Below are 57,671 nucleotides of genomic sequence, written 5' to 3'. Positions count from 1 at the left end.
TAAATGGTTAGATAGGTTTCACAAGTTAGTGAAATTGCCTTTCGTGGCTGTTATTTTACGTCGTTCAATTTTTTAATCAACTCAACCTCTTCCTTTTTATAAGGTGTTCCATCTTTTCTGAACACTTCATGAAACCATTCTTTCGGTTCTTCTCCATTTGGAAGTGGTGTATCCCAGGCGTATTTGGTATTTGATTTTCCATCTACCAACCCCCAGTTAATGGCACCGATGTTTTCCTTTTTCAACATAGGCATCACATTTTCAAAGCGACTGCCACGGGTACGGGCCATATATTCTGTACAAATCATCGGCCTTCCGTGTGAACGCAACATGTCAATGACGCGTTGGTGCCACTGTGGTTCTTCGTAGTCGTGGTAAGTAATCACATCAGAATTTAACGCCTGAAAAGCATTCAGTTCTTTATAATCCCATGCCCAAAGGCCGGCACTGATGGGTTGCTCCGGATTAACCGCCCTGGCCCAGGTAAACACACTTTTCAGCAAGGGGTAAGAAGTCGTCAGCTTGCCCGAATTTCCAGGTTCGTTGTATAAGTCCCATAATAAAATGCGTTTGTCCGTTTTGAAACGGGTCATTACATCCTTCACATATTTTTCAAGTGCAGGAAAATTAGCGGCATTTTTCGAATCCGGATCGCCCGGGTCCTGTACCCATCCAGAATTGTGGATACCGGGTTTCGGTGCAGGTTGTTTGCCGATTTTAGCCTGCTTGTTCCAGCAATCGTCAAAAAACACAAAGACAGTTTTAATTTTATGTTTATTGGCGATGGTAAGGTATTGATCCATTCTCTTTTTGAAACCTTCCTGATCTTGTTTCCAGGCCAGGCTGTGCAGGTAAACCCGCATGGTATTGAAACCAATGCCTTCTGCCCAACCCAACTCTTTATCTATTGTAGCCGGATCGAATGTATCAGCCTGCCACATTTCCAGCTGGTTAATGGCGGTACTGGGTAAGAAATCGGCACCATTAATCCATTTGTATTGTTTATACCAGGCGTTGGCCTTTTCAATTGACCATACCTTGCCTATAACGGGCGTGGCTTCCTGTGCACTTGTCACTGTGCTGATACTTAACAGTGCGAGCAATAAAAGGTTAACATATTTTTTCATCATATTAATTTTAGGTGTTGTCCGGCTTTTGCCGAACCAGCTTATTTATTTTGCGAAGGAATGTTTAGCTCCTGATCGGTTTTTAGGGGAACACCAAAATTTGGCGATCCATCTGCATTCCAGGTAAATTTTTGCGCCCTTGGCGAACGTTGTCCGCCGCAGCCTTGCCCCGGACCAGCATTGGCATGGTATAAAATCCAGTCTTCTTTGCCGTCAGGCGATTTAAAAAAGGAATTGTGGCCAGGTGCATATACCCCATTTTCGGGCGATTGTTTAAATACAGGTTGGGGGCTTTTTACCCATGAACCCGCATCCAGAAGATTTTTTCCTTTCAGGCTTAACATCCCCAGGGCATAAAAATCTGTCCAGCAGCCACTGGCCGAATAAATCAGGAAAACTTTGCCTTTATTCACGAGTACCTGAGGACCTTCATTTACATCTACATGGGGTGGATTATTGGGATCGTTAAGGTCGCCATGTTTTTCCCACTCAAACTGAGGGCTGGAAATTTTGTAACGTGCACCCTCAACCGTCCAGGGGTTTTTCATTTTGGCAATATAGATTTCCTGCTTCTGGTTGATGTCTCCCTCCCATCCGGCCCAGATCATATAAAGCTGCTTCTGGTAGATAAAAACTGAACCATCAATGGCCCATTTGTTCGTGGCATCGCCCACTTTGCCTTTAAATACCCATTCACCCTGCAAAGGGTTTTTAGAAGCATTCTCTAATACATACATGCGGTGATTGTTGTTATGACCATCATCTGCAGCGAAATATACATACCATTTGCCACCGATAAAATGAATTTCAGGGGCCCAAAGTTCTTTTGAATAGGCTTTACCAGCCGGTGGAATGAAAATGGTTTTCTGCTCGGCTGTTTTAAGATCGGCCAGGTTTTTGGTTTTCCAGATCACCAGCTTATTTTGCATGGTTTGGGTATAGTAATAATAACCATCTTTATAAATGCTCCAGGGATCGGCTCCTGATGGTAGCAATGGGTTTTTAAAAGTTTGCGCCAGGCCCACCTGTACGATGAACATCAGTAGCAAACTCAGTACAATGCGGTATCTTTTAATGTGTTTATTCATATTATTGTTCTCCGGAAGGTTTGTTCACCTGCAATCCTGTAGCTACTGGCACACCAAAATCTGGACTGCCATCGGTTTTAAATGTAAATTTCTGCATCCTCACGTTTCTTTTGTCTGCACAGCCCTGGTTTGTTTCTGAGTTGGCATGATAAATCATCCAGTTTTCTTTGCCATCTGGCGATTTAAAAAACGAATTGTGCCCCGGCCCATAAGCATTGCTTTGTGGCTGTTTGCTAAACACGGGTTGGGCAGACTTTTGCCAGTCGGCTTTCACCAAAGGATCACCCCCGGTTTTAAGGCTTAACATGCCTAAAGCATAATCGTCAGTTCCACAGTAGCTTGCTGAATAAATTAAAAATGCCTTATTATCCGGAGATATTAATGCCTGCGGACCTTCATTTACACCAAATCCATTCTTTTCCCAATTCAATTCCGGTTCTGTCAACTTAGTTGCTGATCCTGCTAAGGTAAATGGATTTGTCATTTTAGCTATGTAAATATTTTGTGTCAGATTTACATTGGTCACATCGGGTCTTCCGCACCACATGAAATAGCGGCTGCCATTTAGCTCGAGGATGGAACCATCAATCGCCCAGAAATCGGTATCGGCAGTAAAAATGCGACCTTTATCTACCCAGGTTCCTGTAGTGGGGTCAGCACTGCTGTTTTCGAGTACCCATGTCCGCTGACTGATATCAGCACCATTGCCGGCGGTGTAATAAATGTACCATTTGCCATCGAAAAAGTACAATTCCGGTGCCCAAACATTCCTAGAATTAGCCGTACCAGCCACCGGAACAAATACGGTTTTAGGAATGGCTGCACTCAGTTTAGACATCGCAGTGGTGGCCCATAAACTGATGGAAGTTCCGTTGGTTTGCAGGTAATAATATACCCCGTCTTTCTGGAATACCGACGGATCAGCTCCGTTCATCAAGGGGTTGGAAAAAGTACCTGCTGCTGGAGGTGGAATGACGGGATCAACCGGAATGGGGTCGTCTGTTTTCCCGCAGGAAAGACCTACAGAAATTAAAATCGCCAGTCCGATGAAATGGAGCTTTAAGTTTTTTAATATGGGGTTGTTTTTCATAGAATATGATTAAATATGTTTTTTTTTATTAATCTTCATTGCAAAGTTTTTTTCATCAATCTTGCTTAATAAAATTGCTCCTGCGTAAATCTTCTAAATCTGCGGGAAACTAAAACATGATACAGTATATCTCCCGCTGATTTTCGCTGATCCCGCTGATGAAAATTGATCTGCGTAAATCTTCTTAATCTGCGGGAAACTAAAATGTGGCACAGTATACTCTCCGCTGATTTTCACTAATCCCACAGACTAAAACTTACTTTAGCAATAACGAATCAATTAATACCTCGGATTCTGCGTTAAATTTGAATTCAAATCAATATCGCTTTGCGGGATCGGATACAACTCATGCTTTCCAACAATAAATCCGGTAAAATCTGCATCTCTGCTGGCCAAAGCCGGAGTTAAATCACCCCAACGCAACAAATCCGCCCAACGCCAGCCTTCTCCTGCCAGTTCCGTTACCCGCTCATGTTTGAGCTGAGTTAAGAATTGTGCCTGGCTTAAACCTGGTTTAGTTGAAGTAAGCGTAGCCAAACCTGCTCTTTGCCTTACCCGATCAACAAATGGATAAGCTTCTGCCGTTCTGTTTAGACCATTAAGTGCTTCTGCATACATTAAGAGCACATCTGCATAGCGGATTAAACGGTAGTTATTCGGCGAACGAAAACCTTCCTGGTTTCTCCAGTGATCGTTTAGCAATTTCCGGAACCATACGCCATTGGCATCTGGTCCGTTGCCATAGCGACTGGCGAAAGTTTGTCCGTAAACGATGGTGGCAGTTGGTCCGGCCGGATTTGCATTATTAAAAATAAAGGAAGCAGCCAAACGTGGGTCCTGCGCACCAGTGGTGGTTTTTTCCTGTAAAAATTCGTCCACAACCCACCTGCGGGCTGCTCCATCTGAATACCCAACACCCGGAGGCGCGAAAAACTGAGCAATAGATGAACCAGTGTTGTTAATTCGGGCTTCATCCACATCATCATCTGTACTTTCAGACTGGTTTTCACTGAACTGAATTTCAAAGATAGATTCACTGTTATTTTCCTTGCTGATGATAAAGTTATCCCGGTAATCAGCTGTTAGGGAGTAGATTGAACTTCCGGCACCCGTAACCAGATAGCCAAAAGCATTGGCTGCTTCCTGATACATGCGCTGTTGCAGATAGGTTTTACCCAGAAGCGCATAAGCGGCTCCTTTTGTTGCACGGCCCAAATCTGTTGCCGAATAACTTACCGGTAAATCGACCAAAGCCTCGGTTAAATCTTTGGCCACCTGTGCATAAGCTTGTTGTGTAGTGGCATTTGCAGGTACGTCTTTCGGTTGCGAGGGCGTTAACATTAAAGGCGGACGGCCATAATAAAGCGTTAGGTTGAAATAAAATAAGGCCCTTAAAAATTTGGCTTCGGCAATGATCCTTTTCTTATTGGTTTCATCCATTGGTATGGCTGGTACATTTGCAATCACCTGATTGGCCCTGAACACGCCCACAAATAGGTTAGACCAGGTTTGAGCGGTTAACCCATCGTTATAATTGGTTTGATTGAAGCGCATTAAGTTGTTTAATCCACCATCACCACCAGACCCAAAACCTTCATCAGATTTTAAAATGCCGTGGTAATACATCCATCTCGAATATAAACTGGCGGTACGGTAAAACGTACTGTAAACCGCATTAATGCCTTTTGTTGCATCATCACCTGTTTTCCAGAAACTGGAAATAGTTGGTGCATTTGGATTAACGGCATCAAAATCTCTTTTGCAACCTGAGAAGGCCATAAGTGATGCCGTTAATATGAATATATATTTTTTCATGATTTGTTTATAAATTAGAATCCTACGCTTAAACCAAATGAGATAATTCTGGATGATGGATAATTTCCATTGTCTACGCCCGGTTCCAGGTTTGCATTTGCGCCTACCACATCCGGATCCAATCCACTGTATTTGGTGAGGGTAAACAAGTTTTGACCGCTTACATATAACCTGGCACTGCTGATATTGGCTTTAGAAATGAACTTAACCGGCAGGTTATAACCCAGTTCTACATTACGTAATCTTAAGAAAGAACCATCTTCAATCCAGCGATCGGTGTTGCCCCTTGCATTTTCGTTAATGCCCTTGTCGTTCGCCGCAAACTGGTAACCCAATCTTGGGAATGTGGTAGCAGTATTGGTTGGGGTCCACGGGTTAATTGCCCTTCTGTAGTTGGAGTTTCCGTAACTATCCAGTTCCCGGAGTACGTCATTATAGAGTTTTTGTCCGAAGGCACCATAAAGCTGAACAGAAAGACTGAAATCTTTGTACCTGGAATTGAACTGTAAACCTGTGGTGAATTTAGGGAAAGCAGAACCTGCAAACACACGGTCTTTATCGTTGATATCATCATTGGTACCACCATTAACAGTATTGACATAACGGATATCACCCGGTTTGGCATAGGCACTCTGGGCTTTATGTGCATCAATTTCTGCCTGATTCTGGAAAATACCATCCGTTTTTAACACATAATATTCACCGATGGAACGGCCCACCTGCGTACGGGTATTGCCCGACTGGATATAATCTTTCGGCTGACCCGTTTCTGTATCAATCCCTAAGTTACCCAGTGATAATACTTTATTTCTTATTACACTTATATTCCCTGCAAGGTCCCATTTAAAATCGCCATCCAGTTTTGGGCGGTAGCCTAAATTTAACTCAATCCCCTTGTTTTGGATAGAGCCGATATTCACAATTGGATCGCCCTGTAAATTCCCCAGATAACCCGGCAAAGGCTGAGCAAGTAAAACATCTTCAGAAACTGACCGGAACACATCAAAGTTTACGGTGAACTGATCCTTAAACAAGGAGGCATCAAAACCTAAATTGGTTGTCTTTTTCTTTTCCCATCTTAAATCACCCGAAGCCAGTTTAGCCTGAATAGCACCTGCATTGGTGGTTTGTCCGCTGCCCAAAACTACATCTGGTGCCTGGTTTAAAAAACCGATGTATTGGTACGGACTTAAAGTATTTACACCCAGAGAACCATATGAACCCCTTAGTTTTAAATCAGATACCCAATCCACTTTAAAGAAATCTTCTTTCGAAATTCTCCATCCTAAAGCACCCGATGGGAAATAACCTGTTCGGAACTGAGGAGAGAAACGGGAATCTTTATCTGCCCGGAAAGTAAATGTAGCCAGGTATTTATCATTATAGGTATAATTTACCCTTCCCAGATAGGAATCTAACAAGCTTTTATAGATCGTACCGGAAGAAGTTCTTCCCTCACCGGCTGTAGAAGTTAAGGTATTGAAATAATCGCCTCCAAATTGTGCCAGCTTAATGCCGCTGCCGAAAGTATTATCCGTTTGCGTAGTCTGCTCGGTGTAACCCACCACCCCATTGATGCTGTGTTTACCGATTACATAGTGATAGTTTAAGGTATGCTCCAGTAAATAGCTGAGGAACTGGGAACGGTTATCACTTAACTGACTAAAATCAGGCGATTGGTTCTGGTACCACGAACCATCTTTCCGGAGCGATTTGCTCTTATCAAAGCTGGTTTCGATACCGGCATTAAAGCGATAAGTTAAGCCTTCAATGATTTTAAAATCGACGAAAGCGTTACCTAGAAGCTTGGCGAAATTTGATTTGACCGAAGTAATATTGGCAATAGCGGTTTGGTTACGGGAAAAAGTATTGATACTGGCATTTGATCCGTAGCCCCATCCTCCAGGGTTATTGGTACTGATTAAAGCATTATCCTGAACCGGGATTAAAGGCACGCTGGTAAACATATCATACCATGGATTTCCGGCAAAGGCACCACCCTGAAACGGAGATTTTGAAGTGGAAGAAGAAAAAGCCAGGTTTTCTCCGAATTTGAACCTGCCTTTGGTGGTTTCGGTATTTACCCGGAACGAAGCCCGTTCAAATTCCCTGGCAATCAGTACGCCTTTATCTTTGAAATAACCCCCGGAGATCAGGTATTTTGAACCATTGCCTCCACCGGAAATACTGGCGTTATAATCCTGAACCGATCCGGTGCGAAGCGTTTCATCTACCCAATCCGTATTGGTTCTGCCATTATAGTTGGCAACACCCGGCTGAATGGCCATTCCTGAAGCCTGATAAGCACGGGTATTGGTGGCTGCATATTCTGCAGCATTCATCATGTCGTAAGTTTTTGGTACCTGAGAAATACTGTACCTGGAGGTTACCGCTATTTTTGCGGGGCCATCCTTACCCTTTTTCGTGGTGATGAGGATCACCCCATTCCCGGCTCTTGATCCATAAATGGCAGCTGCCGAGGCATCTTTCAGGATTTGTACATCTTCAATATCATTCGGACTCACTGTGGTATTCGGATCGGCAATCATCCCATCGATCACATACAAAGGACTGGCGTTACCAAAAGTAGCCAGACCACGGATATTTACCACCGCTTCCTGACCTGGAGCACCACCATTTCTAACGGCTACGCCTGGGGTTTGCCCTTGCAATGCTTCTGGTAAAGAACGTGAGACCAGTTTTTCGGTGTTAGTGGTATTTACTGAGCCGGTAGCTCCGGTTAAATCTCTCCGGCGAATGGTTTGATAGCCGATCACGACCACATCATCCAATGAGGTATCAGCTGAAGTTAAGGTCACATCCATTACGGGATTGCTGCCTACAACAATTTCTTTAGATTGGAAGCCAATATAATTGAAGACTAAAGTGGCATTCTCCGGGACAGAGATGCTATACTTTCCATTGGCATCGGTGGCCACTACTCTGCTGCCCCCCTTTACACTTACGGAAACACCTAGCAAGGTTTCGCCAGAAGCTGCCCGCACGGTTCCGGTGATCTGCACATCACGTTGAAAAGCGTTGATTTCGTAAGCCATACGGTGGACATCGGCAGCATAACCCGGAGCAATAGCGGCTGCCATCAGCAATGGCAAAGCGAGCATTCCTTTAAGGTTACTAACCTGGTGTACGTGAAATAAACTGCGTAAATTTCTTTTTTTCATAATAGTTACATTTGGTTTTGTTGAAAAGAAGTTGGATTGGTTCTGTACCTTAAAGGACAGTTCAAAAGCGGATATATTTGGCTTTTTTTCATGGACAATGATGGATTTATATCGGTTAGCAATTCGTTAATCCTGGGAGAAGATTTAACGGAACAATGTTAGTGCTTTGCCAATCATGGCGATATAAAAATTGAATCCAATGCTATAAAAAATGTGGAATTATGCCACTCCATAAGACATGGGAAGCGATTAGCAGGAAATTTGAGATAATGATTAGTGTATTTTACACTTCGATGTGTGGCCAGCCTTACAAATGACAGGCTGGTCAAAAATCCATTACGTGGTGATGGAAATTATTTATTTTATCGTCTTCAAGAGTTACTGCTTAGCACCTATTCCTGACCAATTCCCGAAGGGTAGTCAGATTAGCATAGGCCTCACCCATGGTGTTATTGAAGTAAACAAATACCACTTTACCGTCTGCCAGCCATTCTGAAATATAGTCTGCATACTCATCAAGTATATCATCCGGGTAACTTCCTCTATAATTGCCTCCGGGACCATGAAAACGAAGGTAAACAAAATCAGTATCTGAATCTCTGACAGGCGAATTTGCCGGCGACTTATCATGGATCACCATGCCCAGCTTATACTCATCCAGAAGCTCATATATTTCATCGATGTAAAGTGATGGATGTCTGAATTCCAGGGCAATTTTCCATGCCATACCCGGATCATTTTCCCGAAGGACAGACATCAGGTACTTCAACTGTTTAAAATGATTGAGTTTAATACCTGGTGGAAACTGAACTAAAATACAAGCTTTCTTTTCTTCTATATGCGAGATGACTTCAAAAAAACGGGAAACTACATCAGGATCAAAGGCCAGATCTTTATTATGCGTAATTTCTTTTAAAAGCTTAAAGGTAAAACGAAAATCCTCGTTTACATCTAAGGCCCATTTTTTAACTGTTGAGGCTTGTGGAATTTTATAGAATGAACTATTAATTTCAATGGTATTCATTAAAGAAGCATAGTAGCAAAGCCTGGATTTATCTTTAAATGCTTCCGGATAATGAAGTTTATTGGGAACAGGCAGCAAAAGACCACTTGTTCCGGCGTAATAGTTATTAAATACAGTATCCATATCATCTAAATAACAATAGATAGATGCAAATAGTTATTGCGGATTTTGTGATTTTATTCTTATTCAATTAGTAGCCTCACATAATTTAGAATAACGAGTAAAATAAGTATAACTAAAATATACCATTGAGTTTTATTTACGCTTTTGGCGCCAAATTTCCTTACACAGATCCTGTCTACAATTAAAATCAATACAGGAAGAGGTAACCACAGCAAATTTACCCACCCCTGTAACTGCTGATCCATCCCAAGCTGGTTGATCATAATAACAGATGAAATGACTAAACCAAATAAGGCAAGCAGGCTCAATACAAAGAAAACTGTTATTTTTAATGGTCTGGATGTTGACATTATTTTTGGTTAATGCAAGGTTTTGATTTAATGAATTATAGATTTAATACTGTTAATTTAATTCCCTAACCTAACTAAATTCATTGAAAAATCTGAATCAACTAAATTATCTTGTAATAAAGTTCTGAATTTCTTTAATTACAACAGGAATGACCCACATCTTTTTTTACAAAAAATTCAAGACACTACCGGTTATTTATCTTCATGGTTTTAAAGTCGCCTCCGCTGCTATCTGCTGTAAAAAGGCCTATTTTTCCAGCTGTTCGATGGTTGAGTTTTTCGACCACCAGTGAAGGCTGGCTGGCGTGGTTGATGTACGCTTTAACGGTGGTGCCCTCCATTACTAATTTCATACTAAACCAATCATCAGGATTTGGTGGATCAATGATTTCTTTCTCAAAAACTGCATTCCGCTCCTTTCGCAGTTTTTCCCAGGTAAAATCGGGTTGTGAAATGTATTGCACCGCATGAACTCGCCGGATAGCATCTTTAGCAAAAAAATTAAAAGGACGGCAATATACCGCATCATAATGAAGATCATCGGCACCATGAAAGGCAATCCCGATAAAACTGCGCTGAAAAACGTCTTTTCCTCGCATTTCAATCTCAATGGTTCCGTTTTTAAAGTCCTTCACCGGTAGCCAAACAATACCTTCCTTCTTACTTTCCGATATTTTCAGGTAAGCTCCACTATCACTTGAAACAATTTTGATCGTTCTGTTTACGGCTTTAAGCTTTCCTTTTTTGTACAGTTTAGCAAGTTCAATGGTTTGCTGTTGCTGCCCGAAGAGTAAGCAGGGAAGTAAAATCAGGGTAAATACGAAGATAAATCTGATTCGCTTTTTCATTTAAATGCTGTTTTTAATGGTGTGATCGTTTATCTGTTCTTCCTTTATGTGAAGAACGTCTGCCTGTTTTTTGTATAAAAGTTAGTGGTGAACAGGCACCTACACAAAAATACCATGCATAAAAAAATAATCAGGACCAATCAGATAACAGAACTACCCTTTTGATAAGCATTTCTGAATGCTTTCGGGGAGATCCCGGTTTGCGATTTGAAGAAACGTGTTAAATGATTGGCCTGTGAGAATTGCAACTGATACGAAATTTCATTGATATTCAGCTGCGTATAAGATAAAAGCGACTTAATTTCAAACAGGATAAATTCATTAACCATTTCAGAAACGGTAAGCCCGAACTGCCTTTTGATGCATTTATTGAGTGTTACCCTGCTAGTGCCTAACTGCTGTGCATAATAATCGATGTTTCTGGTTTTACATACGTCATTTTGTAAAACCTCCTTAAACCTAAATGCCAGGCTATTATTTTCTGTTTCTGAAGACAACAGGTAATGCTGTGCATAAGCGCGATTGAGTTTAATTAACACCAGGTATAACAACGCCCTGATCATATGTTCGCTATCTGACTTAAATGTTTTGATCTCCATGAGCAGCTCCTGAATAATATTCGCCAGCTGTGAAAAGAAGTCGTCATTAACCTTCAGGTAGAGTGGTTTTGTTTTGTTATAGAAAAACTGCAGCCTGAAAGCAAATAATTTATCCGAGAAGAAATCAGACAGAAAGCTATCCTGAAAAAATAGGAAATAACAATCCACCTTAGTTTTGTCTAAAAACCACCTTCTTTTTTGAAATGGAGAGATAAAAACAATGGTATGATCAGTAATTTCAATGCGCTGCTGATCAAGTGCTAAATAGCCGTTCCCTTTAGCAAAAAATATGATTTCATAAAAATCGGCATCATGAAGCTTACTTTCGAAAAAATAATTCGGAATATCTTTATAAGCACCGATATCAATCAGGAGCTCAACATCATACTTATTTTTCAGAAATTTAAAGGTCTTCATTGTTAATGTATTTCATACACTATTTAAATGCAGAGATAAGCCATCGGTGCATTTGACCTCTCCCTTTGCCAGCAAACCACCCACAGCCATCCAATAGAGCTGATAAAAGTAGTCATTTGAAATTATTTTATCCGAGCTTACTTTAACGTACACAAACCCTCTCCTAATTCTTTATGGCATTACCAACTGAGATCTATTGATAAATCGTTTAACAATAACTTAGGCTATATACTTGCGCAAGGTTTTGCACTTTATACAATTTACTATTTAGTCCATTCATTTCCGGCTTTATACAAAACGTACTTCCCTCCCCCTGTAAAAAATATAGCAATGCCTGCAAACATATAGATTAGTGCAAGTTCTCCATCTAGTCCGCCGTTTTCATTAATTGTAAATGCTGACATCCCATGGGCCAGGTATATTGCAAATAACATTACAATAGCAATCATCAGCCCGGAAAGGCGTGAAAAGATACCCAAAATCAACATCAGCGGTGCCAGTACTTCACCCACTGGAACACCAACCCAAAGAAAAGCCGGCAAGCCCTTTTCGATAAGGCTCTGTTTGATAAAATCAAATCCATGGAACAGTTTGGCTATGCCGTGAAAGATCATTAAGCCACCAGTAGCGATACGCAATAACAGGATGCCAAGATCTGGCTTTAATGTACTTGAAATTTTATTCATCTTATTTGTTTTTCAGTCTTTTTATAATGGGTCGATTTTATTGATTTAACCACTCTTTAAATTTCGTTGCTTTTTCTTTGCTTACCAACACTTCTTTTTCAGGATGCGCTTTAAGCACAACCTTCAGCTTGCCATTAAAACTGTTCAGAATACGCTCGATGCTATTGATAGAAATGATAAACTGACGGTTAGCCCTAAAGAAATCATCCGGGTTCAATTCGTCTTCCAGATCGTCTAAAGAATATGATACCATCTCTTCCTGCCCAGATTTTAACATCAGCCGTGTAGATTTATATTCGAAATACACAAACGCGATATCATCTGCACTTATGGTTTTGAAACCATCGAAAGCTGGCAATAGAAAACGCTTGCGGTATATTTTTGCTTTACTGTTGATCAGGTTCAGCAACTTTTCCATATCAGGCTGTGAAGCGGCAGGATTAGTTTTTTTTAAAGCTATGGCGAGCTCCTCTTTCTGGATGGGTTTGAGCAAATAATCCAGACTATTCACTTTAAAAGCCCTTATCGCATATTCATCATAAGCTGTGGTGAATATCACAGAAAAGCTAACGGTAGTTTGCTGAAAAATATCAAAGCTCAAGCCGTCAGACAGGCGAATATCCATCAGTGCAACATCTGGTTTGGCATTGTTTTTTATCCACTGCACTGTTTCCTCAACCGAGCTTACCGTACCAACAATATGATAGGCATCCGATATTTCTGCAACCAACTGTTGCAGGCGTATGGCATTGTGTTTTTCATCTTCTACAATCAGAATGTTCATTTATTAAAATATTAGTTCAACAAAGGCAAGCCCACTTCAAAACTGTTGCTGGTTTCTTTAATTACAGGAATTTTATCAGATAAAATTTCATAACGGTTGATGATATTGTTCAGCCCAAATCCGGTTGTTGGTAAAGGGTTTGCTATGCGTTGTAAATTATTTCTCACCCATAAAAAATCAGTTTCCTTGTCAATATTAATACAAATGAGTAGCGGCATCGCCCCTGTTGCCCTATTGTGTTTAATGGCATTTTCAACTAATAGCTGCAAGCTTATAGGTGGGATATACCTGTTTATGAATTCGTTAGGAATATCCATTTCAATCTTAACATTCTCACCATGGCGGATGTGGATGAGGTAACTATACGATTTCACAAAATTGATTTCCTCCTGCAGGGTAACCAAATTCTTTTTTAGGTTGATCATCATATATCGGTTCACCTGCGAAAGATTATCCAAAAAAAGACTGGCAAGTTCTTGGTCTTCATTAATCAGGGCAGATAGCGTGCTGAAATTATTGAACATAAAATGCGGATCCAGTTGCAGTTTGAGGGATTGCAATTCAGATTGCATGGCCACTTCTTTAAGTTCCAGGGTTTTTATTTTCAGTGCTGCGGTTTCCGACATCGATTTTTTCCAATATTCGAGTAAAGCATATCCGGTGTGAAAAGTGCTTACAAAAATAGAAACAATCACACCAACCAGAAAAAACTGCCAGATACTGATGGCTTGCTCAGTATTTTCAGGCTCATCATATTCTGCCTGGTAATACAGATGTTGCAGGTAGAGCATAAGCGTGACCACAAAGATAACCAAAACCAATTGTACCAGCACACGTTGCATTGGTGCATTGTTCCATGGCAATTTTTTATCCAAAAATTTGGCAATAAACACACTGGTTTCTATAATTGCCCAAGACTGTAAGAAAACGAAAACTACTTCTTCCAGTATTTCATATACACTCATCTGCCGATACGTCTTCATAAAATCGACAAATGGATTTATTAAATAGGAAAATAAATAAACCAATACGAATACTACCAATATGGAAATGAGCTTAACGGGCCACTTTATGGGTTTCATATTTTTTGGTGTGAAATATTAAGATGGTAAAGATACATACATCAATTCCAACCGCCACCTACGGCACGGTAAAGTTCTATTTTATTGGCAATTTGGTCCCGTTGCAGTTGTGCGCTTGCCAGGCTTGCCTGCAGGTAGTTATTTTCTGCAATGATCACTTCCAGATAATTAACCATTCCATTTTTAAATAACTTTTTAGCAGTTACCATTCCTTTTTCCAATTCCTGCGCCCGCAACCTGGTATGTATGGCTTGTTCTTTTAATTTTTCTTCTTTAATCAGTGCAATAGAAACTTCGCCATAAGCCGTCAGAACCGATTGACGGAAATTAATAACGGCTTTTTCATAATCTATTTTTGCCTGTTTTTGTTGTAATTTTAAAGCACCCCGATTGAAAACAGGCTGGGTAATCCCACCGGCAAAAGTACTGAATAATGATGCAGGAACAGTGAACCAGTTGCTTACTTTTAGTGAATTAAGTCCGGACTGTGCAGATAAACTGATGCTTGGGTATAACGAAGCCTGTGCCACACCCACTTTTGCATTTGCTGAGCGCAAGCTGAGTGCTGAAGCAGAAACATCCGGACGATTTGCCAGCACCGAAACCCCATAATCCATATGAGTGGTATTGAGTTCATCATTTATGTTTTCTTGTCGGTCTATTGACGATGGATAGTTTCCACACAAAATACTCAGCGCAATTTCTTGCTGTGCAATATCCTGTCCTATCTGTGATAGTAACACCTTCACTTGTGCTAATTGTGCCGTTGCCTGTTGGATGCCCAAAGCATTGGCATCGCCATATTTGAACTGAATGCGTAATATTTGCAAGGTATTTTCACCCAATTCTATATTCCTTTTGGCTACAAAAAGCTGGTTATCCAACATCAGTAAATTATAATAGCCATTGGCTACATCGGCAACCAGCTTGGTTTGTACGGCTTTTTTTACCGCCTGGCTTTGTAAATAATCAGCCAGTGCCGCTTCTTTTTGCCTTTTGATTTTTCCCCAGATATCAATTTCCCAAGTAAGGCCTAAAGAAGTGGTAAAATCTTGTGTGGTGGTACTGGAAGTAAATTGTTGTGCCGATATCCCGGCCAAGCTGTTTTTTGATGCAGTACTTCTGTTCGCATTCATTTGTGCGTTCAACTCAGGTAAATAATTAAGTTTTACTTTTTTAAAAATAGCTCCTGCACTTTCTATATTTTGTATTGCCAATTGTATTTCGCTGTTTTTTTCAATGGCCTGATCAATTAGCTTAACTAATTTTTCGTTTTTGAAAAAGTCTTTTCTATCGAGTACAGTCGTGTCGTTCCTGCCATTTTCGGTTGTACCAAATTGAGCCGGCATTGCTAAAGCTGGTTTCGTATAATCTTTGGTTACACTGCAAGCGCCCAGCATCAGCATCATGAATAAAACAGGAAGGCTGCTTTTGTATCGTTTCATAACCGGGAGTTTACTCGTTTTCATCATTAAAATGTACTTTCATATCTTGCTTTCTGCCTGGACTAAAATATTCCTGCATACTTTGGAACAGCACAAACAAAACCGGAATAATAAATAACCCAAGCAAAACGCCGGAAATCATTCCGCCAGCGGTACTGATACTGATTGATTTATTGCCAATGGCTGAAGAACCTCTTGCAAACATCAATGGCGTAATTCCAGCCACAAAGGCAATAGAAGTCATCAGGATTGGACGCAACCGGTGCCTTGAACCGGATAAAGCAGAACGAACTAACCCCATCCCGCTCTTACGCGCCTGCAAGGCAAATTCCACAATCAGAATGGCATTTTTGGCAAGCAGGCCGATGAGCATAATTAAACCTACCTGTACATAAATGCTGTTGGTTAAACCCACCATTCCTATAGCCAAATACACACCCAGCAAACCAGTAGGAATAGAAAAAATAACTGCCAAAGGAAGCAGGTAACTTTCGTATTGTGCAGCCAAAAGAAAATAGGTAAAAAGCACACACAGTGAAAAAACAAAAATCATCTGGTTGCCTGATTCTTTTTCTTCCTTGCTTAAGCCTGTCCACTCGTAAACGTAAGATTCAGGCAGCTTCTTTTTCATCATTTTTTCTGCCGCCGCCATCGCCTGGCTGTTGCTAAAGCCATCGGCAGGAATAATATTTACGGAAATATTGTTGTACAAATTGTACCTGTTAATGAGTTCAGGGCCATATACTTTTTTCAGCGTGACCAAGGTACTGATGGGGATCATTTTGCCGTTATTGCTTTTCACAAAAACCTGGCTGAGTGAGTTTTCATCAGCCCGGTATTTTCCTTCAGCTTTAATATTTACCCGGTAAAACCTTCCGAAGCGGATAAAATCACTTGCCTGGCTACCGCCGTAAAAAAGACCAAGCGTATTCATAACATCTTTTGGCGTGGTACCAAGCTGATAGGTTTTATCTTCATCCAGTTCCATTTCCAACTGTGGAAAATCACTTCTGAACATCGTAAATGCCGAACCAATTTCAGGCGATTGATTCAGTTCAGCAACCAGCTTTTGCGCCACTTTTGAAAAGTCATCAATGTTGCCGCTCATCTTATCCTGAAGCACCAGTTCTGCACCGCTTATACTGCCAAAACCCTCCACAGGGGGCGAACGAAAAATACTCAATTCACCTTCTTTTATGTTGCTAAGCCTTTCGTTCATGGCCATCACCACCTGGTTCATATCTTTAATCTCGCCCCGGTTTTTGCTTTCTTTTAAACGGATAAAACCAATGCCATACGATGGGCCTGAACTACCGCTAATCATATCAAATCCCGATACGCTCGTCACCAGTTCTACCTCGGGCATTTTTTCAAAAGCACTGTCAATCCGGTCAATCACTCTTGTTGTGTAATCGATATTCGTACCCGACTTTAATGCTAAAGCATACATCACAAATCGGTCATCTTCTTCAGGAATAAATGATTTCGGGCTGCTGTTCATCATCCAGACAGAAAGAACAGTCATCAGGCTCAATCCTGCCAAAGCCAGCCATTTCTTTTTAATCAGCCATTTAACTGATTGGATATAACGCCCGGTCATTGTATCAAAACCAGCATTAAAGGCCGTAAAAAAGCGTTGCTTAAAATTCTGGTTTACCTCTTTTTCAGCGTTATGGTGCGTCGCATTTTTGAGCAAAAGCGCACAAAGTGCAGGGCTTAAGGTTAAGGCATTCAATGCCGAAATAAGGATGGCAATTGCTAAGGTAAAGGCAAATTGTTTATAAAAAATCCCGGCCGGGCCATCCATAAAACCAATGGGTAAAAATACTGCCGACATCACTAAGGTAATGGAAACAATGGCGCTGGTAATTTCTCCCATGGTGGCAATAGTTGCTTCCTTTGCAGGTAAACCTGTTTTTTGCATCTTGGCGTGAACCGCTTCAACCACCACAATGGCATCATCTACCACAATGCCAATCGCCAGTACCAGCGCAAAAAGCGTAAGCACATTCATTGTGAAACCCAGCAATTGCAGGAAAAAGAAAGTACCAATAATGGCTACAGGCACAGCAATGGCTGGAATAAGGGTAGATCGGAAATCCTGCAAAAACAAGAAAACCACTATAAACACCAGCATAAAAGCTTCGATAAAAGTGTTGCGAACCTGTTTGATAGATTGATCTAACCGTTCTTTCACACTTTGGATTATATGGTATTCAACGCCTTTGGGAAAACGCTTGCTAAAGGTTTCCAGCTGTGCCCTCACGGCAGTTTCTATTTCGTTGGCGTTAGATCCGCTTGCCTGTTGAATTCCAATGGTAACTGCCGGGAAGCCATTCTCCTTGTTATCACTACCATAAAATGAGGCTCCAAATTCAATTCTTGCCACATCTTTCAGGCGAAGCATCGCACCATTAGGATTGGCTTTAACGACAATCTTTTCAAAAGCCTGGGCAGTGTTCAGTTTCCCTTTATACTTGATGGTATATTGCATTGGTGCATCCGACTCTTCACCCAATTTTCCGGGTGAGGCTTCCAGGCTGCTATTGGCAATAGCATTGTCTATATCTTGCGGTACAAGGTTGTTGACCGTCATTTTTTGCGGGTCGAGCCAAATGCGCATCGCATAATCCTTCGAGCCAAATAGCTGTACGTTACCAATTCCCGGAATGCGTTTCAGGCTGGTAATGAGGTTAATTTTAGCATAGTTCTGTAAAAAAAGCTCATCATATTTAGCCTTGTATTTACTCGAAATATTGAAGAACATGATGTTGCTGTTCTGTTGCTTGGTGGTGGTAATCCCGGCCCGTATTACTTCAGCCGGAATAAGACTGTTTACCTGCGCTACACGATTTTGAACATGTACAGAAGCCTGGTCAGGATCAACACCCTGCTTAAATACAATTCGCAAAGAAAAAGCACCATCACTACCTGCAGAAGAAGAGATATACTGCATATTTTCGACACCATTAATGGCTTCTTCCAGGGGCGTAATTACCGAACGGATTACACTTTCGCTGTTACCGCCCGGATAAGAACCTGATACCGTAACCGTTGGTGGTGCAATATCCGGGAACATGGTAACCGGAATGCGTTGCATACTCACCAAACCCAGTAAAACCAACATGATCGAGATTACGGTAGCCAAAACCGGCCTTGTAATTATTTTTTTCAGCATCTTGAATGAGATAAGGAATTGTTATTTTTCAGGCGTGATTTGTTCGCCTTCCTGAATGAGGGTTAAATCTTTGGTCACAATTCTATCGCCGACATGTAGGCCGCCGGAAACCAAGTAATTATCACCACTTTTACCGTTTACAGTTACCGCTACACGCTCGGCTTTATTGTCTTGGGTTAAGCGGTAAACAAAAATTTTATTTTGTACATCCAGCGTTGCCAAAACCGGCACTAAAATCACATCCTTATAATTTTCGGGCAACACAACCCTTCCGGTATTGCCGGAGCGCAAAATATTTTCCTTGTTACTGAAAATTGCCCTTACACTGATGGCACCAGTTGCCTTGTCAAACTGTCCGTCAATCATCTGTATTCTTCCGTGATTGGCAAATGCATTTCCATCAGCCAGCATGAGCTTCACTTTAGGCATAGCTGAAACTTTATCCTGAAAAGATTTTGCTTCACTCCGTGAAATGAAGCGCAAGTAATCTTTTTCGGTCATTGAGAAGTAGGCATATACCTCACTCACATCAGATAAAGTGGTGAGCGGAAGTGCATCTCCTTTTGATACTAAGTTCCCGATACGTTTGGGAATACTTCCGATATAGCCAGAAACAGGTGCTTTAATTATAGCAAAAGCCAGATTTACTTTAGCCACTTCAACTAAAGAAGCATTTTGAGCTACCTGCGCTTTTGCATGCTCAAAATTAGCCTGAGCAGCTTTAAGCTGATAATCAGAAACCACATTACTTGTGCTGAGCTCCTTATTTTTTTCGAGTTCTAAAGTTGCATTAGTAAGTGTAGCTTTAGCCGCATTGAAACTTGCTTTCGCCGTATTGAGCTGTTCTTTCAGCGCGTGGTCGTTAATTTTGAACAAGGGCTGTCCGGCTTTAACATAAGCACCTTCATCAACAAATATTTTTTCGATATAGCCATCGGCCTGCGAACGAATATCAACCATCACCTTACCTTCTATCCGCGCCGGATAATCGGTATCAATATTCGCGTCTGATCGTTGAAGAGTTAAAACAGGTAACTTTTTTATCGCCGCTTGCTTTTCGCTATCCTTTTTGCTCCCACAGCTTACCAGGAAAGAACAAACTGCTATTCCAATAAAAACAACATAATTTTTTAAACCAGCCATATGATTGCACTAAATAATGGTGCAAATGTGGCTATAAGTAAGGGCGGCTGATTTGATTATTTACCCGAAGCGGAAGAAATGGGGTTTGAAGCTGATTTATGGGATAATGAGTTTTGGAAATCATATATTAAGCCAGCAGGTATGGAAATTCATCTTATTGTTCATTGTTATTGTTAGGTCCAATTTATGGTGGCCATATGCACAGGGTAAGAAGAAAAATAAAAAACCCGATCTAATGCTTTCAAGAAAGGTTTTACCTTCAGCAGGAAATCGAACTAAAATCGGCGTTTCTGCTCAATCATGGTACATTAGGGCATTCTACTTTTATCAAGGGCATAGAAATCGCTTAACCAAATGGTTCCCTTCAGCCTTCTTAAATAAGTTACCCAGGTGATGGAAAAAAAGCCGTCTCCACAAGCTGGAGACGGCCTCATCTTCATTTACATAAAATGGATGATTGAGCAGTGTCTTACAACACGGAGCTATTGGTGAATTTTACCTTGTAAGGCCATTGGTCATCATTGGCTTCATTTTCATCCCATGGATGTGGTGCATAGCTAGTCGGCGCTCCGGTTACAACATACCATAATTTTACTGTGCCAGCCGGCACGGTAAAGCTGCTGGTGGCATTGTTGGTCCACATGCCGCTATACCGGCGTTCTCCTGTATTTAAAATCGCAACATATCCATGGCGCCAACCGGCTCTTGCCGGATTTGCCACCTGGTTATACCCGGGCGCATTAACCATACCGGTAAACACGGTTGATACAACCGTACCTGCGGCCGGAACGGTTAAAGGAATAACATTGTAACCAGTAGTACCCGGGGCACGATTATAGGCTACCTGGTAGCTTCCGTCCGTCAGCCTGGTATAATTCCACGTTTGGGCGCCATGGTAATTGGCACCATAAGACCGGAGTGAAGGAATATCCCAGGTCACAAATCTTACCGCCTGATCGTAAATTTCTCCATTAAAAGTAGCCACATCAATACCATTGAGCCGCATATATGCCTGGATAGGATCTTCCGGTTGGCGAGACTCACGCCATAATCTTCCGACAAAATTGCGCCCTCTTTTAAATTCCCAATAGTAGAGGATAAAGTAACTGGCATAACGGTACCATTCATGGTGAACATGGCGGTGATAATTATCCTTGTAAACAGTGAAATCATATGCGGTAAAAACCGTTGAAGGATAGCTCTGGAACCCCTGGAAATTAGCCGTTTGTTCCCAGAAGCCGTTACCGCCATTGCCACCAAACCCATAGCGAAACCCGCCAACACCCTGGTCAGCAAAAACCTGGTATTGGAAACTATGTCCAATCTCATGACCGATGACATGGCCAACCGGCTGCATGGTAGCTGGACTAACCCACAGGGCACCAATAACGTTATCATAGCCCGAACCAGTAGCCAGCCATTCCGTTTGATAATTGATAAAGATCATCATCTTATATTTATTCAGCTTGGATGTAGCTAAATTAGCAAATCCTAATTCAGTTACATTTAATTGAAAAAAGCCTTCCGCTTTGCTCAGCAGGTCGGTAATATTTACCCGGTATGCGGCTGGCACGGCCGTTGAATTCGGATCGTTACTGCCATAGCCTTTGGCCCAGAAAACAATGAAGTGATCGGAAGAGCGGGATCTTGACCAACTCCATGTGCTAGCCGAATTATTAAAATCATTTGAGCGTAGTTCCATCGGAATATAGACATCCGGAGCTGCAGCTGCAAGTGCTGCTGTTGTGGCCTGCTTTTGCGGTTTAGTTAGCGGAGAGGGCTGAATGGATTTAAATTCATCCTTACAGCCTGATAATATCACAATGATCAGGAATAATAAAATTTGTTTTTTCATTTTGGTTTTTGTTTGATTAGGTTTATAGATTGATTAAATTTCATCACACAGCATGCTCATCTTTAGGTTGTTGATTCCTCAGAAGATAAACAGGCTTTTCGCGAAAAATATTTTTATGACGGGTTAATGCTTAAAATAACAGATTTTACCATACACGTCCATATGCAGAATAAAAGTGGTAAGGCGTGGGCCCGCTTGATTCTATGGTTGATTACAGTGTTGTATAAAAAATATTTAATATTTTAAATATACACTAGAAAAGGCGACTATGCTGATCGTATATTAACAACAAGTTATACATAATTGACCTATTTGTTAGTCAATGATCATAACTGTTTTACGGCAAACAGTAAAAAACAGGTTCCGGGGGAAGAGCACTGAGATCACAAAGAATAGTATTGGTGAAGATGAACAGAAATTTTGATGGGATACTTTAGTATACCTATCTTTAAAATCCAAAACACCAAAATGAAAGATACCACAGTAGCCGTATACATTAACCGTCTCTTCCCACAATTTGAACCTGCACTAAGGGATATCCTTAATGAAAATGCCTTGCTTAAAGATTTTCGGGGAGGAGATATGTTGATGCAGACCGGGCAGAACATGCGTTCAATGAAAACTTTGAGGATCTGGATACGAACCAAACTTACTTTGTTCATTGTGCCGGCGGTTACCGATCTGTAATTTTCAACTCCATCATGAGGGCAAGAAGATACCATAACCTGATCGATGTGGCCGGTGGGTTTAAAGCCATTAAAGAAAATAGTCCTATCCCTACCACTGCATTTGTATGCCCAGATACCCTGAAATAAATCAATGGTCAGCTCAGGTCTATACCAGTGCTGACCTTGTCCCTTTAATGGGCAAACTCGAAAATACCCTTATAATATTTAATTTAAAATATGATGATTGATTTTATTAAACAACCCTGGCCCTGGTATTTTTCGGGTATAATGATCGTGTTGATCATGCTGATATTGCTTTTTTTTGGCAAGTTATTTGGCTTCTCTGCTAACCTACGCACCATTTGCAGTATGGCAGGAGCAGGAAAAAAAGTAAAGTTCTTCGATTTTAAGTGGAAAGATCAGGTTTGGAACCTGATGTTCTTAGCCGGTTCTATTTTAGGCGGGTTTATCGCTACGCATTACCTGAGCGAACCAGCGCCAATCAAGCTCTCTGCAGCAACTATTGCCGATTTAAAACAATTGGGGGTAAAATTTGATGGTGGCCTGAATCCAGCTGATCTCTTCTCTCTCGAAGCCATGAAAGATTTAAAAACACTCGGCATCTTACTCATTGGAGGACTGCTTGTAGGTTTTGGCTCCCGCTATGCAGGCGGATGTACATCAGGCCACGCCATATCCGGGCTCTCCAACCTGCAGCTACCTTCACTCGTTGCGGTAATTGGTTTTTTTATAGGAGGCCTGATCATGACTTTTCTGATCATGCCATTCATCTTCTAAACCCACAACAATGAAATTTATCAAATATATTCTGGCCGGAACACTTTTCGGCATCATCATGACCAAATCTGAAGCTGTTTCCTGGTACAGAATACAGGAAATGTTTCGTTTCCAGTCCTTCCACATGTATGGAATTATCGGTACTGCAATCGTACTTGGTGTAATCGCTGTATTGCTCATTAAAAAATTCAAGATCAGGGATATCTCCGGAAATCCAATCCGCTTTCATGATAAAGATCAAGCGTACCGCAAATACCTGATGGGAGGAACCATTTTTGGTTTAGGCTGGGCACTAACTGGCGCATGTCCGGGGCCAATGTTTGTTAACCTCGGTAGCGGATATGCCGGGATGGCAGTGGTTATCCTGGGTGCCCTCCTCGGAACATATTTATACGGTGTGATGAAAAACAAGCTGCCACATTAATGATTAAACATCACCCGATGACAAAGCTTACTATAATAATAGACCAGAACGAGCCAAGTCACGTTATATCAATTGGTGAGAAATAGGATTTACCAGATGAAACCTGAAATAAACGCTGAAGAAAAGCTTAAGGCCTTTTCAAGTCTTGGAAAATATCTGTCATGGATCGGATTGATATCCGTTGGCATGATGTGTTGCCTGGTTCTCTTGTTAACAGGCTTTCATTTTCCGAAAACGCTTTACACGAATACAAACAATCAATTATCTTCAAAAAACCAATTAAAGCCTGAAACTGGCCGAGTTGCAGGGCCTGGCTATTGGATGGCGCCTGACACCATTAAAATACAGGATAAACCCGATGCAGACCTGATCAGATATGGGAGAAATTTAATGGTGAATACGGCATCTTATTTAGGGCCGCAAGGTACAGTAGGAAAGCTCGCAAATGGTATGAATTGTCAAAATTGCCATTTGGATGCAGGAACCAAACCTTTCGCAAATAATTTTTCCGTTTTTTATGTAAACTATCCAAAATGGAGCGTAAGAAGCTGCAGAAAAGAAGAAGCTTTTGAACGAATTGATGAGTGCTTTGAGAGAAGCATGAACGGGATGGCACCAAAAAGAAATTCAAAAGAAATGCAGGCCATGTTGGCCTATTTAAAATGGGTTGGAGAAAAAGTAAGTTCAGAAACGCCACTTGCTGATCATTCGGTAAAAAAAGTTCCCTATTTAAATATTCCTGCAGATCCGATCAAAGGAAAAATTGTGTATACTTCCAAATGCATGAGCTGCCATGGTAGCGAAGGTAAAGGAATGGCAGCTCCAGGCGGAAAAGATTATATTTACCCACCCCTTTGGGGGCCTGACAGTTATAATGATGGTGCGGGGATGTTCAGGCTTGGAAATTTTGCTGGTTTTGTCAAGAACAATATGCCTTATGGTTCAACTTATCTAGATCCGAATTTAAGCGACGAAGAGGCCTGGAATGTGGCGGCATATGTAAATGCGCAGCCTAGGCCTCATCTTAACCCGAAAAATGATTATAAAGATATCTCAACAAAACCTATCGATTATCCTTTTGGGCCATATGCAGATGCTTTTAGTGAGAAACAACATAAATATGGGCCTTTTAGTGAAATAGCAAAACAACACCCTTTTAAAAACAAAAAGATAACATGAAAAAATTATTAATCTTCGTTTCCTTTATTTTAATTACAGCCATTTCTTCGGGCCTGTATGCACAAGAAAAAGCTAATAACTATGTGGGCGCCATCGCAAAAAAGAAAACGTATAGCGCCCTTTATGTACTCAATAGTGCCGATGAAAAACACATCTCTGCGACACTTAGGAATATGAATAATGCCCTGGAAGATCCAAGATTAAAGGGAAAATTAGCATTAGAATTGATTGCTTTTGGAGATGGCGTGGCGGTTTACCTCAAAGATGGAAAATTTCTTGATCAGCTTAATTTACTCAGGAACAAAGGTGTGTGCTTAGCACAATGTGAGAATACCATTCGTGAGCGCAAAATTGATAAATCGGGTTTGTTTGATTTTATAAACTATGTACCCAGTGGTAATGGAGAAATAATCATCCTTTCGGCAGAAGGCTGGGCAATTGTTCATCCCTAAAATCGCCTGTTAAGCGTATACATAGATCAGCATAGTCATGATCTAACGCCTCTTCATGGTTACCTTTTTTTCTGCGTCCTGCTGCTTCATGATACGTATTGATTGTTATTTTTCTTGTTTATTTAGCCTAAATTTTATCCATTAAAATGCTAATTTTCTTGGTTTAAAGTCTTTGATGTGAAATTCAAGCTGAACGGTATCATCCCAACCCTATATTTTCTCAATGCATGGCTTGATTGATGTTTTTTTGATTTGAAAGGCCAAATTAAAATCAGCATTTGTGGCATTTCTAAAATTTATCATACCTATAGATATTTTATACATTAGCTACCATCAACCAACTTTTAACTTTTTTTTTGAAAAGACTAAAAGATTTCCCACTTCAACATCCAAATATACAGCTATTTGTACAGCGATAATAAAGTATTACCACAAACCCCCACAGGCCATACACTGTTAGTTAAATCATTAGGCTAACATATGGAAAGAAGACAATTTATGGCTAAATCCGCGATCAGCTCCGGAAACGACTTATCTGGCACTTTTTATCTACATCATAACTTTCTCCCAGTATATGGAATACTCAATAGCTATTTCTGAATAAATAATAAAGTTTTTTGACCTTTCCAAAATCCTGCTCACCGGCTCTCGTAAAATAAGTTTTAAATAATTCCTGAATTTTAATTGCTGAAATCCTTCCTGAACGTCCTGGACAATGTACTTCATAAAAGATAGGAGAATAAAATTTCAGGTCTTTAATCCCATCTTTGGTAATCAGCTTAAACAACGGGCCACCTCCATCAAATAGCTGAACAGGATTTTTACCTTTCACTATAGGACAACCCTCGCCATCTATCGCATCATCTTTAATATGCCATATTTGTTCGTTCATCAGGTCTTTCCAGAACGTAGTTAAACTTTGCTTATCAACAACCATAACTTTTAAAAGCGTATTGATTGAGGGTGCCTGATCAATTGCCGTGTAATTTACACGTGCAATGGCTTTTGCAAATGCTTTTGGTACATCAACATGGGGTGTTTCAATTAAATTCCGATATCTGTAGGTATACATATTAATGGTATCACCTTTCTTACTTACAATGAAGTAATCGGGATATTCATAAATATTTTGAAGGTGTGATAAAACGATTGTGCTATCAGCATTTTTTTCAAAAAAATCAAATAACGGCGCAGACTGATGTTTTTGGGCATAAACATCAACTACATTCAACGTATTAAAGCATATTACAATCAGTAATAATACCAGCTTTAAATAATTTCTATTTACAAATGGTTGTTCCGGCATGATAAGCATCATAATCTTTATATTTAAGATAACGGTAAGATAGGTCTTCTTTTGTTATGGAGATACCGGATCTACCCAAAGGAATGAGATCATCCATGTTTTTATTGGTCCATGATGGCGAATCTTGAACACCGCTCCAAACCAGGCTATATGCATCCTCAAGCGTTAGACCATATGTTTTCTTCGATATTGCTTCGACTTTCCTTCGGGAAAATGGCCTTTAAAGCACCATGAGCCGAACAAACCTCGAACAACTGTCGAACAAGTGCCATTCAACCAGACAAATCAGGACAATTCCCGACATTGCCCGGTGCCTCTGTGGTATTAAAAGATCTGTCTTTTACCTTCACCCTGCCATCATATGGTGAACAACAGATTTTAAGTATAGCAGAAATAAAGTCATTTGAAAAGGAATCCCGCGTGAATGCTTCTTGAACCGGTAGCCGGTATAGTTAAACCAGCCTAAGTTCATTGGAACGAAAATCTTCAATCTCCCCCTGCTTAGGCCATGGAGATGAAAACAGTTAAAACTTAAGGTGATGCAGATGGCTGAAAGCTATCTGGCAGATGTCACAAATTCCCCTTTTTCGGATGCAATCTGATTTCCCCATGTCGTAATGGTGTCTAATACCGGCAGGAATGTTTTTCCAAAATCGGTCAGGCTGTAAATCACTTTAACGGGCGGCTTTTCGCCATATACTTGTCTGCTGACCAGGCCATCTTTCTCCAGCTGTTTTAACTGCAAACTTAAGGTCATTTCAGTAATGTGGGGTACCGCTTTCCGAAGTTCATGATAACGTTTTTCGCCATCTTTCAGGTGATACAGAATAACGGCCTTCCATTTACCCCCTATTAAATCCATCGCCAGGCTTACCGTACAGGGATAAATTTTTCCTTCTAATTTAATCGCATCAGCAATACATTCTGTTTTCATTAGATTATTTTTAACCTATCGTTTTGGATAGTTATTGCAAATCTAATCTACTACAGATAGTTTTGCAACTATAATTATGATAGTATGGCATTAATCATTTTAGCACACCCTAATTTCGAAAAATCTTTTGCCAATAGCGCAATTATAGCGGTATTGAAGAACAGTAACCTGGAATTGGAAATCAGGAATATACATGATTTGTATCCAGATTACAATATAGATGCAATAGCAGAACAAGAGGCATTATTGCGACACCAGACTATCGTTTTCCAATATCCCATTTATTGGTATAACATGCCGGCTATTTTAAAACAATGGTTTGATGTGGTTTTCGACTATCAGTTTGCCTACGGCTCCAGGGGCGACAAACTCAAAAACAAAAACTTCCTGCCCAGCTTTACCGTTGGCGCACCTGAAAATGAATACCATACACTGGGCGACCATCATTTTAGGGTTTATGAATTTTGCAAAAACCTGGAACAGACAGCTTACTATGCACAGATGAACTATATCAATCCCATTTATTTCCATGGAACATCTTTAGCCGCTGGTTACACAGCGGATGAGGTAAGAGAAAAAGCTGAAGCACATGCCCGTAAGTTGGCGGCTAAATTGACTGAATTGGATTAATAGACAAAAGTTATTATTTTAAGGAATAAAGAAGATTTTGGTAGGTGTTGTGCAATTAACCTGGCCAAACAGGCTTTTTATTAAAAAGAATGCGGAGACATTTTTTATTAGGGTGCAACGATAAATACAATAAGTTGTCCTATCTTAAACTGTATTCATTTCAGGTTGTATTATGGGGAGATATCCATTGTTGATTTTTATATTTTTATGTTTTTTTAATACGGCTTTCGGGCAGGACGATCCCATTCAAGCAGCTACTTATCATTTCCAGGTTAAAGAGGGCCTATTCACCGGCAACGGATCAGATACGCTTAAAAAGTATATTCAACAAGCCCAGTTCTTCCTCATTGGAGAAGAACATAACATGAAAGCATTACAGGATTTTACAACGGCCATCATCCCCTTTCTTAAAAGCAGCGGATATCAAAACCTTGCGCTCGAAATCGGGCCGTTTTCCGCAGAAAAAATAAGGGTGATGTATCAAACCAAACAAACCATCACCGATTTTAATACCAGATATGATTCTGATGTCAAAGGATCACCTTTTGGCTTTTTTGAAGGGAAGGAAGAAGAACAATTCAGCAACCAGGCCTTTAGAAACGGATTCAGGCTCTGGGGCCTGGATTTTGAAAATTATAATGCAGCACTCTTTATCCTGGATGAGCTCTACAGCTTATCAAAAAAAAGCAGCGAACTGGATCGCTCGTATCAAGCTGCCCGACAGCTCGTGATTGCAGAATATGCAAAGGATAGAAAGGATCAGACATACAATCTTCCCGGGAATCTGCTGCATGCCGCAACTGTACAAGCTTTTTTTAAGCGGGTAGCCACCACACCCCAAGCTAGGTACATCATCAGTCAGCAACTGCGCTCGTGGCACATATACGATGCGCAAAGCCGGAAGAACTGGTATGCCAGGGTTAAAAATATGAGAGATAATTTCATGCTGCACTATAACCGGGCACTGGAGACGAATAAAAATCCAAAAGTATTTGTTAAAATGGGGGCTGTGCACCTGGCGCGGGGAACCAGTTCCAGCGGATTTGAGGAAGTGGGACAGCTGATTGATGAATTAGCCAAAAAGAATAAAAAGAAAGTTTTTTCTGTGATTTCATTTGCGCGGTACCGCATTGATGCCCAAGGTAAACTGGTGGATTTACTGGAAGAAGCAGATGCAGAACTGCTCAAATATACCACTACAGCTAGCTGGAGCCTGATCGATTTAAACCGGTTAAGAAATGATGCAAAGCAGGGAAAGCTGAAGCTTTCTGAAGCGATGCGATCTTATATGGAACACTATGATATGATGCTGATTCCACCCGCCACCCCATCCATGACCCCAAATGTTCATCGTTAGTGGCAACCTGATCCGGAAACTATGCTTCAGATAGTCAATAACAGGAGCCGCGATCGTATGGCTCCTGTTATTCATATGTAATCAGGCTTTATTTGGAAGCCGCAACAAGCAACACCGCATCTGCCGCCACTTTTTCCCCGTTGCCTGTAATTTCCACGTAGGGTTTTCCATTTCCGGAAAAAATGTAGTCGCCCAGCTTTACCCATTCGCCGGAGGTCTGCCCCACTACCTTCACATCATCATCCTTTATGGCCACTTCCTGAAGCCTTTTTCCGTCAAATACTTTTACAGCGGTGACCGCCTTTCGTTCCGGAAGCTTGGCATAATAGGTGTAGATTTCGTAACGGCCTTTAATATTCAGATCGGGATAATAACGGATGAAGCTGCTGCTGTCGGTATGGCCGTCAGACAGGAAATAATCCGGGCCGTAACCACCCCTTTTTTGTACTGACCACTTCCCGGATACTTTTACCCTGGAAGAATCACTGTTGTCGATCAATACATCCGGTGCACTGCCATCAGCCAGCGGATTTTCCTTCAGCTGACGCTGAAGAGCGGCCACATCAATCCGCTGAACCGCTGATTTTCCGTCAATTGCCTTTACCGCGGCAAGGGCAGCAGATTGTCCCAACACCATAAATACCGGCTCCATACGAATGGAACCATAGGCAATATGGGTGGCAGAAAGACAAACCGGCACCAACAGGTTGGCTGCCTCTTTTTCTTGAGGCGTAATGGCCCGGTAAGCAATGGGATAAGGGCCAAAACCACCTTCTTCTACGTTGCCTTCATTTTTAACCATGCCATTTACCACCAGCCGCTCGCAGTTATGAGAATCCATGGTGTACGCCGCCATGCCGATGCCGTCCTGTACCATTTCCCGGCCTTCACAATGGTGCTGGGTCATCACCAGCGCACCTTTCATTCGCCTGGCTTCGCGCACGTAAAGCTGATGTGTCCAGTTTTCATTATCCATATACTCATCCTTGGGATATCCCCACTCGTTCATCTCTGCCCGGATGTGTTCCGGAATGCGCGGATCATGGCCCACAAAGTAAAGTAAACCCTTGGTATAATCGGTATGGGCCGACCATATTTCCTGCCGCTTCCGGTAATCTGCATCCGGATAATCCCAGTTCATGCCGATCATATCCGTCGAAAATCCGTTGCGGTTATTGATATCCGTTTTTTGGTTGGGCATCCTGCTCCAGATGAACACATCCTGTAATGATTTCCAGGTTCTTTTTTCCATCTGGCGGATCAGCAGTTCGTAACGCTCGGGCTGATAATGGGCCGGTTTGGTGATCGGGATCCGGTTTTTGGGGTCGTTACTGAGGCAAATCCTGAAATTGTAGGCTTGTACCTTATTATCGCCACTTCCCTTTTCGGCCAACTGCCCCTTGGTGATACCCCAGAGCAAACCGCTTTTCGCATCGCCTTTAACTTTGTAAGGATCAATCCCATCCGGAAGCTGGTGACCATTGGTGAGCTGAACGCCGTTAAAGGTTTCACCGTAGGCGGTATTGGCTTCCCTTCCCACCACGTAGGAAACACCTGCCCTGGCCATTACATCGCCTTCATAAGAACAATCAATAAACATTTTCGCTTTCACGCGGCCAACCGAACGGGGACCGGTTGATTCGAGCAGGATTTCAGTAATCACATTACCCTGTTTTTTCACTGCGGTTACCCGGTGCTGGTACAATACGGGCACCTTTGCCTTTTTAAGGTAAGTATGGAAGATATCTTCAGCCACATGAGGTTCAAAAATCCATTGCTCAAATTGACCATAATGCTGCCCTACCCGCCTGTAGAAATCAAGCGCGATTCCACTAATGGCGTATTTATTCCCGATATCAGTTAAGCCCAGTCCGCCGGAACTCATTCCACCCACGTGTTTTCCGGGTTCAATAAGCAATACCGATTTTCCGTATTTAGCGGCGGTATAGGCGGCCACTACCCCTGCTGAGGTAGCACCGTAAATACAAACATCATAACTTTTATATAAGGTTTGCTGTGCCTTCAGGCTGTTCAAAGTGATCAGCAGACCTAAAACGGTCAATTTGATTTTATTGCTCATCTTTAATATTTAGGGTTTTGAATCAGTTTCGGGTTGGTGACGGTTTCAATGTTTGGAATCGGCCAAAGGTAATCTCTGCCGGTATCAAACACCCGGGTTTCAATCACCCGCATATCTGCCCGGTTGGCCACGTTGTTATAATTGGCGAGGCCGTTTTCATCGATCTGTGGCGGACCGGCCAGCAGGCCTCTTTGTACCCGGCCATAAAAATTGCCGGTCATGGCTTTATCGGCAATGCGCCATCTTCTCAAGTCAGACAGCCTGAGCCCTTCCATCGCCAGTTCATACAAACGTTCCTTACGCACCAGGCTTCTGAATGATGCGGTGCTTTGTCCGGCCGGGATAAGGGGCATGTTCACAGTGGGTCTGGCCCTTACCAGGTTAATGGCATCATAGGCCGACTGGTCAAGCTGGCCAAGCTCATTTTTGGCTTCGGCATAAATTAACAGTACTTCGGCATACCGGATCTGGATCACATTGATCTCTGAATTACTGCGGTCGGCCTTATCATCCAGGTCGACATATTTTTTCCAGCAATAACCGGTAAAGGTGGCAAAGGCATTCAGTGCATCCTGGTTATCCACGCGTGTGGCCGGAGTAGTATTGTAATTCCAGCATTTTACGCTATCGCGATGGGTTTCAAACTGGTAGTTGTAAAAAACAGAACCCGGCACCGCAATGGTGAAGGTAAGCCTCGGGTCTCTGTTCTTGTATGGTGCTTTCGGATCAAACAGGGGCGACTGGTCGATGTTAAGACCATCGGTGCAGGGATATACATCAACCAGCGATTGCGAGGGCACTTTATTGGTAAAACCCAGTCCGTTTCTGGAAAGCAGCGCATTTGGGGTGGAATGTGTTTTCGTTCTGGATGCCTTGAGGTACTGGAAAGCCCAGATGATTTCAGGAGAGCTTTGCCCGGCATAAGAAAACAGTGTGCCGTAGTTATTGTGCAGGCTATATATTTTCAAATCCATGACGGCCTTTGCCGCTTCTGCAGCCTCTGCCCACCTGGCATTGTTTAATGCCGTTCTGGCTTTAAAAGCCAGGGCCGTACCCCTCGTCGCCCGCCCTACATCAGCACCTGAATGATTAAGTGGCAAATCTGCAGCGGCTTCTGTAAACTCTTTTAATATAAATTCCACAATAGCTGCCTTTTCTGTTTTGGCTACCTGGGCAGTTTCGAGTGTGAGCACATTGGTGATCAGGGGCACACTGCCGAAATAATCGGTCAGGTACTGGTAGGTATAAGCCCTTATAAAACGTGCTTCAGCCTTTGAGCGGTTGTAGATGGCCACCGTGGATTTGTCCTTAACCTTGTCAATATTATCGAGGATGAAATTACATTTTGCAATGACCTTGTAGGCTTCTGTCCATACGCTGATCGCCAGACCGTTATTGCTGTCCTGGTTTCCTTTGCCCAGGCTTTGTAATGGGCTGTTGTTGCGGTCCCAGCCGATATCCGTACCATTATCCAGGAGCAGGTTCAACGGCATGTTATCCAGCGGAGTGTAATTGGCATAACGGTATAAACCATTCACCGCCAGTACGAGTTCGTCCTGATTGCTGAAATAGGTTTCATCAGAGGGGCCACTCAACGGTGTTTTATCCAGATAATTTTTCTGGCAGGATGATAATCCGAGCAGTAAAAAAACAATGATCGAACAGTATATTTTATTTTTCATGTGTGTTAAAATTAAAAAGATGCTTCTAAACCAAAACTGTAAACCTTTACCTGCGGATAGATATTTCCGGCACCCACAGGGGCCTCTACGTCATATCCCTGCCAAAAGCGATCGAAAGAGCCCAGGTTTGATCCATTGGCAAAGACCCTGATCCTTTTCAACGCCACCTTCTGCGCGATGCTCACCGGAAGGGTATAACCGATCTGAACATTCTTTACCCGCACATAGGATGCATCTTTCAGGAAATAGGTAGACACCTGTTCGTTATTGGTTTCACCAAAGGCCAGCCTGGGGTATGCGGCATTTGGATTGCCGGGTGTCCAGCGGTCTTTATTGTCCTCGCGGATGGTTCCACCGATGGCTCCGCCCACATTAAAAGGCAAGATACCAGGCCCCGCCAGATAACCATTGGCCTTGCCCACGCCCTGGATCACCACTGAAAAATCAAAGCCCTTGTATGAACCGCCCAGATTGGTGGCAAAGGTATAGCGTGGAATGGTGCTGCCCATCACGATCTTATCTGATTCGTTGATGATATTGTCGCCGTTCTGATCAACATATCGGATATCACCTGCCTTAACTGATCCAAATTGCTTGGCATGGGCAGCCACCTCGGCATCAGAAGCAAACAATCCATCTGCCTGGTAACCAAACAGGGAAGCAATGGGATAACCTTCCCGGTTAACAGTTAAACCAGTCTGATTAATTCCCCGCATGTCGATAATCTTATTTTTCACATCGGAGATATTGACACTCACATTGTAATTAAATTCGTTCAGCTTTCCCCGGTAAGCAAGTCCCAGCTCCCAGCCGATATTATCCACCACCCCTGCATTCTGGTAAGGCTTTTCAAAGCCCACAATTAAGGGGATATCCAGCGGTAACAGGATGTCGCTCGTTCTTCTCCGGTAATAGTCGGCCGTGATGTTCAGGTTCTTAAAAAGGGTCAGGTCCAAACCAATATTTTTTTCTTCGGTACTTTCCCATGAAATGAGCTTGTTGGCCAGGGTATTTAAGGCCGCCGTATTCACAATCTGCTTTCCAAGTGTATAAGATTCCAGTAAAATGGTGGTAATGGAGGGATAGGTACCGATGTTCTGGTTACCCAGTTTACCCCATGATACACGGAGTTTAGCCTCACTGATTACATTTTTTAAACCGGCCATGAAATTTTCTTCCGATATGCGCCAGCCTGCAGAAGCAGAAGGGAAAAACCCATATTTATGACCGGCCGAGAAACGGGAGGAACCATCATAACGGGCATTGATTTCCAGGAGGTATTTATCCTTGTATACATAGTTAAACCTGCTGAACAGTGATTGCAGGGCCCATTCTTCTTCACTGCCGGTAGCCTGCTGGTTTTGAGCAGAGCCGGCATTCAATACCGGGTAATCAGGCAGGATATAGGTATCTCGGTAAGCATTGGTCCATTGGTTAAAATAATCTTCCCTTGATGCTCCGGCCAGTAATTTTAGGTTATGATCGCCAAAAGTTTTGGAAGCCGTTACCGTTGCACGCATATTGTTAAAAAAAGACTGACTGTTATATTGCGTTAATGAACTGAGTGCAGGCGTTAAATAGCTGGTGGCCCCATTGGGCAGGTAGGACTGAATGGCTTTCCGGAAATTTTTAGATGAAGATAAGGCATACTTTGGCGAATAAACGGCTTCCATTTCTAACCATTCAACAGGCTTATAATTCAGTGCTGCGTTAATGCTGCCAAAAGGTGCATTGGTACGGTTAGCTCCCCCTTCTTTACCGGCTGAAATGGGATTGAATCCATTCCATCCCACCCCCCACTGGCCACTTTGGTTCACCCCGATCTGATTGGCCGGAATACTGTTCATCCATTGAAAAATGGCATCAGAAGTTGCTGAAGGATCAGTGGTGATGGCATTGACGTACTGAAGATCTATCCTGGCCTTCAACTTATCTGAAAAAGCAATATCCGCATTACTTCTGATGGTATATCTTTTGAAACCCGAATTTTCGATGATACCTTTCTGGTCAAGTAACCCGAATGAACCCAGCAGCTTTACCTTTTGGGTGCCGCCCTGTATAGTTAAAAAATGACTTTGCTGCAAACCCGAGCCGGTTAAGGTTTCTTTCTGCCAGTCAGTATTTGGGTAAAGATCAGAACTGGCGCCATTCTGCTCCCGGTATTTCTGAATAAGTGCGTCAGAATATAGAGCGGTACGACCAGTATTGACGTAGGCCTCATTGGTTAAAAGCATGTGGTCAAGCGCATCCACCAGATCGGGCATATTGGTCGGCTCCTGCCAGCCGATGTAATTATTATAGGAAATGCTGACCTGATCAGCAGCGGCTCTTTTTGTGGTAACGAGGATCACACCATTGGCTGCCCTTGAACCATAAATAGAGGCCGACGCAGCATCTTTTAAAATGGAGATAGATTCGATCAGGTTTGGATCAATATTATTCATACTGCCCTCAATCCCGTCAATCATCACCAGCGGGTTAGGATCGCTGACTGTTCCGATTCCCCTGATCCGGATGGTGCCGGCATCTCCACCCGGACGACCGGAACTTTGCGTTACCGTTACACCGGGTGCCATGCCCTGCAGGGCAGCTGAAGTTTGTCCGGCAGGTCGCGCAGCCAGGTCTTTACCTGAAACCTGCGAAACGGCCCCCGTTAAATTCACTTTCTTCTGAACACCATAACCTACCACCACTACCTCATTTAAATTTTCATTCAGGGGAAGTAGTTTCACGTTCATCTGGTTATCCGTTCCTACCGGTATTTCCTGTGGGGTATAGCCCACATAGGAAAAAATCAGGATATCGCCGGCATTGGCATTGATCTTATAGCGGCCATTCTGATCACTAACCGTTCCGCCGCTGCTACTCCCCTTGATCTTGATGCCTGCACCTGGAATAGGTGATCCGTTTTCATCTGTGATTACACCGGTTTTATCTTCTACTTTGGGACTGCTCAAGGCTGCCGGTTTGCTCGGTTCAGGGCCTGGCTTTGGAGTGGCCTTTTGCAGAATAATATACTGTTCTTTAATTGTCCAGTCGAGCCCCTTTCCCTTCAGGCTGACATGCAGAACCTCATTTAATTCGGCCTGCTTAAAGCTGATGGTGATTTTCTGTGCATCGTCAAGAATTTTATTGCTGTAGAAAACCGTCAGCCCGGTTTGTGCTTTTATGCTTTTAAATACTGAGGCAAAGGTGATGTTTTTGCCTTCAATGCTGATTTTCCCGATGGCCTGCGATTGTGCGCCCGTGGCCAGGGTAAAAAGCAGCATCAAAATAATTGGCAGGCAAAGCCGACCCCTTCGGGTAAGATTTTTTTTCATAACAGTTAAAAGTTTATAAGTGGTTTTGCATAAGATGCAACTTTAACTGAAACGGGTGAAGAGCGGGACAAAAAAATTATTTAAAAGTCAGCACACCATTTTTAAGGGTGGCCTGAATGCCCGAACTGAGCTCCAGGTTGGAGATGACCACCTCCAGCGGCAAGCTTTTGTTGATCTCGCCCGTAAAGGTTTGTCCGGCCAGATCAGGCTGCAGGAAAACCACCTTCACATCAAACCAACGCCCAAGCACCTGAGCAATGTCGCCTAAGGAGCGGTTGTGGAAATTATAAAGGCCCTTGCGCCAGGATAACAGTTCCTGGGCATCAAAAGGTTGTTTGGTTAAGCCATCCGGGGTGGCATTCACCTGTTCACCGGGTTTTAAATCAATGAGCTGCCGGTCTTTTACCGCCGATACTGATCCTTCTACAAGTGCAGTAGAAAAGCTTCGCTGATCATAAGCATTTACGTTAAAGGAAGTACCATGAACCTGAACATCGGCAAATGCTGTATGCACTATAAATTTTCGTTTCTTTTCATGTGCCACTTCAAAATAAGCCTCACCGGTTAAATAAACTTCCCTGATCTGCTGATTAAAGTTATAGGGAAATTTCAAAGTAGAAGCCGAATTCATCCACACTTGTGTACCATCTGGCAGTTTTATCTTATAGTCTTTAGTGGCCGGAACATATAGCGTAGCCTGATCTGCGTCAGTGGCCTGATCTGCATAATAAGTCAGTTCATTTGCTTTGGCTTGTCCGCTTAAACCATCCTGGTTAATGTGACGGTCAGTGTTGAGTTCAATCGTCCTGCCGTCGCTGGTTTTCAGGTATACCTGATTAGTTTGGATAGCTGATGGCGAAGGACCATGACTACTGCCTTTTTCTGCATAAAAATGCCATACCAACGGCATACCGATCAAGAGCGTGGCAGCAACAGCAATGTATTTTAAATTCCGGTAAAAAAGTGGTTTTGTTTTTTGATCCTCCAGTTTTGGACTCAGCTTTTGCCATGCTGCTTTTTCATCCAGCGATGATAAAAATGTTGCGGCTCCAGGCTTATCCATTTTCACTTTCAGCTTCAGCCAGTATGCTTTAATTTCAGGAATATCAGCGATTGCTTTTTCTGCAATTGTATCATCGCCATCACTGATCGTTCCCGCCATTTTTTCAAACAGAAGCCCTTTAATATATTCCTCTTTATATTCCATCGATAATTGATAGATGCATTTATGTTTAAATTAGGTGAATGTTTATCTGAATGAAATCAATTTTTCCTGCAACATTTTAATGGCGAGTTTCAGGTGTGTCTTAACAGAGTTGACAGATAAACCCATTTCTGTTGCGGCTTCTTTATATTTTTTATCTTCCAAATATACCAGTTGAAAAGCTTTCTGACGTTGCGTGGGTAGTTCTTCCAGCGCATACTGAATCATTTTTTCATGCTCCACATCTGATAAAAATTCTTCGTCTGTAATCAAATCAAGTGTATGGGTATATTCATCCAGCCGCTGCTGATCGGTTTTTCTTTTTCTGAGGCACATGAGGCATTGGTTATGTACCGCCTTAAACAGATAAGCCTTCAGCGCCGTATTGACAGAAAGAAACTGTGATTTTTCCCACATGGAGATGAAAAGGTTCTGCACCAGATCTTCCGCCTCCATTTCATTCTCGAGCATGAGGTATGCTTTTAAAGCCAGCGCCTTATAATATTTTTTGAACACCAGTTCATAAGCCGATTGATTGCCATTTTGGAGGTCTTTTAATAAAATTTGGTCAGGAATCTCCATTAATACAGATTAAAGCAGGGTTAAATATATACTTTGATCATGAAAATTACAACTACAGCATTAAGTTTATCCATCGCCTTTCAGGTGAGCAAAAGCAATGGCTGCCGGTTATACGCCATATTTTTATATTTTAGCTGCGCATTTACTGTAAGCAAAAACCCGATATGATTAAAATCCGCATACCAGATACCTTACCGGTTTTTAAAAGTTATTTACTGATCATCCCGCTGATGTGCGCCCTCGCCTGCCGCGATACCTCAACCCAAAAAACAGCAACCAGAACGCCCGCAGAAAGCAGCATTCCAGATCGCATCAGGTCAGCGGAAAAAGCAGTTGAAGTGCCGAAAGCAAGGCCTCAACCGGATACCATCAGGAATATGGAAACCACCAGGATGACTGAAGCGGCTTTTCAGAAGGCAACTGTTAGCCTTCGCGACAGCCTATTGCGGGTATATGGAAACATCAGGGCTGATTACCGGATCTTCGGGTATGAACAACCCGATACCAATTCCAGGAAACTTATATTTTTTTCTGTGTTTACCACGGATGTGGAGAAAAACCCTTACCAATGCCCGTATGGTGCTTATTATGCCACATCGGATATGCCACACACCACCATCAAATATATCGGTGATGCCGGTAATTTTATCAAAGCCAACCTGATCCAGGCAGAAAAAGTAGAGAATTCGCTTTATATCCGGAAAGAATGGGTGGAATTTGAAAAGCAATAAAAAGAAGAACAGCCAGGGAAAAGGACTGTTGCTCCTCGCGACCTGCTATTTTTAAAGAAGGTTAGTTAAGGGCCATCCGGAGACGACCCATAAACTAACCAATGTATGTTAATAACCAGGATTCTGTGTTAACACCGCATCCTTGTTCAGCTGAATTTCATTTAAAGGAATAGGCAATAGCAAAGCCTTTGAAGTTAAACCTGTAATGGGTTTGACCGCATCATTTGCATTCAGACGGAGCGCCCGCTCTACCAGTGTGCCAGTTCTCATCAACGTCATTCTCCTGTTTTCTTCTCCGATCAGCTCCCTGGCACGCTCGTCCAGGATAAAATCTTTGGTCATCTCCGCTGCCGTTACCTGTACAGCATTTGCCCTTGTTCTCAGCACATTAATGCTGGCAGCGGCTTCTGTGGTTTTACCCTGCGCCACCTGTGCTTCAGCCAGCAGCAGATAAGTTTCGCCCAGGCGCATTAAAATAAAATCCTTCACCATGGCATAACCAAAGGTATCATTCGGATCGAATGCGCCCCATTTGGTGGTGCTCGGGCAAATATTAATTAAAGTATCCGGACCGGTAAAAGGCACCTGTTTACCATACCTTGCGGCATAAATCGGATTAGGATCATTGTAATAGTATTTACGGCGGATGTTATACTGTGAATTGCGGATATCATTGCCTTTATACAGGCGGTACAAAACCCAGTTGCTCAAACGTAAACGACCAATGGAACGGCCACCCAGGGAATCTGCCACAGTCATGCCGGCAATGTTGTAATAAGCTGCACCCCAAACCCGCCTTTGCTGCGGGCTGTCGGTAATACCACCCACTACGGAAGCCGGATTTTCCTGCTCTAACACCCAGATGGCTTCGGTATTGCCCTGCGATCTTCTTTGATTACCATACTGAAACATATCAGCATAATAATCTCCGGGCTGGCTGGTTTTAACACCGTAGCGATTCCTGATCAGGCTAAACCTGCCACTGCTGATGATCGCCTGGGCCTGCTGCTCGGCTAAATCTGGTTTTCCAATTCTTAAATAAACCTCTGCTAAAAGCTGCATGGCCATAAATTTATTGGCCCTGCCATACATTTTACCTTTGGTATTGGTTTTTACAGATTCAATATCAGGAAGATTGGCCGCGGCAAACACTAAATCTGACACGATGAAATTATTTACATCGGTGATGGGTGCGCGGACAAAATCGATTTTCGGACCGGATAAAGCATGTGTAATTAAAGGTACCCCTCCGAATAGTGTTGCCAGGTTATTATAGGCATAAGCCCTGAAAAATTTAGCTTCGGCACTGATCTGGTTTTTGCCTCTCGCACTGATGGTGCTGGTGGCAGGGTTTTCAATCCCGTCTACAATGATATTGGTTAAATTCACCATAATGTAGTTTCTGTTCCAGGTACGGGCCGCACCATTATCTGTAGGCGTTAACGTTTCATAATTGTAATAAGGAATTTCGACGCCCTCCTGGTTATTGGTGGCATTGGCCACATCGGTTCCGACTTGCCACACACTCGGCCAACCTTGCTTATCGCTCCATGAAAAAATGGTGCTGGTATGGTTATATAATCCAATTAAGGATGCCTCAAAGCCCAATGAATCCGTAAGCGTTAATGGTGTATAGGCCGAAAATGGTTTCTCATCCAGGAAAGCTTTTTTACAGGAGGAAAAGGCAAAAAACAATATGGATAAGGAAGTGAGTATGATGATATTTTTTTTCATGATGATAAGATTAACGTAGTGAAACATTTAAACCTAAAACAAATGTCCGGGTAACCGGATAGTTGTTGGTCCAGTCAGCAGCGAATGCCTGTTGGTTGGCATTTGAATTACCAGTACCCCGGCCATATGTGGTTTGCTCAGGGTCCCAGCCTATCCAGTTGGTAAATGTAGCCAGGTTACGGCCGCTGGCATAAATGGTTAAACTACCCAGGTGCAGTTTATCAAGCAGGCGTTGGGCAAATACATAACTCAGGGTAACATCCTTAATTCGGGTATAACTGGCATCAGAGGCATACCCGTATCCTAAGGTATTGTTATAGGATAAGGCCGGGCGGGTTTGACTTTGGTTTTCCGGCGTCCAGTAGCCCACTTCTGCCGGTGTGTTTCTCCGGCCTGTTTCATCCCCGTAGGTTAGGTCAGGATTATTCCTGGTCATGCCCTGTGCTGTTTGGATAAACACACTTAAATTGATGTTTTTATAATGAAAAGTATTGGTAATACCTCCGGTCCATTTTGGAGCCGTTTGTCCTAAAATCGTTCTGTCGTCAGCCGTAATTTTACCATCACCATTTAAATCCGCAAATTTTAAGCTACCGGGTTTAGCTGTCGGATCCTGTTTAGACACATCTTCACCCGTTTGCCAGACACCCGTCATTTTGTAATCGTACACTACATTAATAGGTTGACCAATGAACCACCTGTTTCCTAAATCGTCCTTTCCATCGCCATATAAATCGTTGATTTTATTCTTGTTGGTGGCAAAAACAACCATGGTTTCCCAACGGAAATTCTTTCCGGCAAAATTTTGAGTATTCAGGGTCAGCTCTAAACCGTTGTTCGTGGTTTTACCGATATTTTCCAGCACCCTTGAATACCCTGTAATGATGGGAAGGCTCCTGTTTAATAATAAGCCACTCGTTTTATTCTGATATGCCTCTACACTACCTGTAATTCTGTTATTAAAGAGACCAAAATCTAAACCAACATTGGCTGTTTTAGTGGTTTCCCACTGCAATAATATATTGCCCAGGTTATTTGGAATGACACCAATGGTACTGATACCGTTAAATGGCGAGCGTACAGACCCTTCAGTGGTGATGGTATTGTAAACACCAACGGCCTCATTACCTGTTTTACCATAGGAAAGCCTTAACTTTAGGTTACTGATGGCTTTGATGTCTTTCATGAAGCTTTCGTTAATGACGTTCCATCCCAGTGCTGCTGATGGGAAAACACCATACTTGGTGGTATTGACGCCAAATACCGATGAACCATCTCTCCTGGCTGTTAAGGTTAAGAGGTAGCGGCTGTTGTAAGAATAAAATAAACGGCCCATTTGCGAGTTTAATCCATACCGATCACGGTATGAGCCACTGGTTTGCGTTGCTCCGGCACCAATATTATCCAGCCCCAGCTCATCATTGATAAAACCCACTGCACCGGCAGTGGTCAAATTGTATTTGCGTTCCTGCGCACTGTACAATGCTGTAAAATCAATATGATGTTTTTTAATATCCTTTGAATAGGTCAGGATGTTCTCGATGGTGTAACTGTTGGTCGATGCATTGAAACTACTGGCCGTACCATTATTATCATTGGCTAAACGACCAACATAACTGCCACGTCTTTCAGGAAAATAGGTATAACCTGCGTTTAACCGGAACTTTAATCCGGTTAATACCCCCGGAAACTTGATCTCTGCATAACCATTTCCATTGATATTGGTGGTTCTGCTGATCTGTGTAGTTTTTAAACCCAACAACGGATTGGTATACAATAGTTCAGGCTCCATTGGAAAAATCTTGTAAGTACCATTGGCATTATACTCCTGTCCGTAAGGACTCATGGCTGTAGCCAGCAGCAGATTGGCTCTGCCGCCATCAAAATTATTGCTGGTTAAAAATAAGGATGTACCAACCGTTAAAAAACTGGTCACATTTAAATCTAAATTGGAGCGTAAACCGATGCGGTTAAACTGGTAACCTTTAATTACACCTTTCTGGTCAAGATAATCTCCTGAAATAAAATACTTCACATCAGGTGTTCCGCCTGAAATACTGACGTTATGATCCTGAATTATCCCCTGCTGGGTCGCTTCATCCACCCAGTCGGTTGTGGTACCGGCATTATAGGCTGCTAATTCACCGAGGTTTGGAACGGGCCGCGTTTGGGTCTGATTGGTTTGTTTAAGGAAGTCGGCATATTTCTGTACGTATTCTGCCCCACTTCGAGGTTCCAGAATATGCGCAATGTTATCGATACCAGCATATCCATTGTAACGGATGACCGGTTTACCCGTGGTTCCCCTTTTTGTGGTGATTAAAATAACACCGTTTGAACCGTTCGTACCATAAATGGCCGTGGCACTGGCATCTTTCAGGATCTCTACTGATGCAATATCATTCGGGTTGATGTCATTTAAAGAACCGCCTGTTTTGGTTAAAGGCACACCATCCACCACCACGTAAGGACTGGTTCCGGCAGTGATAGAGTTTTGTCCCCTCACCAGCGCAGTAGGCTGACTGCCCGGAACGGATGAAGATGAAGTAATGTTAACACCGGCTACAGCACCCTGAATAGACTGCAGGATGTTGGTTACCGGAAGCTGCGACAATCTGGATTTCGGTACAGATACCACCGAACCGGTTACATCAGATCTTTTCTGTGTACCATAGCCCACTACCACCACCTCGTTAAGTGTTTTATCAGATTCTTCTGTTAATGAAAAATTAAGTTGAGTCTGGTTGTCTAACACAACAGTTTTTGGCGCGTAACCAACAAAGCTAACCACTAAAGTTTCTCCTTTAAGGGCTGCAATTTTATATCGCCCGTTTCCATCTGATATGGCCACCTTAGCTGTTTTTTCATTTTTAATGGTTGCACCGGGAATGGGCATACCTTTTACATCCAGGATGACACCTGAAATTTCTGTATTACTGTTTTGCGCATACAAGCTATTGCCATTGATACTTAAAAAAAGAAGTATAGACAATAGCACAGCAATACATCTTGAAGGGATTAGTAATTTTTTTTGCATCATAAATTTGGTTAGTTTTTTTGGAATGAATCGATATTGAAACCGACTTTCGTTTCACCTGTTATTAAACAGGTATTTTTTCAGGCAACGGAGGCCATGATTAGAGCTAGTAGTTCTTTGTCATAATATGTATATTTGGTTATACCAAAGTAACTATAAATATTGCACATAATATGGGGGGCAATATGATATTTAAAGGGGGGTAAATTTATATTTTAAGCACGAATAAACGCACCTGAGCCATTATATCTCATTTTAATCACTTACAAGCCTGCAGAAGAACAGCTGTTAGAGATAAGCACTGTAAAATCCACGTTATGATAGCATTGAAGTTTCAGTTCAGCAGCTCCCTGCCCAACTTAAAGCGGAATGTTTCTAAACTACAATCCGTATCTGCCAAATCATCAGAATTATTTTAGTTTTGCCGCATACAAACAAAACATCATGTCTAAAACAAAACTTACCATTAACAACAACGGATCAGTAAAAATTGAGGGAGATTTCGAAATTGTAGATAAAAACGGCAATGCTTATGGCTTACAGGGTAGAGAAGTTCTGTCTATTTGCCGTTGCGGTCTATCGCAGAATAAACCATTTTGCGATGGTGCACATAAAGGACATTTCGAACATGAAGCCATCGCTTTTGATCTGCCTCCAAAAAAAGCATAACATGAAATTAAAGCCTTGCAGAGCTGCAGGGCTTTTTTTTTGGCGATTGGTATTTAAAAGTTTTAGTCAGCAGCTCAAATACTTACGGGGTGCAAAAAATTTATTTGGCTGTACAACTTATCATTTAGACAGGCAGAGATCATTTTTTTACAAAATGAAAAATAGACAGACAATTACGATCAGTTTATTTTATTTAGCCTTATTATTTCCCGATACAAAACTTAATACAATTTGATTATCAGTTAATTAAGTAAAACAAGGGACAAGTAAGGGACATAAATCAGTAAAATAAAATCAACTAAAGCAAAGCAAATTCTGAAGACAAACTTTAACGTTTTACATTGTTATCTGACATTTTTTTTGACAAAAGAATTACAGGAAGTGGAAATTACTTATAATGGTTACTGGTTTTAATCTAAATTGTTCACGCAAATTAGCGCCTCAGTTTTACAAGAGAATATCATAGTAAGAGTTCCTCCAATTTTCCATAATTGAAAAATATTTTGCTTGCTAATCAGCTCAGATATTTTTAGATTTGATGTAAGGACCTATCCTTTCCTTAACCATCTATTTACCGCTCATCTCATGACCACTCACAAATATTGCAATAAGCATTTGCCCGAAATTCAGGAACTTTTAGGCAACGTAAAATGCCTGATTGTTACTGCTACCGAAATTGAAAAAAATTCCTTTCAGGAAAAATTCAAACCCATCAATGATGAAGGTATCATCAGGCTTTTCCATAAAAACAATACTTTCTTTATTGGTAAGTTCGGCAACTACTTAGTTGCCCATGTTCAGCTTACGCTTATGGGTGGCATTAACCCTGGCGGTTCGTTATCGACAGTTAAAGATGGAATAAATGTATTCGGCACAAAAGCGGTCATCATGCTGGGCATCGCTTTTGGTATTGATAAGAAGAAACAGAAGATCGGTGATGTCCTTATATCAGAATCAATTATTCCCTACAATATAGCCCGTGTTTCTAAAAATGCGACTGAATATCGAAACAACATACCTTTCGCAGGCGCTATTTTATTTAACCGCTTCAAAAACCTTTATGCTGATTGGGAATTCTCCATTCGGAAAGATGTAGCTGCAAAAGTAATTTTTGGAAAATTACTAACAGGAGAATCTCTAATAGATAATGTTGAATACCGTGACCTTTTGGTAAATGAATTTGTTGGAGTAATTGGGGGCGAGATGGAAGGTGCAGGATTATTCGCCGCAGCACATGAAAGTAACATTGAATGGATTATAGCAAAAGGAATATGCGATTTTGCAGATGGAAATAAAGGAAGGAATAAAAAAAACAATCAAAAGATTGCTGCTGAAGCATCTATTGCTTTATGTGAACATATTCTGTCAGTCGATTCTGTACTCAAAGAGTTAAACATCCCCGAGTTTTCCATTAAACGTGAGGCAGGAAAAGCGTTTAATGAAAAATGGGCACTTCACAACTTCAAACATTTCGCAATATTGGCCTCGACCATTGCGGAACATTCCAGTGGAGGTAAAATTCAAATCAAATTAGAAATCAAAAATATTAAAGAGGATATCGCCACCTGCTATGTTGTTATTAAAATAGCACGGAACAGACAATACGATACACCAGTTTTTAATTCAGATGTAGATCTGGATGAAAAAGAGGTAGAGACTTATAAAGTTTATGACATCTATCCCGACGAGTATAAAACATTTCAAACCGTTATACAGTTACCCATATCGGAAGTTGAAAACGATCTCGAATATAAAATCGAAGTCTGGTCACCAAAGCGTTTTGACTTTAAGTTCGTTGACGACAGCCGGATAGCTCTTTTCGATAAAACAACTTGGAAAAAAATAATTAAATCCCATTAGTCTTTGCCAATACGAAATACCCATATACTAATTCAAGACCATCGAAACTCAATTGTTCCATCAATCTTCATCACTACCTTCCCTAAATTTTTTATTAAATATGGACATCAATCGATTAAGAACTATCAGACTTGATTTATCATTTTCAGAACTATCTTCATATCACATAATGATGGAAAAGTTTCTTCATAATGAGCTTCTAAAAATCGAAGCTCATTATGAAGAGATTGAAAAGCAAAAAGTGGAAGGTGGGGAATCTGAACAGCATAAGGAGATGTACTTGGATTCTGTTGGGGAAGATTACCAGATGGTAAAAAGCTATCATGCCCACAGCTTTAGGGCTTCTTTCCTGGTACATTTATTTTCAATGTTAGAATACCATTTAAAAGTCCATTGTGACTTTGTAGCTGATCACATTAAAAGTGCTTACAGGATGAGTGATCTTCGAGAGGAAAGCGATATCATGAGGGCAAAGAAATTTTTAGAAAAGTCATTTAAAATTGACTGGTCAAAATTATCTCCTGAATGGACTAGTCTTTTGCATCTAAAAACGATCAGGAATAATATTGTCCATTTCAATGGACGTGCTCAAAAAAATGAAAAAGTTTGGAAAAGTCTGGCGGCTCTGCCTCCAGGATGGTATGAAATTAGAGAAGGAAAATTTGATGATGTAGACAGTAGGGGCCGAACAAAGTATGAACCTGATCACTACTATTCCTATGTCATCACTTCATCAAGTCTAAATGAACATTTTCTGCATAATATAAAATCTTTCCTAACAAAAATTGTAATGCAAAAAGCAATTTCTAAAAATCCTAAGGCAACAAATAAAAAGTTCATGAAATTTACACCTGTCGATGAGGAAAAAACCAACTAATTGATATTCGGACCATTCTCAATCTTTTCATTTGCCATATTTCCATATCTATCAGATTTTTTTGGAAGAATTCAATCTTCTTTGTTATTTTAAGATGCTACAGTTATTAAGGGAAACTTCGGTAATTAAAATATCAATACTTGAGCTATTGCTATCTAACAAGCATTAAAATTAACCTGCGCTAAATAATGTCAATTAAAAATCGGTTGGATAAATATCCCAGCCGAAAAAATAAACTCAAACATCAAAAAAATGGGAAAACCAAGTAATGAACACATCAACGAATCAATGAACGATTTCGTATCCGATAAAGGAAATGTACCTACTGCTTCAGACGCAAAAAGTATTTTAGGGGCTATTGATTCTACCGTATATCTATCTTTCGATCAATATTCGGGAAATCCAGACGCATTGTTAGGAAATGTTTTTCAATATCGCATTTCTGAAGATGGCAAAGACCATGTATTGGAAAACTGTCCAACCAAGGTGCTAAATACACCCATAGATGCTAACTCTCACCTTAAGGAACCAATAAAAAGGCAATCTGTAATCGTAGATCAAAAACTAAGTTTAGAGGTAGGATTTCTAAATTATTTGTCGGCAGAAATGGACGCTCAATCCACATTTAGCCTAATAGTTTTTGATCAAGCGACCGGACTGGTAGACAGAACCGCTGTTTGGGATGAAGGTCTTAGGAACTGGAAGAACAACAATGAAGATCTTTTTCAGGATCAATCAATCGAAAATATTTTTGTCGTTATAGGATATGTCCAAAAATATGTGATAAGAAAAAAGTTTAAAAAGTTTGATGTAAAGGCCAAAGGCGGTACAATGGGACTAAATGTCTCAGGCGAACTATACATGAGCTCAGAAGATTATTCACTGGATATACGGTATGGACTTACCGTTGCTACCTTAAAAAGACCTGGGGCAAACAGAGGATTAGGGATGGCACCTCGGCGTCTTGAAAACAGCCCAACAGCAGAAGAAATTAGCAGCATTCAAAAATTTAAGACAATCGAAGAATATAAAAATTAACTTCACAAACTCATGAACGTGGACAGGATAATAGATATTGTTAAAGCTTTTTATGAATCAGAATACATAAATGCAATTCATGAAATCAGGCTAGCTACCGTGGAAGATCTTGCCATGTTCATGAATATTTCAGTTCATGAATTGATAGAAATACTTTATCCGTTTATGAAACGTGGACAGGAAGAAATGATAGAATATTTTCAGAAAGATTCTATTGAACCGCTCTATTCACATTTGCTTACAGCCGTCAAAGATATTGACGATTATAGTGCTAAAATTTTCGCTCAGGAATTATACCTAAAGACACATATCATAGACACATTCAACGAGTACTATGAGGATATTATTCCATCCGAAAATCAGCATCTTTTAAAACTACTCCCTCACCTTCCCTATCCAATTGAAAGGCTGGATACTGCTGATGATTACTATGATTTTCTATTCCAAATACCATCGCTATATAGTTTTGAACTTGATTTTAATGCATACCTAAGGGCTGGAAAATCAACGCTACCGCTACCCATTCTTCATTTCAATTACTTACTATTTGCCGTCACTGAAAACTTTTTGGAGACAATAGGATATGTTATTTTAGAAAGCGAAGATAATTATCACACAAGTAGGCTAAGGAAGATTGCGGACATTCATAGTAGGGCAGAAAATATGGAAGTGGTCGCAGCATTTCTATCTTGCTTTTGTTTGATTAAAGGAGAAAGTCCGGTATTGATGAAAATCAAATTGGAGCCTGAGGCTTCTATGAATCTACATTATGCTTTCGGCGCCTCATTTATGCCTTATATATCCATGCATGAACTTGGACATTTGTTTTTGGGTCACATTGATACGGTTTATTATAAAGAAATGGAATACGAAGCAGATTTATTTGCGCTCAAATACATAACAGGACTAATTAGGAAACATGGCCAGGATGCAAAGTTCAGACTGTTTTTAGGGCTATCAGGATTCTATGCACTTTTACATTGCAGAGAGTTAATAATGCCAATGGAAAATCAGAATGACTACCCAACTGCGAGGGATCGTTTTATGAAAATCGTTAACAGGTTTGATAAATTAGACCAAGAAAAGTTTGGAAAGGCATGGAATTATGTTGTGCTTGCAACTCATCACATTTTAAAAAAGGTATATGATATAGAACTCCAATTAGCTGATTTCTAGAAACTAGGAAATAGTTCTGAAGTGCTCAATCATAATACTTTTGCTTTTTTCTAAATCATCAATTTCGGATTTAAGTTTATTTGTCCAACCGTTTATCTCACTATCGAAATAGTCTTTAGAGTTAATCATCTGCATAAAAGGAAAAATCACCTTTCCTTTGGTTAGCGCTTCGATCCTGGTTAACACGTTTACCCACTTTTTAAAGTTAGCTGATGCTTCTTCATCTGAGAATCCTAAGCGCTGCACCTCCACCTGACTATAATTAAACAGCGAAGCTAACCTGAGATGCGGGTGCGGGTATTGCTCCATGTTCCAAAGTGAATATTGGACGGGATTAGGCTCTAAAGCCATGAAAAATATTGCTATTGAAACCCACCATTTTTGAGCAGCTTTGGATTGATCATGACCATCAAGAAATTGGATAAGCATAAAGGCGTGCCTTGAAGCATATATATCAGCATGAACTTCCATCATTCTTCTCAAACTATATTCATTGAATGATTGCTTATTAATCGGTGCCTCAGTGATAAACATCCCATGCGAATCACTAAGTGCATAAATATGTCCAAGCCAGAAATGCTGAATCTCATGGATCAAAATAAAATCAACAGACAAATCATATAACTCCAAAGCAATTGATTTATGCTCGCAATATGATGGCAAATCAATTTCTCTTTCTATTTGCAAAATGGTTTCACTCGGTAAATTATCCCCGGTTACTGTATCAATGATGAACTGTGTTAGATGATCCCAAGAAATCTCCTTTGACCAAACCAGGTCTTGAAATAACTCACTAAAGGGAAAAGGATGTAACAACGTAGAAAAAAAAACCAATTTTAATCTTTCAACAACCCCCATGTACAAAGCTATATAACAGCAATTTGTTGTCGGAAAAGCTACTGCATTAATAGCACTGTTATTAATCCAAACCAGTCTTAATGAAGCGATCCAATCACGTGCTTCTTCCTCATATGCATAATGAAGCATCTCCGTCAGCTCTTTGAACTTCCGCTCTACATTCTTAGCCGTAATGGAATTATTGGTAGACATATCCATCGCATCAATCAACCCACCTTCTCCATTTGCGAAGTTCAAAAAATCCTCTTCTGTATACATTTATAAGAAACGAAATGCTAATGCGAAATTAAACTATAAATCTCTCGATTTTATTTGCAATTGAAATTATAATCTTCAACCTTTCATTTTAGAAATTGGTTCTTGTGCGAAAATGACTGCATTAAAGAATTATATTAAAACATTTATTCCTCAAAAATCTCATTAAAAACGCATACCCGGTTTTAAATTACCCCTTACCATTTCTGATATGTCATCCTTCGTTTTTCGTTTACCTGACAGTACCCATTCCTTTAAGACAGTTTTTTCAAAATAAAGTCTTTTACCTTTTTTGTTTACAGGAATTTCCATTCTGCAAACTTTTCCATACAAAGTTGATTCAGTTAATTCCAAAAACTTAGCTGCTTCAGTAATATTTAGAAAACCATCTTCAGCCTCTGGGAAAGATTTCAAATTTTGAAACAATGATTCTATCTTAATTAACTTATCTCTTATCTCCTGCACCACTTTCGGCAGGGTTTCAAAACTTACATTATCCATCCTATTTAGATTTAAATTCTAGTAGTCCTATGTTCTCTTTATTAATATCGCCAAAAATGAAATGCACCTGACTAGCCTTTCTTTTATAAAAGGATGGCTCATATCTGAGGTAACCATACTCATCTAATTCCCGTATCAACCGGTGGTACGTATTACTGCTCGATATTTTGGCGTGTACCATTGCCTGCGCTGCAAAAATTTTCAGCACACCCTCACCTCCCTGTTCCGACCATTTTTTAAAAAGCACAGCGAATAATCCCAAATGCGCGATACAAATACGTGGGTCATCCGATATCTTATCTAAAAAGTCGGAAAGAATATTTCCTTTTTCCATTTTAAGACTTGATTGCATGTCCATTCTTTCTATTACTTTTCTGTACCTGTGATTGACTTTTATTCTGGTCCTGGGACTCTTTTGTATTCTGAATATGTTTTCGTGGATTCAGTTCATAAGGTGAAATCTTTTCGTTAGCGGCATTATAAACTTCAATCTCCTTTTTCTGTGGATTTACCTGAAGTGAAAAAATTTGAGATACATTTTGGATTATCACCTCGAACTCCACCCTTTCACCTTTTTGTAAACGTTTCTTACAATCCTCAAGGTCCAATTTGGCTTCATCTTTAAATGGAAGCTTCAACAACGCTTCTTCAAGATTAAAATGGCTATACTGGTCGGGGAACGATTTAACCCTATAATTACCGTCAGCATCTTTATCCGTAAAATCAAGTGCCTGCCAGCCGTTTACGGGATGACTGATATAGACAGCTCTTTCTGAAAGCAGGTGAAAAGCTTCTTCGCTATTGAACATATAACCAGGTTCCACTTTAAAAAAATGTTCTTTTTTTTCTTTTGTCTGCTCGTTAAAAAGTGTTGCCTTATACTGCCGGAAAATAAAATTTTGATCTTCGTCTTTCTTAAATTGCAACTGAAAATCCATCCTGTCCCGTTCGTTGACATAGAAGGAAACAGGAAGGGAAAATTCTTTCCCCTCCTTCATTTTTGTTTCCGCCTCAGCAATGGAATTTCCGAAGCCGGTTTTCGCCATGGATGTTCTCACGTCCTGTGCCACCATTTGTTTTGATTTGCTAACCCTGGCTTCCTCTTTCTGGAATTTAAATGAATTAATGATCCTGGCTATGATCCTGACAAGTGCATTGGGATACAGGATTTGCTCCAGATTTCTTCTTTCCTGTTTCAATAATTTCATTTGGATAAGATCATCTTCGCTTAACCTGTTAAATTTTAAACTGATCCTGTCCAAACTGGCTATTTGTTCCTTAATAAACAAAGGACTATTAAGCACCTTTTCTGAAAAGATCCCTTCGCTTGCATAGCGATGCGCTCTACTCTGCCATTTCTTTAATTCTTTCTCCAGTAAATTTTCCATAGTGGTTGCTTACATCAGTTGGTTGCTCAAACTTTAGGGCCGGACTTCCTTACTTTATTTTTCTTCTTGGGGCCCTCATCATCATCTGATGGTTCTCCGCCATCATCATTCTTTTTGGAAGCAGTATTTTTAGCTTTCTTTTCATCATCCGGAACCTCTGCTACCTGGCTTTCCGATTGCTGCAAATCCTTTCCAGCGGACTGTTGCTTTTTCATGTTCAGGCTAATGGGGTTCATATTGGCATCATACAGGTCAAGGGTTTTAAATGCTGGGTTGGCTTTTACAAACATCTTTTCAGCTGTGCCATCCGGATGCTCATAAGTTGCACTCTGAAGATTTCCTCTGTAAAGTGAATCCACAAACTCTTTAGCATACTGCTCATTTTGCAGCTCTTTGAAAGGATACTGATCCAGCTCAGCTTTCATATCAAAACCGTAGATCTTTTTTATAGGATAAGTGCCATCTTCATTCGGGTTTTTAAAATCCAAAACCTGCCATGCGTTGTACTTTTGGTTTTTTAACTCATCGTCGTTGTCTACTTTGACGAAGTTGTTATTGACAGCCCTTCCGCAGGCCATGTTATAGGCCTCCTTAAGCGTAACCGTACTATTGATCCACTCCGGCTTCTGTTCGTTCTTTATAAATACAGGATCGGGGTTTTTGACCTGGATCTTCATCCTGATCATTTCGCCATTTTCTTTTTTGACTGCTACTTCATATGAATTAAAATAAAAGTCTTCTTTGTGCTTCCGGAGATAAGGTTTTGCAGTAACCTCATCATTGCCGTATTTTTTCTGCAGCTCCATTGTAAAGTCAGGTTTCCCTTCTTTTACTGCATCTTTAATATTTTTTCGAAGTTCTTCTTGTGGCAGATCGCCTAAGCCCGTATATAAAAGCTGCTTTCCCAGTCTTGCTATTTTATGCTCTTCCATTTTTTTAAATTTTACTTAGTGGATAATTCTTTTCTTGATTCCTTTAATGAGTAGTCAAACCATTACTCGATTTTGCTGGATGCAAGGATGTGTTTGTTTTCGACCTTTAATTGCAGATGCCTTCCTCCTCCCTGTTCCATTAACCTGATGGAAAGGAATTTTTTATCCGGAATGGTGAATTTGGATAGCGTGATCACAAAATTCTGATGGGACTTACCCCTAATGATTTCGGTATTTCCGACCTGCTCTATAGGCTGGAGCTCTATTTCCTGGGAGGCGGTGCGTTTGGACTTCTTTTTATCGACAATAAATAGGCGTAATGCATCTACATTGTAATCAATATTAGAGTTATTGGTAACACCGAACTGGAAATACAGCTTGTCGTCTTTAATGTAAATTCCATCTACGGTAAAATCAAGATCGTAGTCGTGGGCTTTGATATTTTTGATGAGCGGCATTTTACTGCTGAGCTGCTCAGTTATATCATATACTCTGGCCTCGTTATCGCTCCTGTAGGTAAACAAAGCATCTGCTCCGGGATAATTTTTATTACTTCCCACCTTAATATTTAATACCGGAGGCTGGTCTGAATAATTCAGCACATAGGAATAGAGCTTGCCATCTGCAGTAACCACGGTCAGATTGGTTTCCGAAAAACCCTGTTTGGCAGCTTTTACTTGCAGAAGGTTTTCAACACCCTTTGCAACCTGGACCAACACATCTTTACTCCCTTTGTCCACACTTTTAATGGCATAGGGAAAAAGCAGGTTCGTGGTTTTTGAATAAGTAACCAGTAATGGCAAAGCCTGAATTGTATTTTGCTGTACACTTACAAGGGACTGGGCCATTGCCTGTACATTTAAATCTAAAAGGATAACTAACGATATCCATACTACACTGATCTTTTTCATCATCGTTGTTTTTAAAGATTAAATAAATTGATTTTATTGGTTGCCCTGTTTTTGTTTCTCGTCACGGAGCAATACTTTATAGCCGGCTTTAAGGGTAACTTTAATAAGCCTTACCTTTTTACTGAAGAGTGATTTGGCTGCCTCCACACCAGCACCAGCGGCCTGAACACCAATGGAAGGGCTCATCGAGCCGAAGTTTACATCCTGGATGGCCCTGTCTGTAGATTCTTTGGCAACTTCTCTGGCAATAGCACCGGGTATATAGATACCGTCGATACCATCGATATCTATTACGCTGAGTGCAACCGGAAATAAGGATTTTTTAAAACGGATGCCGTCAATTTTAATCGCCAGCCTTTCCCCGTTGAGCGCTGCAGTGCCATAAATAAAATTGTTCTTCGGTATCAGTTTACCATTGATATAGATGTCATCGAGAAGGCGCAACTTTACAGTTGATCCATTGACTAAGGTTTGATTCTCGGAAACCACCGCATCTATTGCATTCTGATCGATTTCTGAATCCGGCTGTTCTTCTGTAGAGAAAAAACCGTTACCCTCTGATCCAGTCTTAACATGAGCATTTTTCGGTCCTTCCAGCGAGGAAACAAATTGCCGTTTGCCGGGAAGCCCTACAGCAAATACCTGCCCTTTATGCAGTTCAGATGACTTCCTGATCTTTTCCTGGACGCGCTCAGGGTATTGGAGATCGAGCACCTTTTCGAGCATCCCATCCAATTGCTGTGTTTCTGCATCTTCATCCGGGCTGCTTCCCTGCATCTGTTGCATCATCTTTTCCAGCCGTTGCAGCGACTCATTGTCACCGGCAGGTGCAGGGTTAAGGTTTTTATTTTGTGGCGCTGAAGCCATTTGCTGCTGATTCAGCAATTGGTCCAACTGCTGCAGCCTTTGATTGATCCTCATTTCATTCGGATCATTGTATCCGCCGCCAGCATACGGGCTGGTGTTCATCGTAATTGAAGACCCTGTACTTATCGGAGCTGGAAACGAAAGTCCAACAGCGCCCGAATCTTTGCCAAGCGCCTGTGCGTTACCGGGATTGCCCGACTGATCAACTGCTTTAAGGGAATCTTTGGCAGCCTGGTCATAAAAGGCCATTTTATCCAGTCCTTTTTCTTCCTTCAGCCGGGCATCGGGCAACTTGTTATTGATGCCCATACTCACTTCTGTTGCTGCTACCTGCTCCGTCTTTCCACCACCCATTGCCCAAAAGAACAGGGTTAGAAAAGGCAGCACCAGTACCGGCGCCATGAGCAGGAACTTTTTTGGTTTTTCGCTTAACGGTTGTGTTTGATTTTCCATAATTATGGGTTTTTTAATTGTTGATAATACTTTTCTATCGTTACCAGGCTGTCCATGAGTCCTGGCCTGGAGCGCACCAGGCTGTCCCTTTTGACGCGCCCTTCGGCAGTATTGCCCATGCTGTCCAGGGACATTCGAAATCCATGAATACGTCCGTAGACCTTATCCGGTACACCATCCCTATGCTCTTCCCTGTAAATCCCTGAAGTCTGGGGAACTTTAATGGAATAATTGGCCGGGGCGGCTTTTATATCGTTGGTCAAGGCTGAGATGGATACATATCCCGATAGCGCAACCATCAATATCATAAAGCAGATCAGTGCTATCCACCGGCTTTTTAAACCCATGCCATTGAACACATTGTTCATAACCCTGGTCCATCCCTGTTGTACCTGTTCCAGTTTCCTGGCAAGCAGGAGTACAAGCCTTTCCCCACCGGGAGTAAGCTGTTTTTTTCTTTTTCCAGTCTTAAACATGATTATCGGCTTTGGGTGGTCAGATCTTTGTTTTCTAAGGTGTGCCATTTCTCGATCAGGAATCCGTGAGGATTATTATCACTCCTGGTGACGTTCCTTAAATAGCCTTCTGTGATCAGGGAGCGCAGCGTTGTTGTGGAAGGTCTTATGATTTCCTGTTTGCCATAGAAGCGGAAAGCTAAAGGATAGCTATCTGTATTGACAGAAATACTGTCCACGAGAATGCTTTGGCTTACATTCCCTGAGATGACACTGCTATAGTAATTGCCTTCCTTCAAGTTGTCATATTGTTTCTTAGCAGATTCGTCCGCCAGGTACAAAGCTTTGGTCACGCTGGATACTATAGCCTTTTCATCAGGGGCCAGGCTGAAAAAGAACTGGTGGAAGGTGCGGATGTGGTCCCGGGCTTCTACCGGAACATTATCCTTCCGTTCCGACCCATAGGCTTCAAGTGCCTTGCCATTGGCCAGCACGTAGATCCTGCTTTGCGCTTTGGTCACAATACGGTAACAGGTAAAGGACCAGTAAGCGCCCAATACAAGTATAATACCAAGCGCTATTATAAAAAAGCTGCGTGTCTGCCGGAAAGCAGTATCTATATTTTTTGTTTTGCTGAACATCATTTTCACATTTTATCTTCACTGTTCAAAAATTATTTTATTCTTTCGGTGCAGGTGATCCACTGAGTTTATCAGCCATGTAGGCCCCCGTCCTTCCAATGGCAGTTCCAACTGCTCCCGATTTACCTTCAGCGCTGGCGCCTTCATAACCCCGTCCCATATCGTTACGAAAATTCCCGATAGCACCGGCGGCGCTCGCGGTTTTCTGAGCACCATAATTGCCCATGCTGCTTGTCGACACCACGGCCAGGTTGGTTACCTTCTGCAGCATGGCACCGGCACCTCCTGCATTTACAATGGAATTGGCCACTGAGGGAACCGTGAAATAGCCAATTATGCCGATGATCATAAATACCAGATAGCCGAGATCGGTGGAGCTGAAAAAGGTATCCCCGGTCTGCTGAATCTGACTTAAATCCAGTTTGAGCATCTGCTCTTGTATTTTTCCGATTATGGCCCCGAAAATGTTGGCCACGGGCAGCCACAAAAACACATTCATATACCGGGCGATCCAGCTGGTGAGGGTATGCTGGAAACCATCAAAAACGGCAAGACCAAACACAAGCGGCCCAAGTATTGCAAGTACAATCAGCTGGAAAGTCCGCAGGGTATTGATACATAATGCTGCTGCCTGGAAGAGGATCTGAAGGATTTCAGACATCCACTGTTTTACCGTATTGCGGAAATTATAAGAGGCTTTTTCAAAGAAAAACTGCATATCGCTGCCGATGGATTCAAAAACATTCTGGCTGGAGGGATCTTCATTTCCATGGGTGTATCGGTACCACCGGTCTTTATCACCTTCCTTATTTTCCCCTACATACATTTTCCAGGTT

50 protein-coding genes (2 of these 50 cut by a window edge) are annotated in these 57,671 nt (G+C 41.5%); 14 read left to right on the top strand and 36 right to left on the bottom strand.

Annotation, left to right across the window (positions count from 1 at the left end; genetic code table 11):
- From OQX64_RS04385 to OQX64_RS04305, 17 genes are all read right to left on the bottom strand, one after another.
- Position 1, bottom strand: a 1-nt sliver of a protein-coding gene (locus OQX64_RS04385; protein WP_265817805.1) for a hybrid sensor histidine kinase/response regulator transcription factor. 4,031 nt of this gene lie to the left of the window's left edge; only 1 of the gene's 4,032 nt is visible here; only part of the start codon is in view: it crosses the left edge, with 1 base visible at position 1; the stop codon falls past the left edge of the window.
- 49 nt (positions 2-50) lie between these two features.
- Positions 51-1,130, bottom strand: coding sequence for a cellulase family glycosylhydrolase (locus OQX64_RS04380; RefSeq protein WP_265817804.1), 1,080 nt, complete (start codon positions 1,128-1,130; stop codon positions 51-53).
- A 38-nt stretch (positions 1,131-1,168) separates the two neighbouring features.
- Positions 1,169-2,215, bottom strand: a complete 1,047-nt coding sequence (locus OQX64_RS04375) for a glycoside hydrolase family 43 protein (protein ID WP_265817803.1) — start codon at positions 2,213-2,215, stop codon at positions 1,169-1,171.
- Between the two features lies 1 nt (position 2,216).
- Positions 2,217-3,305 (bottom strand): glycoside hydrolase family 43 protein, encoded by a 1,089-nt coding sequence (locus OQX64_RS04370; protein WP_265817802.1) that lies wholly within the window; start codon positions 3,303-3,305, stop codon positions 2,217-2,219.
- 279 nt (positions 3,306-3,584) lie between these two features.
- The gene (locus tag OQX64_RS04365; protein ID WP_265817801.1) at positions 3,585-5,120 is read right to left on the bottom strand and encodes a RagB/SusD family nutrient uptake outer membrane protein; all 1,536 of its coding nucleotides are present in this window, start codon (positions 5,118-5,120) and stop codon (positions 3,585-3,587) included.
- Positions 5,121-5,134: 14 nt separating this feature from the next.
- A complete protein-coding gene (locus OQX64_RS04360; RefSeq protein ID WP_265817800.1) occupies positions 5,135-8,302 on the bottom strand; it encodes a SusC/RagA family TonB-linked outer membrane protein in 3,168 nt (1,055 codons plus the stop codon).
- A 385-nt stretch (positions 8,303-8,687) separates the two neighbouring features.
- Positions 8,688-9,449 (bottom strand): DUF72 domain-containing protein, encoded by a 762-nt coding sequence (locus OQX64_RS04355; RefSeq protein ID WP_265817799.1) that lies wholly within the window; start codon positions 9,447-9,449, stop codon positions 8,688-8,690.
- A gap of 59 nt (positions 9,450-9,508) precedes the next feature.
- Positions 9,509-9,799, bottom strand: a complete 291-nt coding sequence (locus tag OQX64_RS04350) for a hypothetical protein (RefSeq protein WP_265817798.1) — start codon at positions 9,797-9,799, stop codon at positions 9,509-9,511.
- A gap of 185 nt (positions 9,800-9,984) precedes the next feature.
- Positions 9,985-10,647 (bottom strand): hypothetical protein, encoded by a 663-nt coding sequence (locus OQX64_RS04345; protein ID WP_265817797.1) that lies wholly within the window; start codon positions 10,645-10,647, stop codon positions 9,985-9,987.
- 140 nt (positions 10,648-10,787) lie between these two features.
- The gene (locus OQX64_RS04340; RefSeq protein ID WP_265817796.1) at positions 10,788-11,663 is read right to left on the bottom strand and encodes an AraC family transcriptional regulator; all 876 of its coding nucleotides are present in this window, start codon (positions 11,661-11,663) and stop codon (positions 10,788-10,790) included.
- A gap of 263 nt (positions 11,664-11,926) precedes the next feature.
- Positions 11,927-12,349, bottom strand: a complete 423-nt coding sequence (locus tag OQX64_RS04335; RefSeq protein ID WP_265817795.1) for a DoxX family protein — start codon at positions 12,347-12,349, stop codon at positions 11,927-11,929.
- Positions 12,350-12,386: 37 nt separating this feature from the next.
- Positions 12,387-13,133, bottom strand: coding sequence for a LytR/AlgR family response regulator transcription factor (locus tag OQX64_RS04330; RefSeq protein ID WP_265817794.1), 747 nt, complete (start codon positions 13,131-13,133; stop codon positions 12,387-12,389).
- An 11-nt stretch (positions 13,134-13,144) separates the two neighbouring features.
- A complete protein-coding gene (locus OQX64_RS04325) occupies positions 13,145-14,215 on the bottom strand; it encodes a sensor histidine kinase (RefSeq protein WP_265817793.1) in 1,071 nt (356 codons plus the stop codon).
- A gap of 41 nt (positions 14,216-14,256) precedes the next feature.
- A complete protein-coding gene (locus OQX64_RS04320) occupies positions 14,257-15,660 on the bottom strand; it encodes an efflux transporter outer membrane subunit (protein ID WP_265817792.1) in 1,404 nt (467 codons plus the stop codon).
- A 10-nt stretch (positions 15,661-15,670) separates the two neighbouring features.
- Positions 15,671-18,838 (bottom strand): efflux RND transporter permease subunit, encoded by a 3,168-nt coding sequence (locus tag OQX64_RS04315; protein WP_265817791.1) that lies wholly within the window; start codon positions 18,836-18,838, stop codon positions 15,671-15,673.
- A 21-nt stretch (positions 18,839-18,859) separates the two neighbouring features.
- Complete coding sequence (locus tag OQX64_RS04310) at positions 18,860-19,981, bottom strand: efflux RND transporter periplasmic adaptor subunit (RefSeq protein WP_265817790.1); 1,122 nt, start codon at positions 19,979-19,981, stop codon at positions 18,860-18,862.
- A 469-nt stretch (positions 19,982-20,450) separates the two neighbouring features.
- On the bottom strand, positions 20,451-21,836 hold the full coding sequence (locus tag OQX64_RS04305; RefSeq protein WP_265817789.1) for a DUF6055 domain-containing protein: 1,386 nt from the start codon (positions 21,834-21,836) through the stop codon (positions 20,451-20,453).
- 468 nt (positions 21,837-22,304) lie between these two features.
- On the opposite strand from OQX64_RS04305, the gene OQX64_RS04300 reads away from it, so the two are divergent.
- The 6 genes from OQX64_RS04300 (at position 22,305) to OQX64_RS04280 (ending at position 25,357) form a co-directional block, all read left to right on the top strand.
- Positions 22,305-22,523: a hypothetical protein gene (locus OQX64_RS04300; protein ID WP_265817788.1), complete on the top strand. Its 219-nt coding sequence runs from the start codon at positions 22,305-22,307 to the stop codon at positions 22,521-22,523.
- Positions 22,469-22,651 carry a rhodanese-like domain-containing protein gene (locus OQX64_RS22400; protein WP_322974936.1) on the top strand — a complete coding sequence of 61 codons (183 nt, stop codon included), beginning with the start codon at positions 22,469-22,471 and terminating at the stop codon, positions 22,649-22,651. The genes OQX64_RS04300 and OQX64_RS22400 overlap by 55 nt, the downstream gene beginning before the upstream one ends.
- 90 nt (positions 22,652-22,741) lie before the next feature.
- A complete protein-coding gene (locus tag OQX64_RS04295; protein ID WP_265817787.1) occupies positions 22,742-23,302 on the top strand; it encodes a YeeE/YedE family protein in 561 nt (186 codons plus the stop codon).
- Positions 23,303-23,312: 10 nt separating this feature from the next.
- Positions 23,313-23,726: a DUF6691 family protein gene (locus tag OQX64_RS04290; protein WP_265817786.1), complete on the top strand. Its 414-nt coding sequence runs from the start codon at positions 23,313-23,315 to the stop codon at positions 23,724-23,726.
- A 96-nt stretch (positions 23,727-23,822) separates the two neighbouring features.
- Positions 23,823-24,905, top strand: a complete 1,083-nt coding sequence (locus OQX64_RS04285; RefSeq protein WP_265817785.1) for a c-type cytochrome — start codon at positions 23,823-23,825, stop codon at positions 24,903-24,905.
- On the top strand, positions 24,902-25,357 hold the full coding sequence (locus OQX64_RS04280) for a DsrE family protein (protein ID WP_265817784.1): 456 nt from the start codon (positions 24,902-24,904) through the stop codon (positions 25,355-25,357). The genes OQX64_RS04285 and OQX64_RS04280 overlap by 4 nt, the downstream gene beginning before the upstream one ends.
- 583 nt (positions 25,358-25,940) lie before the next feature.
- Here the strand turns inward: OQX64_RS04280 and OQX64_RS04275 are convergent.
- Together OQX64_RS04275 and OQX64_RS04270 are read right to left on the bottom strand one after the other, a co-directional pair.
- The gene (locus OQX64_RS04275; RefSeq protein ID WP_265817783.1) at positions 25,941-26,675 is read right to left on the bottom strand and encodes a hypothetical protein; all 735 of its coding nucleotides are present in this window, start codon (positions 26,673-26,675) and stop codon (positions 25,941-25,943) included.
- 544 nt (positions 26,676-27,219) lie between these two features.
- Complete coding sequence (locus OQX64_RS04270) at positions 27,220-27,597, bottom strand: winged helix-turn-helix transcriptional regulator (RefSeq protein ID WP_265817782.1); 378 nt, start codon at positions 27,595-27,597, stop codon at positions 27,220-27,222.
- An 84-nt stretch (positions 27,598-27,681) separates the two neighbouring features.
- Between OQX64_RS04270 and OQX64_RS04265 the strand changes: the two genes are divergently transcribed.
- Complete coding sequence (locus OQX64_RS04265) at positions 27,682-28,227, top strand: NAD(P)H-dependent oxidoreductase (RefSeq protein ID WP_265817781.1); 546 nt, start codon at positions 27,682-27,684, stop codon at positions 28,225-28,227.
- Between the two features lie 172 nt (positions 28,228-28,399).
- Positions 28,400-29,584 (top strand): hypothetical protein, encoded by a 1,185-nt coding sequence (locus tag OQX64_RS04260; protein WP_265817780.1) that lies wholly within the window; start codon positions 28,400-28,402, stop codon positions 29,582-29,584.
- A gap of 88 nt (positions 29,585-29,672) precedes the next feature.
- Here the strand turns inward: OQX64_RS04260 and OQX64_RS04255 are convergent, their stop codons facing one another.
- From OQX64_RS04255 to OQX64_RS04235, 5 genes are all read right to left on the bottom strand, one after another.
- A complete protein-coding gene (locus OQX64_RS04255; RefSeq protein WP_265817779.1) occupies positions 29,673-31,664 on the bottom strand; it encodes an FAD-dependent oxidoreductase in 1,992 nt (663 codons plus the stop codon).
- A 2-nt stretch (positions 31,665-31,666) separates the two neighbouring features.
- Entirely contained in the window at positions 31,667-33,346 is a 1,680-nt protein-coding gene (locus tag OQX64_RS04250) for a RagB/SusD family nutrient uptake outer membrane protein (RefSeq protein ID WP_265817778.1), read from the bottom strand.
- A gap of 11 nt (positions 33,347-33,357) precedes the next feature.
- Complete coding sequence (locus OQX64_RS04245; protein WP_265817777.1) at positions 33,358-36,666, bottom strand: TonB-dependent receptor; 3,309 nt, start codon at positions 36,664-36,666, stop codon at positions 33,358-33,360.
- Between the two features lie 76 nt (positions 36,667-36,742).
- Positions 36,743-37,873, bottom strand: coding sequence for a FecR family protein (locus tag OQX64_RS04240; RefSeq protein WP_265817776.1), 1,131 nt, complete (start codon positions 37,871-37,873; stop codon positions 36,743-36,745).
- A 42-nt stretch (positions 37,874-37,915) separates the two neighbouring features.
- Positions 37,916-38,452: an RNA polymerase sigma factor gene (locus OQX64_RS04235; RefSeq protein WP_265817775.1), complete on the bottom strand. Its 537-nt coding sequence runs from the start codon at positions 38,450-38,452 to the stop codon at positions 37,916-37,918.
- A gap of 164 nt (positions 38,453-38,616) precedes the next feature.
- Between OQX64_RS04235 and OQX64_RS04230 the strand changes: the two genes are divergently transcribed.
- A complete protein-coding gene (locus tag OQX64_RS04230) occupies positions 38,617-39,183 on the top strand; it encodes a hypothetical protein (protein ID WP_265817774.1) in 567 nt (188 codons plus the stop codon).
- A gap of 108 nt (positions 39,184-39,291) precedes the next feature.
- Here the strand turns inward: OQX64_RS04230 and OQX64_RS04225 are convergent, their stop codons facing one another.
- Both OQX64_RS04225 and OQX64_RS04220 read right to left on the bottom strand, forming a co-directional pair.
- Positions 39,292-40,917 carry a RagB/SusD family nutrient uptake outer membrane protein gene (locus tag OQX64_RS04225; protein WP_265817773.1) on the bottom strand — a complete coding sequence of 542 codons (1,626 nt, stop codon included), beginning with the start codon at positions 40,915-40,917 and terminating at the stop codon, positions 39,292-39,294.
- A gap of 10 nt (positions 40,918-40,927) precedes the next feature.
- Positions 40,928-43,957, bottom strand: coding sequence for a SusC/RagA family TonB-linked outer membrane protein (locus tag OQX64_RS04220; protein WP_265817772.1), 3,030 nt, complete (start codon positions 43,955-43,957; stop codon positions 40,928-40,930).
- A gap of 441 nt (positions 43,958-44,398) precedes the next feature.
- Between OQX64_RS04220 and OQX64_RS04215 the strand changes: the two genes are divergently transcribed.
- The 5 genes from OQX64_RS04215 to OQX64_RS04195 all read left to right on the top strand — a co-directional run bounded on the left by OQX64_RS04215 (position 44,399) and on the right by OQX64_RS04195 (position 49,574).
- Positions 44,399-44,623 (top strand): CDGSH iron-sulfur domain-containing protein, encoded by a 225-nt coding sequence (locus tag OQX64_RS04215; protein WP_088300451.1) that lies wholly within the window; start codon positions 44,399-44,401, stop codon positions 44,621-44,623.
- A gap of 585 nt (positions 44,624-45,208) precedes the next feature.
- Positions 45,209-46,483 (top strand): hypothetical protein, encoded by a 1,275-nt coding sequence (locus tag OQX64_RS04210; protein ID WP_265817771.1) that lies wholly within the window; start codon positions 45,209-45,211, stop codon positions 46,481-46,483.
- 100 nt (positions 46,484-46,583) lie between these two features.
- The gene (locus OQX64_RS04205) at positions 46,584-47,360 is read left to right on the top strand and encodes a hypothetical protein (protein WP_265817770.1); all 777 of its coding nucleotides are present in this window, start codon (positions 46,584-46,586) and stop codon (positions 47,358-47,360) included.
- Between the two features lie 252 nt (positions 47,361-47,612).
- Positions 47,613-48,398, top strand: a complete 786-nt coding sequence (locus OQX64_RS04200) for a hypothetical protein (protein WP_265817769.1) — start codon at positions 47,613-47,615, stop codon at positions 48,396-48,398.
- A 12-nt stretch (positions 48,399-48,410) separates the two neighbouring features.
- Positions 48,411-49,574, top strand: coding sequence for a hypothetical protein (locus OQX64_RS04195; RefSeq protein ID WP_265817768.1), 1,164 nt, complete (start codon positions 48,411-48,413; stop codon positions 49,572-49,574).
- A 3-nt stretch (positions 49,575-49,577) separates the two neighbouring features.
- On the opposite strand, the gene OQX64_RS04190 is transcribed toward OQX64_RS04195, so the two are convergent.
- From OQX64_RS04190 to traJ, 10 genes are all read right to left on the bottom strand, one after another.
- The gene (locus OQX64_RS04190) at positions 49,578-50,690 is read right to left on the bottom strand and encodes a hypothetical protein (RefSeq protein WP_265817767.1); all 1,113 of its coding nucleotides are present in this window, start codon (positions 50,688-50,690) and stop codon (positions 49,578-49,580) included.
- Positions 50,691-50,852: 162 nt separating this feature from the next.
- Positions 50,853-51,188: a helix-turn-helix domain-containing protein gene (locus tag OQX64_RS04185; RefSeq protein WP_265817766.1), complete on the bottom strand. Its 336-nt coding sequence runs from the start codon at positions 51,186-51,188 to the stop codon at positions 50,853-50,855.
- Position 51,189: 1 nt separating this feature from the next.
- Complete coding sequence (locus OQX64_RS04180) at positions 51,190-51,522, bottom strand: hypothetical protein (protein ID WP_265817765.1); 333 nt, start codon at positions 51,520-51,522, stop codon at positions 51,190-51,192.
- Between the two features lies 1 nt (position 51,523).
- A complete protein-coding gene (locus OQX64_RS04175) occupies positions 51,524-52,576 on the bottom strand; it encodes a hypothetical protein (protein WP_265817764.1) in 1,053 nt (350 codons plus the stop codon).
- Between the two features lie 26 nt (positions 52,577-52,602).
- A complete protein-coding gene (locus OQX64_RS04170) occupies positions 52,603-53,508 on the bottom strand; it encodes a hypothetical protein (protein WP_265817763.1) in 906 nt (301 codons plus the stop codon).
- Between the two features lie 62 nt (positions 53,509-53,570).
- A complete protein-coding gene (gene traN / locus OQX64_RS04165) occupies positions 53,571-54,422 on the bottom strand; it encodes a conjugative transposon protein TraN (RefSeq protein ID WP_265817762.1) in 852 nt (283 codons plus the stop codon).
- A 30-nt stretch (positions 54,423-54,452) separates the two neighbouring features.
- A complete protein-coding gene (gene traM, locus OQX64_RS04160; RefSeq protein WP_265817761.1) occupies positions 54,453-55,739 on the bottom strand; it encodes a conjugative transposon protein TraM in 1,287 nt (428 codons plus the stop codon).
- 2 nt (positions 55,740-55,741) lie between these two features.
- Positions 55,742-56,215 carry a hypothetical protein gene (locus OQX64_RS04155; RefSeq protein ID WP_265817760.1) on the bottom strand — a complete coding sequence of 158 codons (474 nt, stop codon included), beginning with the start codon at positions 56,213-56,215 and terminating at the stop codon, positions 55,742-55,744.
- Between the two features lie 2 nt (positions 56,216-56,217).
- A complete protein-coding gene (traK, locus tag OQX64_RS04150; RefSeq protein WP_265818289.1) occupies positions 56,218-56,835 on the bottom strand; it encodes a conjugative transposon protein TraK in 618 nt (205 codons plus the stop codon).
- 37 nt (positions 56,836-56,872) lie between these two features.
- Positions 56,873-57,671, bottom strand: partial view of a conjugative transposon protein TraJ gene (gene traJ, locus OQX64_RS04145; RefSeq protein WP_265817759.1) — the 3' portion only. Its footprint extends 431 nt past the window's final position; 799 of the gene's 1,230 nt are visible here — the last part of the coding sequence; its start codon lies off the right edge, out of view; it ends in the stop codon at positions 56,873-56,875.

The organism is Pedobacter sp. GR22-10, assembly GCF_026239715.1.
In the GTDB taxonomy this organism is placed as follows: domain Bacteria; phylum Bacteroidota; class Bacteroidia; order Sphingobacteriales; family Sphingobacteriaceae; genus Pedobacter.
The sequence above is the reverse complement of the archived record's forward strand: the minus strand, read 5'-3'. Positions and strand labels throughout refer to the sequence as shown.

What these genes read in the sequence shown, in the direction of transcription:
- OQX64_RS04365 (WP_265817801.1), bottom strand. Translation starts at nt 5,120, where the DNA reads ATGAAAAAATATATATTCATATTAACGGCATCACTTATGGCCTTCTCA.
- OQX64_RS04270 (WP_265817782.1), bottom strand. Translation starts at nt 27,597, where the DNA reads ATGAAAACAGAATGTATTGCTGATGCGATTAAATTAGAAGGAAAAATT.
- OQX64_RS04180 (WP_265817765.1), bottom strand. Translation starts at nt 51,522, where the DNA reads ATGGAAAAAGGAAATATTCTTTCCGACTTTTTAGATAAGATATCGGAT.
- traM (WP_265817761.1), bottom strand. Translation starts at nt 55,739, where the DNA reads ATGGAAAATCAAACACAACCGTTAAGCGAAAAACCAAAAAAGTTCCTG.
- OQX64_RS04350 (WP_265817798.1), bottom strand. Translation starts at nt 9,799, where the DNA reads ATGTCAACATCCAGACCATTAAAAATAACAGTTTTCTTTGTATTGAGC.
- OQX64_RS04220 (WP_265817772.1), bottom strand. Translation starts at nt 43,957, where the DNA reads ATGATGCAAAAAAAATTACTAATCCCTTCAAGATGTATTGCTGTGCTA.
- OQX64_RS04240 (WP_265817776.1), bottom strand. Translation starts at nt 37,873, where the DNA reads ATGGAATATAAAGAGGAATATATTAAAGGGCTTCTGTTTGAAAAAATG.
- OQX64_RS04175 (WP_265817764.1), bottom strand. Translation starts at nt 52,576, where the DNA reads ATGGAAAATTTACTGGAGAAAGAATTAAAGAAATGGCAGAGTAGAGCG.
- OQX64_RS04345 (WP_265817797.1), bottom strand. Translation starts at nt 10,647, where the DNA reads ATGAAAAAGCGAATCAGATTTATCTTCGTATTTACCCTGATTTTACTT.
- OQX64_RS04265 (WP_265817781.1), top strand. Translation starts at nt 27,682, where the DNA reads ATGGCATTAATCATTTTAGCACACCCTAATTTCGAAAAATCTTTTGCC.
- OQX64_RS04310 (WP_265817790.1), bottom strand. Translation starts at nt 19,981, where the DNA reads ATGGCTGGTTTAAAAAATTATGTTGTTTTTATTGGAATAGCAGTTTGT.
- OQX64_RS04285 (WP_265817785.1), top strand. Translation starts at nt 23,823, where the DNA reads ATGAAACCTGAAATAAACGCTGAAGAAAAGCTTAAGGCCTTTTCAAGT.
- OQX64_RS04315 (WP_265817791.1), bottom strand. Translation starts at nt 18,838, where the DNA reads ATGCTGAAAAAAATAATTACAAGGCCGGTTTTGGCTACCGTAATCTCG.
- OQX64_RS04360 (WP_265817800.1), bottom strand. Translation starts at nt 8,302, where the DNA reads ATGAAAAAAAGAAATTTACGCAGTTTATTTCACGTACACCAGGTTAGT.
- OQX64_RS04380 (WP_265817804.1), bottom strand. Translation starts at nt 1,130, where the DNA reads ATGATGAAAAAATATGTTAACCTTTTATTGCTCGCACTGTTAAGTATC.
- OQX64_RS04190 (WP_265817767.1), bottom strand. Translation starts at nt 50,690, where the DNA reads ATGTATACAGAAGAGGATTTTTTGAACTTCGCAAATGGAGAAGGTGGG.
- OQX64_RS04195 (WP_265817768.1), top strand. Translation starts at nt 48,411, where the DNA reads ATGAACGTGGACAGGATAATAGATATTGTTAAAGCTTTTTATGAATCA.
- OQX64_RS04205 (WP_265817770.1), top strand. Translation starts at nt 46,584, where the DNA reads ATGGACATCAATCGATTAAGAACTATCAGACTTGATTTATCATTTTCA.
- OQX64_RS04295 (WP_265817787.1), top strand. Translation starts at nt 22,742, where the DNA reads ATGATGATTGATTTTATTAAACAACCCTGGCCCTGGTATTTTTCGGGT.
- OQX64_RS04200 (WP_265817769.1), top strand. Translation starts at nt 47,613, where the DNA reads ATGGGAAAACCAAGTAATGAACACATCAACGAATCAATGAACGATTTC.
- OQX64_RS04280 (WP_265817784.1), top strand. Translation starts at nt 24,902, where the DNA reads ATGAAAAAATTATTAATCTTCGTTTCCTTTATTTTAATTACAGCCATT.
- OQX64_RS04255 (WP_265817779.1), bottom strand. Translation starts at nt 31,664, where the DNA reads ATGAGCAATAAAATCAAATTGACCGTTTTAGGTCTGCTGATCACTTTG.
- OQX64_RS04355 (WP_265817799.1), bottom strand. Translation starts at nt 9,449, where the DNA reads ATGGATACTGTATTTAATAACTATTACGCCGGAACAAGTGGTCTTTTG.
- OQX64_RS04300 (WP_265817788.1), top strand. Translation starts at nt 22,305, where the DNA reads ATGAAAGATACCACAGTAGCCGTATACATTAACCGTCTCTTCCCACAA.
- OQX64_RS04250 (WP_265817778.1), bottom strand. Translation starts at nt 33,346, where the DNA reads ATGAAAAATAAAATATACTGTTCGATCATTGTTTTTTTACTGCTCGGA.
- OQX64_RS04170 (WP_265817763.1), bottom strand. Translation starts at nt 53,508, where the DNA reads ATGGAAGAGCATAAAATAGCAAGACTGGGAAAGCAGCTTTTATATACG.
- OQX64_RS04155 (WP_265817760.1), bottom strand. Translation starts at nt 56,215, where the DNA reads ATGTTTAAGACTGGAAAAAGAAAAAAACAGCTTACTCCCGGTGGGGAA.
- OQX64_RS04275 (WP_265817783.1), bottom strand. Translation starts at nt 26,675, where the DNA reads ATGATGCTTATCATGCCGGAACAACCATTTGTAAATAGAAATTATTTA.
- traK (WP_265818289.1), bottom strand. Translation starts at nt 56,835, where the DNA reads ATGTTCAGCAAAACAAAAAATATAGATACTGCTTTCCGGCAGACACGC.
- OQX64_RS04320 (WP_265817792.1), bottom strand. Translation starts at nt 15,660, where the DNA reads ATGAAACGATACAAAAGCAGCCTTCCTGTTTTATTCATGATGCTGATG.
- OQX64_RS04225 (WP_265817773.1), bottom strand. Translation starts at nt 40,917, where the DNA reads ATGAAAAAAAATATCATCATACTCACTTCCTTATCCATATTGTTTTTT.
- OQX64_RS04335 (WP_265817795.1), bottom strand. Translation starts at nt 12,349, where the DNA reads ATGAATAAAATTTCAAGTACATTAAAGCCAGATCTTGGCATCCTGTTA.
- traN (WP_265817762.1), bottom strand. Translation starts at nt 54,422, where the DNA reads ATGATGAAAAAGATCAGTGTAGTATGGATATCGTTAGTTATCCTTTTA.
- OQX64_RS04245 (WP_265817777.1), bottom strand. Translation starts at nt 36,666, where the DNA reads ATGAAAAAAAATCTTACCCGAAGGGGTCGGCTTTGCCTGCCAATTATT.
- OQX64_RS04330 (WP_265817794.1), bottom strand. Translation starts at nt 13,133, where the DNA reads ATGAACATTCTGATTGTAGAAGATGAAAAACACAATGCCATACGCCTG.
- OQX64_RS04260 (WP_265817780.1), top strand. Translation starts at nt 28,400, where the DNA reads ATGGGGAGATATCCATTGTTGATTTTTATATTTTTATGTTTTTTTAAT.
- OQX64_RS04185 (WP_265817766.1), bottom strand. Translation starts at nt 51,188, where the DNA reads ATGGATAATGTAAGTTTTGAAACCCTGCCGAAAGTGGTGCAGGAGATA.
- OQX64_RS04235 (WP_265817775.1), bottom strand. Translation starts at nt 38,452, where the DNA reads ATGGAGATTCCTGACCAAATTTTATTAAAAGACCTCCAAAATGGCAAT.
- OQX64_RS04375 (WP_265817803.1), bottom strand. Translation starts at nt 2,215, where the DNA reads ATGAATAAACACATTAAAAGATACCGCATTGTACTGAGTTTGCTACTG.
- OQX64_RS04230 (WP_265817774.1), top strand. Translation starts at nt 38,617, where the DNA reads ATGATTAAAATCCGCATACCAGATACCTTACCGGTTTTTAAAAGTTAT.
- OQX64_RS04210 (WP_265817771.1), top strand. Translation starts at nt 45,209, where the DNA reads ATGACCACTCACAAATATTGCAATAAGCATTTGCCCGAAATTCAGGAA.
- OQX64_RS04340 (WP_265817796.1), bottom strand. Translation starts at nt 11,663, where the DNA reads ATGAAGACCTTTAAATTTCTGAAAAATAAGTATGATGTTGAGCTCCTG.
- OQX64_RS04305 (WP_265817789.1), bottom strand. Translation starts at nt 21,836, where the DNA reads ATGAAAAAACAAATTTTATTATTCCTGATCATTGTGATATTATCAGGC.
- OQX64_RS04215 (WP_088300451.1), top strand. Translation starts at nt 44,399, where the DNA reads ATGTCTAAAACAAAACTTACCATTAACAACAACGGATCAGTAAAAATT.
- OQX64_RS04290 (WP_265817786.1), top strand. Translation starts at nt 23,313, where the DNA reads ATGAAATTTATCAAATATATTCTGGCCGGAACACTTTTCGGCATCATC.
- OQX64_RS04325 (WP_265817793.1), bottom strand. Translation starts at nt 14,215, where the DNA reads ATGAAACCCATAAAGTGGCCCGTTAAGCTCATTTCCATATTGGTAGTA.
- OQX64_RS04370 (WP_265817802.1), bottom strand. Translation starts at nt 3,305, where the DNA reads ATGAAAAACAACCCCATATTAAAAAACTTAAAGCTCCATTTCATCGGA.